We start from the raw sequence: 55,668 nt of genomic DNA on the forward strand, positions 1-55,668 counted from the left end.
CCCGGAATCTCGAGATTCCGGGTCTGGTGCTAACGCACCATCCCGGAATGACGGCTTCAATTGGCATTGAAGCCGTCACTTGCCCTCACGCTGCTTCATGCGGGGATCGAGCGCGTCGCGCGCGGCGTCGCCGATCAGGTTGACGCTGAGAATCGCGATCGAGAGCAGCAGCCCCGGCCAGAAGATCAGCGACGGCTTGACCTGGAAGTAGGCGCGGCCCTCGGCCATGATGTTGCCCCAGGTCGGCGTTTCCGGCGAGATGCCGGCGCCGAGGAACGACAGGATCGCCTCGGTCAGGATCGCGGACGCGCAGACATAGGTGCCTTGCACGATCAGCGGCGCAATCGTGTTCGGCATCAAATGCCGCCACATGATCTTCGGCAAGCTGGTGCCGAGCGAGATCGCGGCTTCGACATAAGGCTCCTCGCGTGCGGTCAGCACCACCGAGCGCACCAGCCGCGCCACGCGCGGGATCTCGGGGATGGTGATCGCGACCATCACGGTCCAGATGCTGGCGCCCGACAGCGACACCACGGCGATCGCGAGCAGGATGGCGGGGATCGCCATCAAGCCGTCCATCACGCGCATCAGCACCGCATCGACCCAGCGGAAGAAACCGGCGACGAGGCCGATCAGAAGACCGATGGCGATCGAACAGACGGCTGCGCCGAGCCCGATCACCAGCGAGATCCGTGCGCCGTAGATGATGCGCGACAACAGGTCGCGGCCATAAGCGTCGGTGCCGAGCAGATATTGTGCGCTCGACGGCTTCAGCCGCTGCGACGGCGTCAGCAGCAGAGGATCATGCGGCGCAAGCAGCGGCGCGAAGATCGCCATCAGGATGATGAGGGCGAGGCAGATCGTCGCAATTGCGATGATCGGCGTCGACGTCAGGAAGCCGAACTTGACGCGGAACGGCCGGGTAACGGGGATAGTGGATTCAGGAAGAGTTTCGATCGCCATTGCTCAGTACCGGATACGAGGATCGAGCAGGGTGTAGGCGAGGTCGATCAACAGATTGACCGCGACATAGATACCCGACGTCAAGAGGATCATCGCCTGGATCACCGGGTAGTCGCGCGCCAGCACCGCATCGACGGTGAGGCGGCCGATGCCGGGCAGGTTGAACACGCTTTCCGTGACGACGACCCCGGAGATCAACAGCGCGAAGCCGGAACCGATCACCGTGATGACCGGCACGGCCGCGTTGCGCAGCGCATGGCGCAGCAGCACGCCGGTCTCGCCGATGCCCTTGGCGCGCGCCGTGCGCACGTAATCCTCACCGAGCACGTCGAGCATCGAGGCCCGCGTCATGCGCGCGATCAGCGCGACGTAGATGAAGGAGAGGGTGCAGGTCGGCAGGATGATGCGCTCGAAGAACGGGCCGAAGCCGGCCGAGATGCTCTTGAAGCCCTGTACTGGAACCCAGCGCAGATCGATCGCAAAGATCTGGATCAGCACATAGCCGATCACGAACACCGGCACCGAGAAGCCGAGCACCGACAGACCCATCACGAAGCGGTCGATCCAGGTGCCGTGTTTCCACGCCGCGATCACGCCGAGCGGCACCGCCACCAAGATCGAGAGGATGATGGTGGCCAGCGCGACCGAGATCGAGGGCTCGAGGCGCGGGGCGATCATCTCGAGGATCGGCTTGTTCGAGATCAGGGAGACGCCGAGGTCGCCGTGCAGCAACTTGGCGACCCAGGTGTAGAACTGGATGTAGATCGGCTCGTTCAGACCAAGCGAGGTCCTGATACGTTCGAGCTGTTCGGGCGTCGCGTTGTCGCCGGCAAGGATGGCGGCGGGGTCGCCCGGCGTCAGCCGCAGCAACAGGAACACGAACAGAGCCACCACGCCCATCACGGGAATGGCGGCGAGGATGCGGCGAAGCAGATATCCGAGCAAATTGGATCCGTTGGGTTGTGGTCGATGAAGTCCCCAGCGGGGACCGTTGCACACCGGACCGTAGCACAGATGGTAAGAGACACACGGCAGAACTTGAGCAAGTCCCATGCCATCGGTGCTGCGGTTTTTGCGGTGCAGCTAATCAGTCCTGTTGGTGCGATTATTCCTCCGGTGAAGTTCGAAGCAGTCCACTGGAAGGTGGATTGATTTCAGCTTTGCGCGCGTTGGCAGGCACGTCGAGCCCGGCAGCCAACGTCGGCGCCATCGGCGGCGTGTCGAGGTCGCGCCAATCGTCGATCGCCTGGGCCACCATCTGCGCCGTCGCCGCCGACAGCGTCCAACCGAGATGACCGTGGCCGGTGTTGTAGAACACGCCCGGAATCCGTCCGGCGCGAACCACCGGCATCATGTTCGGCATCATCGGGCGCAGGCCCGCCCATGGCACGACTTTCGACGCATCGATCTTTGGGAAATGATGCCGCACCCAGTCCACCAGCGGTTGAATGCGGTCGGCGCGAATGTCGCGGTTGAAGCCGTTGAACTCGGCGGTGCCGGCGATGCGGAAGCGGTCGGCGCCGAGCCGGCTGGTGACGATCTTCGCAGCTTCATCGAGCAGGCTGACGGTTGGGGCGGCGTTCCGGCTTTGCGGCGCATCGAGCTGCACCGTGATCGAATAGCCCTTCACCGGATAGACATTGACGCGATCGTTGAGCAGGCTGGCGAAGTGGCGGCTCGCCACGCCTGCGCAAATCACGATCCCGTCCGCTTGCAATTGATGCCGCGTCGCGACCGCAGCTTCGTGTGAAGCAGCTTCGTTCCAGCCGATGCGGAAGCCGTCATCGCCGCGTGCGATCGTGTCGACGTCGGCTTCATGGACAAAGCTCGCGCCACGGCGGACGCAGGCGTCGGCAAGTCCACGCGTGAACTTGTGGATATCGCCGGTCGCGTCCGACGGCGTGAAGAAGCCGCCATAGCAGGTTGTCTGCAGCGCGGGTTCGATGATGCGGATTTCGTCTGATGTCACCGGTCGGCGGTCGAGCCCGCCTTGCTGCAGCAGCGTGTTGACCTTGAGGCCCGCCTCGAATCCGGCCTTGTCGTGATAGACGTGCAGGATGCCGCGGCGTTCGAGATCGAAGGCGATGTTCTCGCGCTGTGCGATCGAGAACAGGTGCTTGCGCGCTTCGATTGCGAGCCGCGTGGTCTCGATGGTGTTGCTGCGATAGCGCGTGATGTGGCCTACGAACTCGCCGATCCAGGAATATTTGTGCCAGCTCGGCTTCGGGTTCATCAGCAGCGGCGCGTCGCTTCTCAGCATCCAGCGCAGCCCCTTCAGGATGGTCGCGGCACTGTTCCACACTTCGGCGTTGCTGGCGGACAATTGTCCGCCATTGGCGAACGAGGTTTCCATCGCGGCGTAGCGATGCCTGTCGAGGACAGTCACCTTGTAGCCGCGTTCAAGCAGGGCATAGGCCGTCGTTACGCCGGTGATGCCGGCGCCGATGATCGCGATGTGTGGCATGATGGTTGTCAGGCTCCCGTGGGTTAGAGTCGCCGAACAGCCGGTGAAACCGGCATCGGCGCCCCATCTGTCACGGTACCTGAGAGCTTGATCCGCATCGGGCCGGGGCCGGAAGCGAACTATCCCCTTCGGTGGACGTCACGGCCCCTTGATGTGCGGCCATGTTCGTCTCTCTCCAGATTGTCCTGACGATACAGTCCTTTTGCCTGAGAGTTTCCGGGGCGGTTGCTCCGTCGGCGCCGAAGGCAACAACACGAATGTTGTCGCTTCGATCTCTCCCGCATCGTCGCGTTGGACGGCCGGACCGTAGGCGAAGCCTTAAAAATGGACAAGGCTAAATTTCGGTCCGGCAGTGCCAACGTGTTGTGCAGTGCAATCGATGTCAGTCCAGCGTCGCCAGCAGCGCCGCCATCAGGCGGCCGCGTTCGGCGAGGCTGTCGACCTCGATATGTTCGTTGAGTGTATGCGCATCGGCGCCGCGAACGCCGAGGCCGTCGAGCGTGGGGATGCCCATCGCGCCGGTGAAGTTGCCGTCCGAGCCGCCGCCGGCGCTGCCGTGCGGCAGATCGAGACCCATCGCCGCCGCAAGACCTTTTGCCTTTTCGTAGAGCGCCATGGTGCCCGCATCAGGTTCCCACACCGGGCGAGTGACGCCGCGCGTCACCTTGAAGGTGACGTCGTTGGCGGTACCCGACAGTGCCAGCATGCGCTCGACGCCACGGTCGAGATCGGCCTGGCGTTTGGCCATGCTGAGCGCTTCGCCGGTGCAGGTCGTCGCGACGCAATTGACCCACTGGCCGCCATGCACGATGCCGACCGAGAATGTGCAGTCCTCGGTGGTCATGCCGTCGATGGCGATGATCTGCCGCGCCATCTCGCGGATCGCGGAACGCCCGGAAGACAGCGTCGCGCCGGCATGGCTGGGCTTGCCGGTGGCTTCCAGATTGAAGCGCGCGATCGCATAGCGGCCGGTGACGACGCCGTTGTTCGGGCGGCCGGGCTCCGGCACCAGCACGTACTTGTTGCGCGCGGCTTCCGCCTCGATGATGTCGCGCGTCGACGGTGTGCCGACCTCTTCATCGGGAGTGAACAGCACGGTGATCGGCAGCGGCGTGGTGAAGGAGGCGCGCGCCAATTGCCTGATCGCCTCGATCGACAGGTAGTTGCCGCCCTTCATGTCGAAGATGCCCGGCCCGAAGCACTTGTTGCCCTCGCGCCGCCACTTCAGCTTCTCGATGGTGCCGACCGGGTGCACGGTGTCCAGATGGCCTGATATCAGGATGCCGGGCTGGCCTTGTTTCGGATGGGGGAAACGGGCGCGCACGCAGCCCGCGAAGCCCTGGCGTCCGGCGATGCGCTCGATCGTCGCACCCATGATCGCCATCTCGCGCGCGGCGAGATCGAGCATGCGCTCGACCGCGGCGGCGTCCCAGGTCGGGCTTTCGCATTCCACCCAGCTGCGCAGGCCCTGCAACATCGTTTCGGAATCAAAGGGGAGATTGGCTGGGTTCATCGTTGTTCTCTCTTGTTGTTCTGACGGCGCCGGCATCGCGCGCGCGTTACGAAAATCTCAGCCGATGATTTTGTAAAGCCAAAATCTGGCGTGCGGCCTCATTCGTTTGTGTACGTCCGATGCGGCCTGAAACCGATTGACGCGCTTGGCGCTTGGTGCAAGTCTCGATTTCACAAGCCATACAGCATGTTAGTTCGCCTAAATAACGAACCGCGTGCATAACGAATAAGCCGGCTTTGACCAGTTACACGTCAGGAGAGTTTGCATGTTCCCTATCTCGCGTTGGAAGCACCGCACGCTGGCGGCCGCGTTGACGGCGCTCGCGCTGTCGTTCGCGCCGCAGGAATTGTCATTCGCACCGCAGGCGATGGCCGCGGGCAAGACCATCACCGCGGTGATGCACTCGGATCTGCGCGTCATCGATCCGATCATGACCACGGCCTACATCACCCGCGATCATGGCTACATGATCTATGACACGCTGCTGGCGACGGATTCCAATTTCAAGATCCAGCCGCAGATGGCGGACTGGAAGGTCTCCGACGACAAGCTGACCTACACGTTCACACTGCGCGACGGCCTGAAGTGGCACGACGGCGCACCGGTCACCGCGGAAGACTGCGTCGCCTCGCTGAAGCGTTGGGGCAAGGTCGACGGCATGGGCCAGAAGCTGATGGACTTCACGGCGAGCCTGGAGGCGACCGACGCCAAGACCATCACGCTGAAGCTGAAGGAACCCTACGGCCTCGTGCTGGAATCGATCGGCAAGCCGTCGTCGCGCGTGCCGTTCATGATGCCGAAACGTCTTGCCGAGACGCCGCCGGACAAGCCGATCCCGGAACAGATCGGCTCCGGACCGTTCAAATTCGTGCAGGCGGAATTCCAGCCGGGCGTGAAGGCGGTCTATGAGAAGAACAAGGACTACGTGCCGCGCAAGGAGCCGGCGAGCTGGACCGCGGGCGGCAAGGTGGTCAAGGTCGACCGCGTCGAGTGGGTCACGATGGCCGATGCGCAGACCGCGGTGAACGCGTTGCAATCCGGCGACATCGATTTCATGGAGAACCTTCCGTTCGACATGCTGCCGGTGCTCGAAGCCAATCCGGATCTCAAGATCGACGTCCTGAACAAGTTCGGCTTCCAGACCCTCGGACGCATGAACTTCCTCTATCCGCCGTTCGACAATCCGAAGGTGCGCCGGGCTGCGTTCCTGGCGATGAACCAGAAGGACGTGCTGGACGCGCTGGTCGGCAACGCCAAGTACCAGAAGATCTGCGGCGCCTTCTTCGTCTGCGGCACGCCGCTCGAGACCGACGTCGGAGCCGAAACGCTGGTGAAGGGCAACGGCCTGGCGGAAGCCAAGAAGGCGCTCGCCGCGTCCGGTTATGACGGCACCCCCGTGGTGATCATGGCGCCGGGCGACGTCACGACGTTGAAGGCCCAGCCGGTCGTGGCTGCGCAGCAGTTGCGCGAGGCCGGCTTCAAGGTCGACCTGCAGGCCACCGACTGGCAGACCGTGGTGACCCGCCGCGCCAGCCAGAAGCCGCCGAAGGAAGGCGGCTGGAACATGTTCTTCACCAACTGGGTCGCGGCCGACGTCTCCGATCCGATCGTCAACGCGTCGATCACCGGTCGCGGCAAGAATGGCGGCTGGTTCGGCTGGGCCGAGGACGCGAAGATCGAGGAGCTGCGTGACAAGTTCGCACGCGCCGGCTCGGCTGAGGAAAAGAAGAAGATCGCCGCGGAAATCCAGACCGAGGCCTACGATCAGGTGATCTACGTTCCGCTCGGCCAGTACACCGTTCCGAGCGCGTGGCGGAAGTCGCTGACCGGTGTGCTCGACGGTCCGGCGACGCCGATCTTCTGGAATATCGACAAGTCCGAGTAAGCCTCGGCACGATGCAACGCAAATGGCCGGGACTTGTCCCGGCCATTTTTCTTTTCGCTTTCTTCGCTGTCGCTCGTCAGGTGTGACTGTCGCGGAGCTGTTCCAGTCCGCCATCAAGAGGTGGCCCGCTCTGTGGTGCGCGCTCCGGCGGGGAGGGGCGGTCCTTGCGCGGATCGCGTTGATCGGTCGGGCGCTGCGCTGGCGGATCGTCGTTCGGCATCGTCATGCTCCAATTGCTGCATGACAACAATGATGCCGTGGACTGGTTCCGAAGCGGCGGCCGCTAATGTGAATGGCCCGATCGCGCGGCAGCCGCACTCGACAGGCTCGTAAGCTGCGTCTGTCCGATGCCGGTTCCGTTGATCCAGACCGCCGCACCTGCGCCAAGCGCCAGCAATCCGTACAGCATGATCGCGCCGCGGATCCATCGCCGGTAGATCGCGCGGTCAGCGGGCGTCGCGTCGCGGAAATTCCATGCATTGAGCCCGTTGCTGCAATGAGCCGCATCGTCGCCATGCTCGAGAGCAGAGGCACCATGATCGCGCGCCGTTTCGCCAGCAATCCGATTGCTCTTGGCAATCCGATTGCGGTTCGCAATCTCCATCGCCGCCTCCGACCAAAATTGATTTCGACATGCGACGGCCGCGAAATGCGCGGCCCGAATTTCCAATGTGGGAAGACTACGACAGTCGGCGATCGCGGCGTGTGAACTGCGCCACAGCCGGAAAACACCACGCTGGCCCGTTCGGGTGCGCGTGGCATGTGAGGGCTGGTGCGGGCGGTGGGACTCGAACCCACACGACGTTGCCATCGAGGGATTTTAAGTCCCTTGCGTCTACCAGTTCCGCCACGTCCGCGTTGCGCCAGGCGCGCCGATTTCTAGCGCGTTTGGGCGCGGAGTGGAATTGTCATTATCCGGTGCTAACAGGTGCGCTTTCAAAGGCTTAAGCGGCGGCCCGCAATTCCATTTGCCTCGGCGGCCGAGCATTGGGATAAGCAGCGCGCCGCCGCGATTGAGCCTCAATCCGGACACCGGTGGCTGCTTTAGGCAATCTCAACACTGTCCGGTTAAGAAAGCTGAATGTCCGTTCGTTTCCCACGCCGCCTGAAGCTCTCTCGCGCGGCGGCCTCCATTGCGCTGCTCGCCTCGGCCGCGGGCGTGTCCGGCTGCGCGCAGATCGGCGACAGCGTGCCGTCGGCGTTCGCCGATCCCGCCAAGTACGAGCTCTATGATTGCAAGCAACTCGAGACCGAGCGCAGCAGCCTCAAGACCCGCGCGGCGGATCAGGAAAAATTGATGGCCAAGGCGGAGACCGGCGTCGGCGGTACCGTGGTCTCCGAGATGGTCTATCGCAACGAGCTGATCTCGATCCACTCCCAGCAGAAGCTGGCGGATGAGGCCTGGCGCAAGGGCAAGTGCCATGAAAGCCCGCCGGACACGCCTGCGGCCGCGGCACCCGCTGCCCCGACGCCGGCGGCGAAGGGCCCGCGCGCGCCGCGAGGCCTCGTCCACTAAGCCTGCGTGCCCAGACGAGCCGGTTATGATTGGCCGAGTTCAGGCGCGCCAATCGTAGATCCAGTCCTGCCGCGCCAGCATGCGCTCCGGACCGATGGCGCGGATCGCCAGATCGCGCGCGATCGCCGCCGGCCCGCCCAGATGATAGATGCGGCCCTGCTGTCGCGCCAGGCGCTGCACTTTCAGCACGCGCCCGCGCCGCATCCGTGCGTAGCGCTTCAGCGCGGCGGGAATGCCTGCGGTGTTTTCTCCGGTGCTGTCGCTCAGGGCCTTGGCGAGCACGGCCGCATCCTCGATCGCCATGCCGGCGCCTTGTGCGGCAAACGGCAACATCGCATGCGCGGCATCGCCGAGCAGCGTCACCGCGCCTTCGCTCCAGCGACCGAGGTCGGGCAGGGTGAACAGCGCCCATTTGCGCCAGCCATCGACCGCGCCGATCAGCATCCGCGCCGTCGCGGGCCAGCGCGCGGTGGCGAATGCAGCCTTGATCTCGTTGATGTCGCCGGGCTCGCTCCAGCCCGGCCGGTTCCAGGTACCCGATACGATCGCGACCACGTTGACCTGGCGTCCGGCCGAGATCGGATAGGCGACGAGATGCGCGTCCGGTCCCATCCAGAGCTGCACGCGCGGTGCGGTGTATTCATGCGGCAGGGCAGTGGCGTCCAGCGTGCCGCGCCAGGCGATCAGGCCGGAGAATTGCGGCTGTACATCCGGAAACAAATGTCCGCGCACCGACGACCAGATGCCGTCGGCGCCGATCAGCGCAACGGCCAATTCCTCCTGCCGTGAATTGCCGTGGCGTTGGACGACGGTGAGGCCTCTGGCATGCTTGGTCACATCCTCGAACTGGCAGCCGAGCCGCAGATCGATATCGGGATGGTCGCTCGCGGCGGCCTGCAGCGCGGCCTGCAGGTCGGCGCGGTGGATCACCCAATAGGGTGCGCCGGCGCGAAACTCGGCGGCCTGGCCCAGCGGCATCCGTGCGATCTCGCCACCGGCCCGCGCGCTCAGGATGTTGACCGATTCAGGCGTGACCGCGCGCCGTGCAAGCGGTTCCTTGAGCCCGAGCTCGACCAGGATGCGGCTCGCATTGGGAGAGAGCTGGATGCCGGCGCCGGCTTCCTCGAGCCGTTCGGCCTTCTCCAGCACGATGACGCGAAAGCCCTGTGCCGCCAGTGTCAGCGACGCCGTCAGTCCTCCGATCCCGGCGCCTGCAACGATGACGGTTCGCGTCAGCGCCACGGAGCGGTCAGGCGACCTTGTCTTTCAGCACGCATTCCGGCGGCCGCGCTTCGCCGGCCGCGAGGTCGGACGCGAAGCGATAGAGCGTCGAGCAGTACGGACAGATGATCTCGTTGTCGTTGCCGAGGTCGAGGAACACGTGCGGGTGGTCGAACGGCGGGTTGGCGCCGACGCACATGAACTCCTGCGATCCGATTTCGATCACCGAGACACCGGCATCGTTATGGAAGTGCGGGACGACGTGGTCGGACATATTCTCACCTTGATGGCAACGATGGGCAGACGCAATCAACAGCATGCGGCATCGCGAAATGCCGCGCACCATACTGGCGGGAACAGTTGATTCCTAGAGCCCCGATGGCTCATTTGCTCATGCAAATTCGACACAATCTTGTCGTCCCAGAGAAGCCCTCCTTTGGTCGGAGCCGTTGTGTCGCAAAAACGGCACACTATTTCCAAGGCGAGTAAAACTAGAGGTTTTAGCGGAATGAATCGGGTGCGCGTCAGCTTGGCGGTGGTCGGCATGGCAGCAAGTGCTGCCGTGGGCGCGGCCATTTGGCCGCACGCCCGTGACGCCGGCACCGCGCTGGCGGCGCGGGACGATCCCGCTGCGCTCGCCGACATCAGGCTCAATTCCGTGCTGCGCAACAACCCGGCGTTGATCTCCGACAATATCGAGGCGGCGCTGGCCTCCGGCGATGCCGACCTTGCGATGAGCTTTGTCGAACTCGCCGGCGAGAAGAACATCGCGCTTAGTGATGATCTCACCAAGCGCGTCGACGACGCGCGCGCCGAGCAATCGTCCACCATGCATTTCGCCAAGGGCTTCGCCACCGGCCTGGTGACCGGCAATGCCGACGATGTCGCAAGCCTGTCCGGCACGGTCGCCGGCGACCTGTTCGTGTTCGGCGATGTCAGGGACGTCGTGCGCGAGGGCAAGCATCTCGTGATGGGCGAGGACACCGACCAGCTGGTGCTCGGCCTTGCCGCCGCCGGGCTTGCGGTGACCGCGGCAACCTATGTGTCGGTTGGTGGCGCCGGGCCGCTGCGTGCCGGGCTGACGCTGGTCAAGGATACGCGCAAGGCCGGCCGGCTGAGCGAGGGGATGATCGAATGGGCCGGGCGTTCGACCCGCGAGGTCGTCGACCAGCCGGCGCTGCGCGAGGCGGTCGCATCCGGCTCGGTGCTGCGGCCGGTGGAAACCGCAACCGCGATCCGCGCGGCCTTCCGCGCCGAGAAGGCCGGCGCGCTGGTGCGCGTCGCCAAGGACGTCGGGCGCATCGGCGAAGCGGCCGGGGTTCGCGCGGCGCGGGATACGCTGAAGGTCGCCGAGAACCCGAAGGAGATCGCGCGGGCGGCGCGGATCGCCGAGGTGAAGGGCGGCCAGACCCGCGCGATCCTGAAGCTGCTCGGCCGCGGCGCGCTGCTGCTGGCCGCCGGCGCATTCAATCTCACCATGTGGCTGTTCGGCGCGCTGCTGGCGCTGTTCGGCTTCCTGTCGTCGATCAAGGCCACTACCGAACGGGCCACCGCCTGGTGGCTTAGACGAAGCAAGGCGCTGCGCCTGAAGCGGCAGATGGCCGCTCAGGCTACCTTGGCGAGTATGCCCGCCCAGGGTTAGGCTTGCGGTCGCCCGTCGATCGCCAATCGCAAATCCCAAGAAGAAACGGAATGCATGATGCCGAGTTTCCATCACGGCGATGTTGAAATTGCCTATATCGACGAGGGCGCGGGCGAACCGATCGTGCTGGTGCACGGCTTTGCCTCGAGCAAGAACGTCAACTGGATCTACCCGACCTGGGTGTCGGATCTCGTCAAGGCCGGCCGTCGGGTGATCGCGCTCGACAATCGCGGCCATGGCGAATCCGCCAAGCTCTACGATGCCGCGCAGTACGAGATCGCGACCATGGCCAGCGACGTGATCGCGCTGCTGGACCATCTCGGAATCACGCGCGCCGACGTCATGGGCTATTCGCTGGGCTCGCGGATGGCGGCGATCCTGGCGCGAGAGAATCCCGATCGGGTGCGCTCGGCGATCCTTGGCGGGATCGGCATCGGGCTGATCGAGGGCGGCGGCCCCGGCGAGACGGTCGCGCTGGCGCTGGAGGCGCCGGCGCTCGACGATGTCACCAACCCGGTCGGCCGTACCTTCCGCGCCTTTGCCGATCAGACCCGCTCCGATCGCCGCGCGCTCGCCGCGTGCCTGCGCGGTTCGCGCCGCCTGATGACGCACGAGGAGGCGGCCGGCATCCGCGTGCCGGTTTTGATCGCGGTCGGCAGCAAGGACGAGATCGCAGGCTCGGCGTCAGCGCTCGGCCGGATCATTCCGGGGTCGGAGGTGCTCGACATTCCGAACCGCGATCACATGCGGGCGGTCGGCGACAAGGTCTACAAGACCGGGGTCATCGACTTCCTGTCGCGGCGAAAATAGATCGTCGGCTTCATACTCGGCATCGTCCTTGGCGAAGGCGCGCGCGGCCGCGATCAGCACCACGAAGGTCGCGACCCACACCATGCGCGCGCCGTAGCGGTCGTGCGGCCCCGAGATCACGCCGCAGACGAAGGCATTGCCGAGCAAGGCGAGCGTGACCGTGCCCGCCAGCAGCGTCAGATCGTCGAGCCGCCGCTGCCACAGGCCGCGGCCGAACAGGATGACGACCAGGAGCATCGAGCCCAGCGCGACCGGCACGTGGATGCGGTTGATCGCGGTGAAGTCGAGGTGCCAGCGTTGCTGCCGCGCCGCGCGCATCGGCGCGACCTGTTTCGGGATGTAGCGCTCGATGATGCCGTAGGTATGCGGGATCCAGCCGTTGCTGCCTTCACCGGTCGCGACATGCATGAGCTGGTCTGCGGTTGCCGTCAGCGCCGCCTTGGCCTGCCATTCCGGATATTCGGCCAGCGAGCGCAGCACGATGTAGCCCATCTCGTCATTCAGTCCCTTGAAGCGGCCGAGCGTGTTGAACATGCTGTGGCCCCACAGGAAGTCGTCGGCGGTCGGCGGCAACTCGTCGCGATAGGGGCAGAGCTTCAGCTTCTCCGTCGCGCAATGATCGTGCAGATATTGCGCGACGATGCCGTCCTGCAGCATGCGGCCGAAGGCGACGCCATAGCCGCCGGGCGTCCAGGCCAGCTGTCCGGACAGCGCAAAGTTCGCCGCCAGCAGCATCGCCGCGCCGGCGACGGTGGTCAGGCTGCCTTGTACGAGGCCCGCGACCGGGATGCGGCGGCCGAGCCACGGACGCAGCATCCAGCCGACGCAGCACAGGCCGAGCAGCACCGCCAGCGTCGCGCTGTGCGTGGCGGCCGAAAACGCGATGAACGCGAACAGCACCGCCTTCTCCAGCGTCGAGATCCGTTCGCCGTGCAGGATGAGGATGAACAGCGCCAGCACCGAAAGGCCGGCGAAGATGTCGGTCAGCAGCATGCTGGCCAGCCAGGGCAGGGCGGTGGTCGCGATCAGCGCGAGGCTGATCGCGATCAGCCGGACCGGCCGGGCGAGGCCGAGCACGCGCAGCGTCAGCTGCAGGATCCACAGCGTCGCCAGGGTCTGGATGCCGAGGTTGAGCCAGAAGTCCGATGTCTCGCCGACATGGAGGTAGATGCCGAATACCGTGGACCGGCTCGGCACCAGATAGCCCTCATACCAGCGCGCCAGATAGCCGCCGGTATCCCATTGGAGCAGCGGATAGCCGTTCCAGAAGGCAGGGGCGAGCAGCAGGAGGGGGATGGCAATGGTCGCGATCCAGACCGACCGCGCATCGGTCAGGCGGGCACCTAAACGCTGGGTATTGATGATGTTTCCCCCTTTTATTGGGGCCGACCATGCCCAAAACCACACTGGGGACGAAATCCGCCAATAGTTGCAGAAGCACGGCTTGATTTCGGCAAAATCCCGACCAATTCCCCTAGACGCCGGCCCGGGGGTGTTCGGCGGGGGTTTACCGTACCGAGCCATCCCGGGACGCGCTGGGTCCATCGTGCTATAAGGCACATCAGAACAACCGAATTGCGAGAGCAGCTATGGCAGTTCATCAGGTCAATCCGCAGGGAGGCAAGCTTGCGGCGCTCGATCCGATCTGGGATCGAATCCGCGGCGAGGCGGAGGACATCCTGCGGCGCGAGCCGGAGCTCGCATCCTTTATCTATGCGACCGTGCTGCATCATGAGCGCCTGGAAGATTCGGTGGTCCATCGCATCGCTGAGCGGCTCGATCACGCCGCGCTGTCGGGCGATTTGATCCGCCAGACCTATGGCGAGGCGTTGCGCGATGCGCCCGACATCGGCAACGCCTTCCGCGCCGACCTCGTTGCCGTCTATGACCGCGATCCCGCGACCTCGCGCTTCATCGATCCCTTGCTCTACTTCAAGGGCTTTCACGCGCTGCAGACCCATCGTCTCGCGCACTGGCTCTATCAGAAGGGCCGCAAGGATTTTGCCTTCTACCTGCAGAGCCGCTCGTCGGCGGTGTTCCAGACCGACATCAACCCTGCCGCCAGGATCGGCCGCGGCATCTTCCTCGATCACGCCACCGGTTTCGTCTGCGGCGAGACGGCGGTCATCGAGGACGACGTCTCGATCCTGCATGGCGTCACGCTCGGCGGCACCGGCAAGGAGAACGAGGATCGCCATCCGAAGATCCGCCACGGCGTGCTGATCGGCGCCGGCGCCAAGATCCTCGGCAATATCGAGATCGGTCATTGCGCGCGCATCGCGGCCGGCTCCGTCGTCGTCAAGCCCGTGCCGCACAACGTCACGGTCGCGGGCGTGCCGGCGAAAATCGTCGGCGAAGCCGGCTGTGCCGAGCCGTCGCGCACCATGGACCAGATGCTCAGCGCGATCGGGCTTTGATTTCACTCGCTTTCTGATCGCGGCGAAAACGCGCCCAAACAAGAGTCGTGTGCGCAACATCACGTCGCTAAAGCCTGAAAAGGCTCTGGCGATCTTTGCCGTCTCGTCCTAAAACTCCCCCGAAAATCATCGACCCGATTGGAGACGGCCGTGGACGTTCAGGAAGTCAGGAAGCTCGACGCGTATCTCAAACGCGTGTTCAGCAATCCCAAGATCCGCGTGGTGCCGCGGCCCAAGAAGGACGACTCGGCCGAGGTCTATATCGGCGAGGAGTTCATCGGCGTGCTGTTCGTCGACGACGAGGACGATGATCGCTCGTTCCAGTTCCAGATGGCGATCCTGGAAGAGGATCTGGCCGAGTAGGGCTGAACGGCAGCGCGGCCTGTCACGCTGTCATTGCGAGGAACTCGCGACGAAATTGCATGGCAATTTCGCGCTGAAGCGACGAAGCAATCCATGCTTCCGCGCGTAAGGCTCAATGGATTGCTTCGCGGAGCCCGTCATCCGGCGGCGCTTCGCGCCGACCGGGTGGCTCGCAATGACGGGTAGCAGGTCGCACTATCCCTTCGTGCTGTGCATCTGCGCGGAGAGACGGTTCATCGCGGTGGCGATGTCGCGCCACTGCGCAAGCCAGCTGCGCGGAAAGCGGAAGGTCAGGTCGGCGCCGTCGATGCGCCGCTCGCTGAGGCACATGCCGGGCGTCGAGGTATCGCGCGTGCAGCGCGCGGTCAGCTGCGGCTCGCTCGCCGTGAATAGCTCCTCGCCGCCATAGGGCGTGCCGTCGCGGAACGCGCGCGCCGTCAGGCCGTCATCGGTGTTTGCGCGCTCGTCGAGATAGCGCGGATAGATCGTGCGCAGGCGCATGTCCGGCGCGAGTGAATCGTGGTGCGCCGCGATCGACACGAAGATCCTGTCGATCGGCTGCACCTTGTCCTCGACCGTATCGGCGCTGTAGTGCTTCGGCGCGGCAGGCGCGTCCAGCGACGGATAGAGGAAGCTCAAATCGACGCGCTCCTGCGGCCCGGAGTGGCGCTGGATCTTCATGCGCACGGCCATGGTCGGCACGTTGAACAGCGTGCCGCCGACGCTCACCGGCAGCCGCGACGGATCGCTCGGCGGGATGGTCGTGTAGGTCGGCCACAGCAGGTAGGCGACGAGCGCAATCGCGCCGGCCGCGATGACGGCCGAGGCGATGATCGGAACGAGATGCGCGCGCGGGTTGCGGCGGGTGTCGCGGGCGAGATGCTGGGCGGTCGAGAGAAGCGTCATGAGCAGGGCATAGATCAGGTCGGGAGTGGCCGAATCATCTGCCGAATATGCCACGTGGCGGGGAATTTCCGTACGATTCCAATGGAATCCGGGACCGAATGGCCATGCGCAAACGCCGCGCCTGACCCGTCCGGTTAACCTTTCCTTAAGGATGATGTGGCGGCCGACGGCCAATTCTGCGAAGCAGGGCGGGTGGCCTGTTGCGTAGCGGAAGTTCCGATGTCGCCCGATACCTTGAATTCCCTGTTCTCGCTCCTGATCGGTTTCGCGCTGGCGGGCGCACTGGCCAGCGGTTACCAGGCGATGGCGGAGCGTCCGGCCGGTTTCGGCCTGCTGCAGGAGGGCGTGGCGCCGAAGACCTTCGCCGCAGTCCCGTTCCTCGTCTTCGCCGCACCGTTCATCATCATGCGCAACACGCTGCGCGGGGCACGCATCGAGCGCCGTCGCTTCGAATTCGTGATGATGGCAACCGTCATCTCCGGCTTCTGGAGCCTGATGTCGGGCACCTTCTTCGTGATGACGCTGCGCGCTGCGGGCGTGCTCGCCTGATCCGATCATGATCCGCGGCCGATCACGGTCGCGCTTGCTTGAAACCATGTCGGCCGTCGTGCCAAGGTCTCCTTCGATCAGAGCTTCGGTTCTGATTGAATCAGAACCGAAGCTCTGGATTTTCGTTTCGACGCGTTTTCTTCACGCGAACCGGTGTCCACTTCGCTCGAAAACGCTCCAGGGAGACCTCAATGGCGATCTACGAACTCGACGGGCAGGCGCCCGATCTTCCCGCCGACGGCAGCTACTTCATCGCCGACAATGCCGTTGTGATCGGCAAGGTCCGCCTCAAGTCCGCAGCGAGCGTCTGGTTCGGCGCCGTGCTGCGCGGCGACAATGAGTGGATCGAGATCGGCGAAGGCTCCAACGTCCAGGACAATTCCACCCTGCACGTCGATCCCGGCTTTCCCCTCAGCATCGGCAACAACGTCACCATCGGCCACAATGCGATCGTGCACGGCTGCACGCTGGAAGACGGCGTCCTGATCGGGATGGGATCGATCGTGATGAACGGCGCGCGGATCCGGCGCGGCAGCGTGGTCGGTGCCGGCTCCGTCATCACCGAGGGCAAGGAGTTTCCGGAAAATTCCCTGATCATCGGTGCGCCCGCGCGTGTGGTGCGTACGCTTGACGCGGCGCAGGCCGAAGCGCTGTCGCGGCCGGCGAAGTCGTACGCGATCAGGGGCCCGCAATACAAAACCGGACTGAAGAAGATCGGCTGAAGCCTCAGCGCTTGCGGCCGCGCTTGCGCGCGGCGTTCGCTGCCGCGGGGCGAGGCTTCGCTGCGTCTTGCGGTCTCGTTGCCTGTTGAAGTCTTGTTGCTTCCTGAAGTCTTGCGCTCTTGCGCAGCGCATCCTTCAGGTCGATCGGAATGCCGTGCTTCTTGAGCAGGTCGGCGAAAGCCTCGTCGGCGAGCTCCTGCAAGGTCGCCATCCGGTCGCGCCCGAGCTGCTTCAGCTTGTCGAAAGTGTCGTCGTCAAACTCGATCAGCTTGCGCAAATTGCATTGCTCCCAGATTGTATTGCTCCAACGCCCGTGGGAACCGGCGTTTTGCGGACCCGTTGACGTCCGCAAGGCAGAATTGCCATGCGCAAATTATCTGTCACCACCGCGCTCGCGACAATCGCGATTGTGCTGGCGCCCGCGGTTACCGTCGCCCAAGGTACCGGGAGCGGCGGCCCTTCGTCAGCCAGCCCGACATCGCAGCAAGGGACGTCGCCGCCCGGGACCAACAGCGCCGGCACCGCGCAATGCTCCGGCAGCCCCAACACCGACAGAGGCGTTACCACCGGCTCGGCAACGAGGACCGAGAGCGTCGACAAGGCCATCGGCGACGAGAACGAAAAAGTCGACCGCCGTACGCGAGGCATCTGCCGCGGCTGTTAGCCTCTGCCGGCCACGCATGGATGAACGCGGGTCGCGCAGAAGTGAGCGCGACAAAGGCGCGCGGTGGAAGCCGCGGTCCTAGATTGGGTTAGCATGCGCAGGACGCGGCGGAGGAGGCTTGAAGAGAAAGCCTTTGAAAGAAGGAGTAACGGGTGATGTTGCGTAAAACGATGATTGCCTTGCTGGCGACGGCCTCGGTCGGTCTGTTCACCGTCGATGCTGCGTCGGCACGCGGTGGCTTCGGTGGCGGCGGCTTTCATGGTGGTGGCGGCTTCCGCGGTGGCGGCGGTTTTGGCGGCTTCCACGGCGGCGGCGCCGCATTCCGGGCCATGGGCGGCGGCGGTGGCTTCCGGTCGGCTGCAATCGGCGGCGGTTGGGCCGGCCGCGGCTGGCACGGCGGAGGCTGGCGCGGTGGCGGCTGGAACGGCGGCTACTATCGGCGCGGCTGGGGCGGCTGGGGCGGCTGGGGCTACCCGCTCGCCGCGGCAGCGGTCGGCTTCGGGCTGGGCTATGGCGCCTACGATTACTATGACGGCTACTACGGCAATCCATACTACGCCGGCTACGGCTATGACGATGGTTACGGCTATGGTTACGGCGGTTGTTACGTCGTGCGCCGTGCCGTGATGACACCGTATGGCTGGCGCGTTCGGCCGGTGCAGGTTTGCAATTGAGCCATTCGCTCACGCATGGCCGGTCCTTTTGGTCGCCATGCTGATGGTCTTGCAATGATCGGCGCGGCCGGCTTTTCGATGCTCGGCCGCCGCGTTGGGTCGCGCACTGGTATGCAGCTTGCACCGCTTGGCAGCAGTCCGTGCGTGACCGCGTCGCGAAAACCAATGGCCCGGCTGCGATTGAAGCCGGGCCCAGAGGACATCAGAGATGCTGACCATTCCTGACCTGACATTGCTGTTCATGGTGGTTGTCGCGAGCCTTGCCGTTGCGCTGATCTACATGCTCCGCGAGCTCGAGCCGAAGCTTGCGCGGCTGCGACAGAGAGGCGATCGCGCCAAATAGGCGGCAGTGCCGTTCGCTGCGGCTCTTGCCACGGTGGTGCTGCGCAGGCAGAGCCGTCGGCTGGGCACGCCGTATTCCTTCAGCCGGTCTGCATCTTTCGCGCGGCGAGGGCCGCTTTCTCGGTGGGCGGTCCCGAGTGGGATTCAAGGGCCAAAAAACAAGGCCGTCGACGTAGTATACCGTCAACGACCTTGCCAGCCCCGGATATTGAAATCGGCTCACGCCATCCGGTTATTGGAAGATGACTCGGATTCGAAGGCCGATATGTGAGCCAGTTCACAAAGTCTGGATTAATTCACGGTAACGGGCACTCCTGATCGGCCGCCGCAGCGGCCCGTGAGCCCGAACGTTCCCCGTTAGATGATGATCTTGCTCGGGATTTGGCGCGTTTTTATGGCTGGCCACCTAGCCGGGCGCCGGCCTTTCGGGGGCGTCAACCGCGCGACCTGTGGCGCTTCCGGTTGGCGCTGCGGGTCGCCTTTGAGCGCTTCCGCGGCGCGGGCTCGGCGGCCGGCTCGTTGGCCTGCGCGCTCGCCAGCGACTGGCGCAAACCCTCGACCTGTTCGGTCAGCGCGGCGACCTGGTCGGAGAGCCTCTTCGCATCGGCCGCCTGCAAGGCGAACTGCTTGCGCATGGTCTGCAGCTGGTCCTGCACCTCCTGCAGCTGGTCGATGGATTCCTGCTGGGTCACCTCCATCCCCTTGGTCTTTTCCACCAGGGCCTCGGAGACCTGGGCGGTCCGCGCCTGCAACTGACGCGCGGCGACCATCCGGTCGGTCTCCGGTACGTTGCCGGTGAAGGCGCGCCAAAGCGCGATCGAGCCGATGCCGAATAGCACGAGCACCAGCGCCACGGCGCCGATCGCGATCGGCTGCACGCCAATCAGGCTGCTGGCTTGTGAATTCCGGGGGGCAAGTTCGACCATGCGACCAACAACCGGACGTCAATTGAAAGGTTCGAAATAGCACAAACCTCGGCGTGGGCAAAACCGGGGGGTGTGTAGACCACTGCGGCAGCAGCGAAATTTGTATCACATGTTAATCTTCGGCCGCGCTGCTGGGCCTGGCCGGCGCGAATTCAAGCTCCCAAATTCAGCCTCTGGGCGATCAGGCCGACCCTCATGTCCTTTGCCAGATAGACGCAGGCGCCGTCGGCGAGCACCCGGCCGTCGGCGATGCCCAGCACCAGCCGGCCGCGCCTGGCCTGGCGTATGTCGACCTCATAGCGCACCAGCCTGACATCCGGCGTGATGTGCCCCCTGAACTTGACCTCGCCGACCCCGAGCGCGCGGCCCTTGCCCGGCGAGCCCGACCAGCCGAGCCAGAAGCCGACGATCTGCCACATGGCGTCGAGGCCGAGGCAGCCGGGCATCACGGGGTCGCAGGCGAAGTGACAGGCGAAGAACCAGTGGTCCGGCGCAATCTCGAGCTCGCCGGCGACATGTCCCTTACCGAAGGCGCCGCCGTCCAGGCTGATCTCGGTGATGCGGTCCATCATCAGCATCGGCGGCGCCGGCAGCTGCGCATTGCCCGGGCCGAAATAGCCGCCTTCGCTCGAGCGCAGCAGATCCTGTCTGCTGTAGGACGATTGCGGTGCGTGAAAATCGTGCGGATTGAACAAGATGGCCGTCGATGTTTGTGTTCTGGCTGAAGCTTAGCTGCGGCTGCGCCGCGTGGCCCTTGGCCGCGCGGACAGGGGTTTGGCAGGCAAGCCCAGCGCGGCGGCCATAAAGGCCCAGATGTCGCCGGTCAGGCATGCCGGATCAGGTCGTCTTTTGCTCGTGAGCGCGCCGATCAGCGCCTGGCGGATGCCGCCGATCATCAGCGCGATGGTGAGGTGAGGGTCGATGCCGCCGGGCACGATCCCGTCGCGCTGGGCCGCCTCGAGCATGCGGGCGCCGGCTGCAAGCTGCCGCCTGGTGAAGGCGGTCTCGACATCGAGCACCTCGGGCGCGCGGCTGAGCGGCCCGATCACGAGGGGCGCAAACGGGTGATCATAGTGAAAGGCGACATAGGCGCCGATCCGGGCCTTCTCCCGGTCCGCCCAGTTGCCGGCGGACAGCTTGGCGCCGCCGAATGCCGCCTCATCAAGTTGCTCGTAAAAGCCCTCGACGACGGCGGCGATCAGGCCGGCCTTCGATCCGAAGTGGTGGTAGGCGAGCCCGACCGAGACCTGCGCCCGCCTTGCGACGGCCTGCATCTCGAGGTGCCCATGACCCTCGATGAGCTCGGCCTGTGCTGCCGAGAGCAGCCGTTCCCGCGTCCCCAGGCTCGTCGCGTCCATCGTGGGTCCATTTCTGAATTGAATTCAATTCAATATTGGCAGTGCGAGAATGTCAAGCTGGGACCTTATCGCCAGGCCACCAACAAGATCGTCGGCATCTCGGACGAGACCGCGGCGTTTCTCGAGCGGTTCTTCCAGGCGTCGATCGACGCCGCTCAAAAAGGTTGCGGCCAGCCTTTGGGGGAAGGCTGGCCGCGCGCGAACCGGTCTGGGACGGGGAGGGGTGGGGATGTGACCGGGTCGCGAACTCGAAAATCCTCAGGTCTGCTCAGCGCGAGCTTGCCGTTGCAACTGCAGGGCGGTTGTCGCCGAGTGAGACCCACACATTGGGATCGCCCTGCGACTGCCGCTTGACGAAGCGGTAGCCAGTATCGGTCCAGGCGACGATGCTCTCGTTCTGGTTATCGAGCACGAACTCGCCCTTGTCGGTCTTCACCGTCAGCACCGCGTGGCCTTCGCCCTTCTTGTCGCGGACCACCGTGATCAGCAGCGCCTCGCGGGGCCAGCCGGCGTCCATCAGCATCTTGCGCTTCAGGAGCACGTAGTCCTCGCAGTCGCCGTAACCGTCTGATGGCAACGACCATTTCTCGATCACGCCCCAATGATCCATGTCGGTCATCGGCTTGATGGACTCGTTGACCCACTTGTTGACCCGTACGAGGTCCCGCCAAGCGGTCTGCGACAACACGATGTCGCGTGGTTGCGTCGCGCCGCCGCGGCATTCGCCCGGATTGTCGGCACAGAACTCGACCCAGCCGATCGGCGAACGCGCAACGTCACCCAGGCTGGCGTAGACCACGTCGCCGGCCTTGGCCGACACGCACGTCGCAAACAGAATGGCGGCAACCGCCAAACCTTTCCCCTGTCCCCTGAACCCAAACATCGCGGCCCCCGTTCTTCTTGTTGGGACCACGTTTCGCACAAAGCTTTTGCGCCGCCGCTAAGTACGCAAAGTAGATTTGACGCGAATACTGGTAAAAGCTGGGGCGAATTCGAACTGTACTTGAATCGAATTCGCGTAAAATTTGAAACAACTGCAATTGATTCAAATTTTATGCATTAACCCGACAAGCGCTGCGCCAGTGCGATTTGTTGCGCCAAGCGCTGCGGCCGTTAACCGCCGATTTCGCCGGGCCAAACGCGCCGAAGGCGGCCACCGGTGGCACCGGTGGCCGCCTTCGCGGGCCAAAACAGGGGTCTTGAGCGGTTTTTCGCTTTACCTCGCGGTAACGCTCTCTTCGAGGGTTTCCGCCGATTGCTCGTGAACGAACTCGAGCGCGAAGCCTTCCTCGAGATTTCGCACCACGCGGGCCTGCACCCGCCCGAGCATCACGAGCGATTTTAGCGGCGGGCGGTTCTCGGCGGCAATCGCAGCACCGGACAGGGAAAGATCGATGATGCGGCAGGTCATCCGCGTTCCGTCTTCCTGAGTCAGCAGCGCGATCGGGTTGCGCGGCACGATGCGGTCGTGACGGCGATCCTCGGGCAGATTGAGGATGTCGCGGTTGGCGAGCCAGGTCAGCTGGGCGGCGAGCTTGTCGCGCTTGCGCGCGGTGGCGCCGATCGTCATCGCAAAGCCGTTGTCGATGATGCGGGTGATGCGTCCTTCGACCCGGCCGATATGGTCGAGATAGGCGATCACACGGTCGCCGACATTGCCGATTCCCGGCGCCAGCAAAGCGAGGCCGCCCGGCGACATGTTGATAATCTGGCAGGGAAACTCGCGCCGGTCGGGCAGCATGTAGCGGCCGAGCAGGTGCACCTTGACGCGCTGGAAGCGCCGCCGCTCCTCGGCTACGGGGACGACGGTAGTTTTCTTCTGTGCAAACGACATCACGACAAACCCGGCCACCGTCCATTCGGAGCCCCGACGACCCTAAGGCTGATAGGGTTAACGGGGCGTTACGGTTGAAGCGGGGAACCCGCACACGGTGCAAGAGAGTGGAACCCCGCGTGGCCGCCAAGGGGTCAGGGCTGCGCATCAGGTTCGCCGAACCACCGCGTCATGACCTGAGTTGCTTGATCGAGGTGGGCGGCGGTGTCAGCGGCCCATGCGATAAAGCCGTCGGGGCGCACGAGCACGGCGTTGAGGCCCAGCCGATCCCGCGCGTCGCTTGCGACATAGCCGATCCGGCCACGCCAGCGATCGGCAAGCGCTTGCAGAGGAGAGCGCGGATCGAAGTCCAGCAGCAGGCCGCGACCGTTCCTGAGCAGTTCGCCGAGTTTCGTGCCACAGGCGAGCTCGAAGTCGGGCGCGCTGCGGCCCACCAAGGGATGGTTGCCGCCAAGATCGTAGCGCAGCGAAACGCCCCACACGCGCTCGGCGAAGTAGCTCGCGCCGTCTGACGTCGCGATCAGGTCGCGGATGATGGCTTCGAGCGCGCGTGAACTGCGGCTCGGCCGCATCAGCGCGACCTGGGCGCGCGACCAGTCCAGCACCTGCGCGCCCACCGGATGCCGCTCGCGAGAGTAGCTGTCGAGCAGACCCGCCGGTGCGTCGCCGCGGATCGTGGCCGCGAGCTTCCAGCCGACGTTCATCGCATCGCCAAGCCCGAGATTGAGCCCCTGGCCGCCGAGCGGAGAATGAATGTGCGCGGCATCGCCCGCGAGCAGCACGCGCCCGTTGCGGTAATCCGTCGCCTGACAGGCGCGATCGGTCCAGGTGGTGGCAAGCCGGAGCGCCGTCAACGTGATGTCCGTGCCGGAGACGCGGCGCAGCACCGCCTGCACATGCTCGCGCGTGATCGGCCGGGTTCGGTGGAAGGCGCCGCCATCGAACTCCACCATCGCGATCGTGCCGGGCCGCGCGTAGGTATACATGCCCGTCGGCATGTAGTGACGGCCGGTGCGGAGCTGGTCCGGATCGGCGATCTCGACCTCGACCGAATAGCCGGTGAACTCGGGATCGGTGCCGACGAATTCAAAGCCGCCGGCCTTGCGCACCATGCTGCGGCCGCCGTCACAGCCGACCAGCCAGTGTCCGTGAAAAGTCGCGCCCCCGGCGCGTACGGTGACGCCGTCGTCCGACTGATCCAGCGCATCGACGCCGAGCCCGCGCCTGATCTCGGCCCCCATCGCGGTTACGCGCGCGGCGAGGGCGGATTCGAGCGCCTCCATGTCGACCGCCATGCTGGTGCCCGCCGGGCTCGGCAAGCGAAACGGCCACTTCGACGTGTCGACATCATCGTGAAAGAACTGGATGCCGGCAAAATGGCCGGCCGGGCGGCGCGGCCGTTGCGTCCAATCCGCGCCATTCGATGCGCTGCTGCCCGAGCCATCTCTTGCGTGCTGCCGCGCCGCGATGTCATCCAGCATCCCGCGACGATGGAACGCCTCGATGCTGGGCGCCGAAAGGCCGCGGATGCCGAAGGGCAGCCGCTTCAATGGCGAGCATGGCTCCGCGGCCTGCTCCAGCACCAGGACCGATAGGTTTGCGCGCCGCAGCTCGCAGGCAAGCAGCAGGCCGACCGGGCCGGCACCGGCAATCACGACATCATGGGGAAGAGGGCGGCTGGTGCGCATGAACTGCTCCTTTGTCGGTGTTCGACCGGAGCGGTTCGTCGGGTTGAGAACCACACGGACGAACATTGGGCGCCTGGATGGCGTCCGGTGTTCGTCGTGGGGATCTCATGCACGAGGCAGGAGACCAGAGCTTTCGTTTTCGAAAGGACTTGGGCTTACCAAACCAAGTCTGCCTTTTCCGACGCGGCGTATATAGCTGCGTGGCGTTCGATCCGCAACGGAAGATGCGCGGCTGCGGATTACTGGAACAATGCGCGGCCGCGATGTCGCGGCGCGACCGCGTCGGCGTTGCCTGGTTCGTCGACGCGGCGCGGGCCCCGGTGCGGCGCAAGATTGTCCGGCGTCTTGATGCTGCTCGCTGACGTGACGATCTCCGCGCGAAAGCGACGCGGTGAGGTTATTCGGCCTCGGCGTCCATTTCCGGTTCAACGGCCGTTTCCGGTTCGACAGCCGCCGCTGGCGGTTCAATGGTCACGGCTTTCAGCACCTTTCGTTTTGCCGCGCGGACCTCAATCTGCAGCGGCGGCTGATAGGACCCGCTTGGCGGCACGAAGACGAAGGCATGGTGTCCATCGCCCTTGTTGAGCTTGAGAAGATCGTTGCGGAACTCATCGGCGACGACTTCGCCGACGAGATTGCCGTTGAAGTAGATATCGATCGCGACCCTCTTGTCGGGGTGCTGGTTGTACAGGGCCCAGCCGCCAATCCTTGTTTCGTTGCAGACGTCGACATGGCCGGTGATCTCGCCATACAGACTCTCGATGCCGGCCTCGATCACCTCGAGGTCGCCCTTGTAGATCGATCTCGTCACATCGAAGCTGAAATTCGCGGTATCGACGCATTGGTCGAGCAGGCTCTGTCGATGCTCCTTCATGCGTTGCAGCGTGTCCAGTTCGCCCAACTTGACGTACATGCCGACGATACCTTCGATACCAGGATTCATGGTGTCGTTCCCCGCAATGCTACCAGCCAATTCGCCCTCGGCTGCTTTCACAATCGATGCCTCCTTGCGGAAAATACTCCGCCAGGACTTGAAGCGCCTCGTTCCGCCATGGTCTGTCATGAAGACCTTCATGACAGGCCTTCATGACATCCCAATCGTCCTGACCTAAAGTCGGCTCGGCCGAACCCGGCCCAACGACAGGGACAGGGAGAGCGAACCGATGGAGCAGATCCGCGTCTGCACGCATGATGGACCTGGAGCCAAGCCGGTAATCCGGACAGTGCCATGGCCGGAAATCGGCAAAAAGGCGGCCTTGATCAAGGTCGGCGCCTGTGGCGTTTGCGGAACCGATCTGCACATCCTGAAGGGACATTGGCCGAAGCCGTTGCCGTGGCCGTTCACGCTGGGCCATGAACTCGGCGGCGTGATCGTCGAATGCGGCGCGGAGTTCACCGAGGATTTCATGAGCAAGCCGCTGCAGGTGGGATCGAAGGTGATGATCCCGCCCTTGATGCCGTGCGGCCGCTGCTACTACTGCATCCATTATCCCGAGAGCGCCAACAAATGCCTGACGCCGGTCTATTACGGCCGCTATCTCGGCTTCGACAAGACACCGCACATGTGGGGCGGCTGGGCTGAATATGTCTATGTCGATCTCGACATGCTGCCCGGCACCAAGATCTACAAATTGCCTGACGACATGTCGCTGCGGCTCGGCGCGCTCTCCGAGCCTCTGACATCCTGCATCCGCGCCTTCAACCGCGCCACCCGCGCCGGCGGCTTCAGATGGGCGACACGGTGGTGATCCAGGGCTCGGGGCCGATCGGCATCCTCGCGGTCGCCGCCGCGCAGGAAATGGGCGCAGGGCGCGTGATCTGCGTCGGCGCGCCGGAGACGCCGCGCCTTGCGCTGGCCCGCAGGTTCGGCGCCGAGGCGACCGTCGATATCGAGCAGCTCGAGACGCCGGAGCAGCGCATCAAGGCGGTGCGCGACATCGTCGGCGGCTTCGGCGCCGACCTCGTCATGGACTGCTCGGGCCATCCGACCGCCGGCCCCGAAGGCATCGAGATGCTGCGCGACGGCGGCACCTATGTCGAGATGGGGCAGTTCACCGATGCCGGCTCGATCAACACGTCATGGCACCGCATCTGCACCAAGGATCTCAACGTGCTCGGCTCCTGGGGCTTTACCGGCAACGACCTGCCGCTCGGCGTCGACATGCTCTACCGCACGCGCAACAAATATCCCTGGCTCGACATGCAGACGATCTATCCGTTCACCGAAGACGGCATCGCCCGCGCGGTTGCCGACGCAATGGCGATGAAGACGGTGAAGTCGACCATCGTGCCGTGGCCGGAACTGGTCGGGTGAAGCAGATGGCGCATTCAGCAGATCCTGCTGCAGTGCTCCCAAGGATTTGTGACCAGGGTGCGGCGATTGGGCCCTGATATCGCTCGCCGGGACGACGGCCCGGCGCTAACATCGGAGCATGCATTCGAACCGTGTGCCGCCGAGCGCGACGTTTGCGTGGGGAAACGTGTCCGAGGACTTCGCGCTGTTCAGAACCCTCAGCGCGGAGCAGCGGCGGATTGCCTTTGGTGCAATGACCCGGCGCGACCTCGTGCGCGGCGAGTTGCTGGTCGAGCAGGGCGGCGCCTCCGACGCGCTGTTTCTGGTGCTGCACGGCGCGCTCGCGGTGTACCGGACCAGTCATCCCGAACCGATCGCGGAGCTTCGCGCCGGCGAACTGGTCGGCGAGATCGGCTTCTTTGCCAATATCCCGCGCACGGCCAATGTGATTGCGATCCGCGATACCAGCGTGCTGGTGTTGACGCGCGCCGCCTATACGACGCTGGCGCGGGAAACGCCGGAGATCGTCGAGGCGCTGCTGGCTGCGCTCGCGCGGCGGTTTGCCACCGAGACCGCGCGCCTGTTGCCGGTCCGGGCGTCACCGAAGGCGCGCACCGTCGCGCTGATCTCGGGCGGACGCGAACCGATGCCTGCCGCCTTTGAGCACAGGTTGCGCGAAGGCCTTGCCGCTGCGGGTGCCGAGATCGTCGACCTCGCGCGCGTTCAGGCGATGTTTCCCGGCCGCGCGCTCGACGCATCCGAAGTCGCCGACTGGCTCAACAGGATCGAGTACGATGCGCCACTGGTGGCCTATTTCGGTGGTCCTGACGCGTCGGATTGGGCGCGGAAAACCATCCGTCAGGCCGACCTTGTCGTGTTCGCCTGCCGTGGCCATGCGCCCACGCCCGATCTGACGGAGATCGAGCGCTTCGCCTGCGGCGTGCATCCGGCGTCGACGCGGCGCCTCGTTCGGGTTCACGATGTCAGGCGCCACGAGGTCAGCGGCACCGCGGCGTGGCTGGCGCGGCTGCCCTGCTTCATGCATCATCATGTCGCGCTCGAGGACCAGCTCGACATCGACAGCCTGGTTCGCTTTCTGTGCGGTCGCGCCGTCGGATTTGTCGCCGGTGGCGGCGGCAGCCTCGGCACGGCGCATGTCGGCGTCTACAAGGCGTTTCGCGAGCGCGGCGCGACGTTCGACATCTTTGTCGGCACCAGCGTCGGCTCGGCGATGGCGGCGGGCTTTGCCAAGAACTACGACGCCGAGCATCTCGAGCGCGGCACGCATGAGATCTTCGTCTCCAGCCGCAGCTTCCGCCGCCCGACCTGGCCGCGCTACGCCTTGCTGGATCACAAGGCGTTCGATGCGGCGCTCGCCGATCAGTACGGCCACAATTGCCGGATCGAGGACTGCTGGCGGCCGTTCGCGGCGGTCGCGACCAATCTGTCGACGCACAATCTCGAATTGATCCGCACCGGTCTGCTGTGGCAGGCGGTGCGGGCGTCGAGCGCCATCCCCGGTCTGCTGCCGCCGTTCTATACAAGGGACGGCTCGATGCTGGTCGACGGATGCCTCGTCGACAACGTTCCGCTGGCGCAGATGCACCAGATGAAGAGCGGACCGAATCTGGTGGTCCATTTCGGCGACCCGGCCACCGAGATGTTCGACGTCGACTATGCCGCGCTGCCGGGCCGGCTTGAGCTGCTTGCATCGCTGCTGACGCCGTTCCGCAAGAAATTGCTTCCGGCCGCGCCGAGCGCCGTCAACGTGCTGTGGCGGAGCCTCGTTGCGCATCAGCGCTATGATACGCTGCCGACCACACCGCTCGACATGGTGATGCGTCCGCCGACGCCCGACGGCATCGACGTCACCGATTTCGACCGCCATCAGGAAATCTTCGAGTCCTCGTACCGCTGGGCCCGCGAGACCATTGCTGCCTCTGAGGCGGCGCATCATCCGGCGATAGCGGCCATCGTCGCGTCGGCCAACGGAGCGGACAAGGCAACGGAGATGGTTGCTGACAGGGGCGCGGATCGCGCGACAGCGACCGCGCCGGTTTCCCAACAGGCCCGAGTCGGTTGACCGGCTTGCAGGCGCCGGCGAACTCGACCATCGTGCCGGACCGAATCCGGAGAACACGATGCCTTTCGATCTGATCCTGCGCGGCGGACGGGTGATCGACCCGTCGCAAAAACTCGATGCCGTGACCGATGTCGGCTTTGCCGCGGGCAAGGTCGCTGCGCTCGGCCGCGAGTTGCAAGCCGATCCCGCCACCGAGGTCCGCGACGTCTCGGGGCTGATCGTCTCACCGGGGATCATCGACCTGCACACCCATGTCTATTGGGGCGGCACCTCGCTCGGCATCGATGCGGAGAAGTTTTGCCGCAACTCCGGCGTCACCACCTCGGTCGACACCGGCAGCGCCGGCCCGGGCAATTTTGCGGGCTTCCGCAAGCATGTGATCGAGCCGAGCCAGGTCCGCATTCTCGCCTATCTGCACGTCTCGCATGCCGGCATCTTCGGCTTCTCGGATCGCGTGATGGTCGGCGAGAGCGAGGAGCTGCGGCTGATGAATCCCATCGACGCGGCGCGGGTCGCCGACGAGAACCGCGACCTGATCGTCGGCATCAAGGTGCGGGTCGGCCTGTTCGCCTCGGGCACCTCGGGGCTGGTGCCGCTCGAGATCGCGCTCGAGGTTGCCGAGCAGGTGGGCATGCCCCTGATGGCGCATATCGACCATCCGCCGCCGAGCTATGAGGAGGTGCTCGCGCGCCTGCATCCGGGCGACGTGCTGACTCATGCGTTCCGTCCGTTCCCCAATACGCCCGCGACCGCGCAGGGCACGGTGAAGAAGGTCGTGCTGGAGGCGCGCGAGCGCGGCGTGCTGTTCGATATCGGCCATGGCAAGGGCTCGTTCGCCTTCAAGACGGCGCGCGCGATGCTCGCCAACGGCTTCTACCCCGATACCATCTCCTCCGATATCCATCAGCTCTGCATCGACGGCCCGGCGTTCGACCAGGTGACGACGATGTCGAAATTTCTCTGCATGGGCATGCCGCTGCCGGACGTGATCGCGGCGTCCACCGTCAATGCCGCGATGGCGTTGCGGCGGCCGGAGCTCGGTAGCCTCAAGCCGGGCAGCGTCGGCGACGCCACGCTGATCTCGGTCAGGCAGGGGACGTTCGACTATGTCGATGTGGTCGGCGAGCATCTGGCGGGCGATCGCAAGATCGCATCCGAAGGCGTCGTGATCGGCGGACGCTGGTGGCATCCGAAATAGGGCGCTTAATCATAGAAGCCCGCGTCCGCTTTGCGCCTCCAAGGCAACGCCGGTCGAGCGTTGGTAAAGGCAGGCTTGAGTATCACTCGAGCGGAACGTTCGTCAGGATGACGCCGGCGTCCCGACGCTGGCGGGGAACTGGCTCTTTGGCTTTAGGGTGTCGGTCCTTACGCAACCGCGCGCCACGTGCAGGAAATTCTTCGAGCCACGCATCGGCTGGTCGCCAGTGATGTTGCCGAAGACACGCGGGACAGAGAACGGGAAGGGCGACGTCCGGAAGGCTTGCGAATATAACCATGTCCGTGCGCAAGCCAGTCGCGACGGTTCTAAGCGTATCAGGGCACCGTGTCACAATGAGTGCCATCGCGGATTTCCGACGCCTCCGATCCGGAAAATGTGAAGCGCGCTCCACCTGGTTCGACAAGTAGAGCGCACGCACAACTTCAAGCAGCCGCCTTGACTTCAATCTTCTGAGGCAGCGCCGCGGCGGGTTTGGTCACTGTCACCTTGAGTACGCCGTTCTTGAGCGATGCCTTGATGGCATCGGCATTCACGCCCGACGGAAGCTGAAGAGACCGATAGAACGAGCCGTAGCTGCGCTCTATGCGATGGTAGTTCTTATCGTTCTCTTCCTTTTCCGCCTTCTTCTCTCCTTTGATGGTGAGAACGTCGTCGGCCACGTTGACCTGGACATCTTTTTGTTCAAGACCCGGCAACTCGGCCGTAATTTCGATATCTTTGTCGGTCTCGGCGATGTCCATGTTCAACGTAAGACCCGGCGACGCTCTGAAGTCCGGAGATGGCCAATCTCGCGGGAAAGTATCGAAAATGCGCTCAATCTCGCGATGAAGCGAGCTTGCAAAATCCACGTTCGGACGGGCGACGAGAGACTTCTGCTGCGTGATCGAAACTGGCAATGGTGCTGCCATATGTGATCTCCTATCGTACGAAACATGTAAAATGTGCCGCAGCTTCAATGCAAAACGCTGCCCTGCGAGGTGAACAGACCTAAGTTTGCGAGCCAGATCTTGTTTGGTCGACTGACGTTTCGAAGCCTTTTCGAAACAGGACGGCGTGGTCCGCGAAAACTGCGACGCATCGATGACTTCGCGCGAAATTTCGAACACGAGCTACAGCTGCGTCGTTCGTGCCGAACAATCGTTCGTAATCGCGATGTGCAATCTGGTGCAACGAGCCCTCCGAAAGCGAGGCGAGCTTTTGCTCCAGATCGGGAAGGGTGAAGCCTCGTCGCACGGAATCAACCTCCAGCGGATCGATGGAAGGCGGCTCGTGAGGCGGCTCGACATGACCGCGCCGCCTCACGGTCGCTACATCATCGGCCGATTGTCAGCCGGTCTTGAACGAATTGAACGCCATCCACCGACCAGGCCGCCCGCTCGACCGCCTGTCTTTCGTCCCAGCAGTCCACCTTGCCTTCGAGCTTGACGTTGTTCCCATCCGTCACGTTCACACGAATAGCGTCCGCTTCAATGTGAGCGCGGCGAGTCAGTGCTTGCTCGATTTTCTTTTTGATATCCGAAGCAATCGGCCGGGGAATGAGCTCGATATCGTTGAGCACGCCCACGACGCCGGACAGTCTCCAGACCGCCTTCTCGGCAGCATTCTTCTGGAATTGCCAGGCGACCTTTCCTGTGAGAGTCACTAGCCCTTTTTGGACAGTGACCTGAACCGCATCGTCCGGGATGGTCGTGTCCCAACGAATGATACTCAACGCTCGTTTCGCGATTTCATCGTCGGAGGTCCTTTTGTCGCTCGCGTAGCGCACTTCAATTTCCTGCGCGACGCCGTGGACGCCCTTAACGCGGCGCGCTGCCTGCTCGGCCGCAACCTTCTGCGCATAGCTCGGAACATGGCCCGTCAAGGTCACAACACCACAGTCCGCTACAACACCAATATTCGCTGAATCGATGCTGGGCTCGAAATCGAGTTCATCGAGAACCATCTGCTGCAACTGGCGATTGTCCATGACAAGTCTCCATATAACAGCATAAATTATGGATGCGGCATCCCAACACGACGTTGATATGCGTCAATATCTAGCAGGGAAACTCTGCATCCAAAACGCAGAACCGATCTGCGTGGATCGACCAATCTTTCAGGTGCTCCGCTTCGCAGAACTTTGTCTTCGCCAGGTCGGCTGCGCTGCATTGGTTTGGTGCATCTACTGCCGTTCCGATTCCATCGGAACGGCGCTCTCGTCGGCGAGGACTTCGTCATTTTCGATGAGCTTGCCGACCTGCTCGACCGTCTTCGCCGGCGTCGCGGCATCGTCGTAGGAGACCAGATTGATCCGGCGGCCGTCGATGCCGCCCCGCTCGTTGATCATCCGGAAGTAGGCGGCCTGCACCTTGCCGGTGCCAAGGGCCGACGGGCGACGTCGTCCCTTGCCAAATTTCGACTAGATCAGCGAATGCAAAGCCATGACCGCGGCCTCGCGGCTCTCCACCGGAACAAAGAAGCTTACCGAATGCGATGACAAAACATACTTGTCGGCGATGATTCCGTGACGCTGCAGAATCTGAACCGCCTTGTATGGCAGGTCCGAGGAAATGCCGCCGAAGCAAGTGAGGCTCACCGAACTCAGCGTGTCGCGCTGTTTGCGCAGGTCTTTGCTCCGTTCCAGTGTGCGCAGCAACGCGTCGAGTGTCTCAGAATCGCAAGTCATCATGATGCGGGTTTTTTCGGCGGTGAAAGCCGAGGCGAGGAGTTGCGGCCAAGGCAAGCCATTTTGCTGGAGATGCTGCGCGAACTTCTCAAAGCCTTGATTGAGGTCCGCCGAATCGATCTCCACATGCTCAATGCGAGCCATCGAGTTGACGGCCAGGACTTTTCCGTTCTCCATGTCTGCGACTTCCTTCATCACTTGCGTGCTGTGTCGAGCGCCGCCCCACTTTCTCAGGATCAAAGGCACGTTTTGGCTGTGGGCCAGTTCCACGCTGCGAAAGTGCAGGACTTTGGCACCCCAGAAGCACATTTCGGACAGGGATGCGAAATCCAGCTGACGCAAGGGTTTTGCGTCCGCGACGATGCGCGGGTCAGCCGAGCAAACTCCGTCGACCTCCTTGATAATCTCGCAGCACTCCGCCTTGAGCGCCGCAGCCATGGCGACCGCGGTGGTATCGCTGCCGCCCCGGCCAAGCGTCGTGATTTCCTTGGTCAGCGGGTTCACGCCCTGAAAGCCCGCCAGAACCACGATGCGTCCACGATCGAGTTCTTCGCGCACGCGAATGGGCCGCACGTCCAGAATGCGTGCGGAGGAATGGGACCCGTCGGTCATGACGCCGGCCTGACTGCCGGTAAAGCTGATCGCCGGCACGCCGAGATCAGACAGCGCCATGCTCATCAAGGACATGCTGATGCGCTCGCCGGTGGTCAATAGCATATCGAGTTCGCGGCGATTGGGATGCGGGCTGACCTGATAGGCCATCCTGACGAGTTCATCGGTGGTCTTGCCCATTGCGGAAACGATCGCCACGACACGATGACCACGGCCATGCAAATCGGCGACACTGCTCGCGGCCGCGCGGATTTTTTCCGGTGTTTCGAGACAGACGCCGCCGTATTTTTGCACGATGATGGGATTGCTAGGCATTCTTGCCCGCGTCGTGTTGGAAGGCGCAGCTGAACCCGATCAGATCGTTCTCCCCTTCGACGCTTTTGCGGTCTTTGATCGTTTCGCTACGACCCGCACAGCGCCCCGGTCGCGCTTCTTGCGATCCGCTTCCGCGTGCTGAGCTTTCGTCCCGCCACGGTGAGCGGCGTATTCCTTGCCGTCTATCGGCGCGACATGCGGTGGATCTCGATCGAGATACGGTCGCCCGATTCCAAAATCCGGTCCACGCGCATCGATCCATTTCCAAAGGGCCTCGGTGGAGACCCAACGCTCCGCCCGCGTCGCGCCTTTGACGCTCACGATATCGACGGCCAGCCCGTGGCCATAGCCGCCGCGGAAGCTCCCTCCATGGTATGACTTGTCGGACGCCGCCTTCAGGCCGCTCGCGATCGATTGACGGTAGTCATCGCGGAACGCGCTGGTGATGCCGGGCGCCAACCCGGCCTGCTCGGCCGCGTAAAGCGCGTGAAAGATCTTGAGTTTGAAGCTCCGATCCACCCCTCCAATCACGTAGTCGATCATCGGCATGCCCATTCGTTCCGCCGCCTTCGGATCCTTCCACGTGAAATCGTTATCGACGCGCCTGGTGAACGTCCTGGTGACAGTCACCGTCTTGCGCTTCTTCTTGACGGTCACTTTCCGCTGCTCTTGTACGCTGATCGTGTCTTGCTTCGGCGTCCGCTGGTAGAGCGCCCACAGGTACCGGTCGATGCAGACATCGACGACGAGGCACTCCTCGAAAATATCCAGGGGTCTCGCGGCCTCCTCGGTGTCACCAGACGCTGGAGGCGGGCTCGCCGTCGCCGCGTGCACCGGCGATGTTTCGGCCGGCAGCGTCTGCGACGAATCCGGCAACGCAGCCACGACGATTGACTTCGGCTCGCTCGAGGTCGCCGTCGCATCAGGGGCCGCCGCCGGCGCCGGTTCAACCGCCATCGCCGCATCGGCGTTGGCGACAGCGTTACCCAAGACGCCTGCCTGCGGGGCGGCCACCGCGTCGGACGCGGGCCCCGTGACGGGTTCTGCAGCCACCGCCGCGTCAGCATCCACTTTGGTGGCGTTGCCGACGGCAGTGGCCTGTTGCGCAACAGCCGGTTCAGCGTTGGCGGCGAGCGATGGTGCGAGGCCCTCGACGGACACTGCGCCGCTGTTCCCGATGCCGGCAGAGCCGGCAAGCCAGGCAACAAGCCAACCTGCGAGAACGACCGTCCCGCACAACTCCGGAGTCGCAATTCGCCGCGGGTTCATCACCCCGTAGCCTCCAAAGGCTCGATCCGAGCCCTGTTGTACCGCCCAGCACGCGACGGCATCGATCATTCGGATCAAAATGGAAACGCGCAATGGGCGGAAGCCGTTGGCGCTACGCTTTTTCAGAAGGTGTTGCCCGACCGCAACGCGCGGCCGCGAGCAACCCGGCGCGGCGCGTGCTGCTGCGTTCGGTGATTTTCGCCAGCGATCGAGCTCTGATTTCCGTTCGGGTTCAGCAGCGTCGTTTTTGCAGTCGGCCAGCTACTTCAGGTCTACCCGCTGCACTGCGCCAACTGACGCGATGGGCCAAGAGCAGGAGGTCATCCGCCGCAAGGGTTCATTTACCAGCAGCCCGACGCTATTCGGTGAGCGGATCAAGGCGGATCGCAACTGGTTATCGATATTGGTACGCTTCGTGAATGTTGAAATCGATAGTGCTCAAGGTTTTTCGAGGTGTGGGCCTGCTTTGCCTATGCATCGTGGGAATTGCCGTTGTCATAGCCCCATTGGAGCTTGTCGCATATCCTATGCTGAAAGCCATCGGGTGCAGCTTGACCGAGGAACAGCAAAGTTTCACCTGTGGAGACGGTTGGGTCGGTCAACTCATCTCGACGGTTCTCAACCTGCCGATACTGTTTTCTGACGCGCGAGAATTTTCGTTCGGGGCCGGAGCGTCGTTCGGTCGAGATTTCACGATTTACTTGTTCGACGCGATCTTTGTTCTCGCGCCGGCATATCTTCTAACGATACTCCTCGCGTGGAAAGCTGGTCGGCGAAGCCGCTAACTTCTGCAACGGGTCAATCGCGCCGCTTTGGCCTTGTCTTGGGCATTTCCGGTCTTGCCTCAAGTGGGGACGTGCCAGCCCTAACCGCGGTCTTCGTCGATGGGCCAAGGGCTGCCGTGGCGATGGCGGCTGACTTCGTGCTATCGTCGTCAGCTGCACCATGAAGCGCATTGGCATCATCGTCGCCGGTTCTGCCTACCCGATGGATGGCTTCAAGTCTGGCCTCCAGGACCTTGGCTGGATTGAAGGTGAACGCATCAGCTTTGAACTTCGAGCAGCCGAAGGGCAGCTGCACCGGCTGTCTCAATTCGCCGCCGAAATGGTCAATATCGGAGTCGACCTCATCGCGGTCATCGGAGCTGTCACGGTGCGAGCTGTTCGCCAAGCGACTTCAACCATTCCGACCGTGTTCACGGTGGTTGTCGAGCCGATCGGCGACGGCTTGGCCACGAACCTGGAGCGCCCTGGTGGAAACCTCACAGGGGTGACGACGTTTGATCCACAGCAGGCCACAACGCAATTGCAATTCCTCAAGGCGGTGAAACCTGGTCTTGAGCGGGTTGCTATCCTGAGTGACCTCGGCGTATCGGACTGCATGTCGAGGTCGAACCGAGAGGCAGCTCACCGGTTGAAGTTGGAACCACAAGTGATCCGCGTCGAAGCACCTTCTCCGGAACACGAAAAAGCCTTTGCGGCGATGGAGCAGGAGCGCGCGTAGGCGCTCGTCGTCCTAGAGGAGCCGATCAACCAAGCTTGCCGAAAGCAGATAGCAGATCTCGCTGCTGCCCATCGTCTGCCAACGGTCCTTCCCATATCCATGCTCGATGCCGGCGGCCTGATTGCTTACGGCACGAGCCTTTGCGAAGCGGCGCGACACATGGCACACACTATGCGGACGGCATCCTTCGAGGAGCCAATCCTGGCGACCTACCCATAAGAGCGGCGCTGGCGCACGAGCTGGTGGTCAACGTTCAGACCGCTCGGCGACTTGGCATAAACGTCCCCTCCGAAATCCTCGAGAAGGCCGACCAAGTTATTCAATGATGGTGTTCTCGAAGTCGGGTCAGGGTCAAAAGACGTCCGTGGCGGGCCAACACGGCGGCGTCTGCTCTGCCCAAATGAACTGACCTGTTGACGGACGGGTGGACCTTCGGATTCGGGCCAATAGGGACGTCGCAGCTTGGCCCAAAATGAAAGAGGCCGCCAACGGAGGCGGCCTCGGTTTGCAGAGTTCCTGATGCTAACTGCGCCTGGCCTGCTCGGCGGCGCGGCGAGCGTCGATCGCGTCCAGGACGGCGAGTTGTGCCTGTTCAACCGACGCTATGGCGTAATCGATCGCGAAACCGGCGTCTTCTTCCAGAAGCGTTGCGCGCTCCTCGGCAAGGTTGGCCTTGATATCATGCTTTGCTTTGAGCGCGTACGCCTTCAAGGTGTTCACGTCCGCGGTGATTTTTGCTTGCAGCGCCTGCCTGTCTCTGTCAGCAGACTCGCCGACCGACTTGATTTGCTGGCTCACCTTTTCGACTGCCATCTTTGCAGCCGAAAGCGCCTCTGCCTTCCGCGCTTCGATCTTGTCACGCGCTTCCTTTTGTGCGGCTGCAAAGGCAGTTTCGGCATTTTTTGCGCGCACCGACAATTCGGCGAGTTGTTCAGAAAGTGGCTTCATTTGCTCCTCCTTCAGGTAAGCGCCTCCCGAACCGGCTCGCAGGTAACGCGCTCTCGTGCGAGCCATGTTGATCTGGGTCAACTTTTCCTGGGAACGAGCAAAGAGGGCCGCGCGGAACGATGCCTCGATTGAGTCAAAAGCAGTCGCCGACCATCGAGCACAGCAATTACTGCGTCGCCGTCAGGAGCGGACCTCGGTGAGTCCAGGCTCTCGTGGCAGGTCGGGGTGCCGCGAATGATGCGCAATCGTGGCAAGTTGTTCGCGCCGATCGATGTCGCGACTCGCTTGGCGTTCATGCCGTTGTCGGTCAGGGAAGGGCAGTTCGACTATGTCGGCGCGGTCGGCGAGCATCCGCGGGTGTCGTGATCGGCGGCCGTTGGTGGCACCCGAGATGGGGGGCGCGTGCTCGCAAACCCGTGTCGGCTTCGTCCTCGCGACGTGATCCAGACGATCGGTTGCTGTGCCACGGCTTCGTCAACCCACGTACTTTCCCCGGACGTAGTCGCCCGGATAGCGCGCCCGGCCAAAACCGGGCAGAAGACAGACACGTTTCATCCCCAAGACATTACTTGAGCGCACCCGGCGGCCTGTTAGAGGCCGCCGGGTTTTTGCTTCCTGTCAATTGCATCGAGTTGTCGCCACGCATGAGCTAGTGCAGGTGCGTCCACCTTACGTACTTTCCCCGAACGTAGTCGACCGGAATAGCACTCCCGGCAAGAACCGGGCAGAAAGCAAACGCCAGACCAAGTGGACCAAGCGCAACTGGACGCGGGTTCTTCGAGGAGCAGCCAAAATGATCATCAACATTCAGAAGCTCAATGGCCTGTGGCACCTCATCGTCGGATCGTGCAAGATCCAAACTCCGTTCCTGGAGACGCAGGAGCGAGCGCGGGTCGTCGCGTACGCCCGACGGGTCTACCCTGGTGCCAAGGTTTTCGAACGCGACTGATCCTTGCGATCGCGCCCAACATGGCTCGCGCTAGAGCGATCTCGCATGTTGGCCGCGAATGATGCGCAATCGCAGCAATTATTCGCGCCGATCAATGTCGCGCGACTCGCCTGGCGGTTCAGACGGTCATCAAAAAAAGATCGGCAGTACGAATAATGTTCACGCCTTGCGCCCCAGGCCGCGCACCACATCTCCGCACCGCAATTCTTGGGTGAGGTTTGGTTCCCAAACCGCCCAGTTGCGAATTGTGGAGACAGACTATGGACTTCCTCGGTCTTCTTAATGGTTCAGGTTCAACCCAGCCTGCCATTTGGATCGCTGCAGCGATCGCGCTTGTGATCGTGCTGCGCATATCGAACGTATTTCGCTACATTCCGAACAATCAGGTCGGCATCGTCGAGAAGCTGTGGGCGATAAAGGGCTCGATCGATGACGGCTTCATCGCGCTGAACGGCGAAGCCGGCTACGAGCCGGAGGTGCTGCGCGGCGGCCTGCACGTGATGTTTCCCTTCATGTACCGGATCCACCGCTCTGACCTCGTGACCGTCGGCCAGGGCAAGATCGCCTATGTGTTCGCGCGCGACGGCGCGGCGCTGGAGCCTTCGCAGGTGCTTGGCGCCAACGACACCGAAGACAAGTCGGACTTCCAGGACGCGCGCCGCTTCCTGCTTGGCGGCGGCCAGAAGGGTCCGCAGCGCAAGATCCTGCGCGAGGGTACCTATGCGATCAACACGACGCAGTTCGCCGTCATCACCGACGAGCGCGTCTACGGCCACGCGCTGAGCGAGCGCGAGCGCGGCGTGCTCGAGAGCATGCAGCTCACGATCACCGAGCGTTGGGGCTTTGCGCCGGTGGTGCTGGCGGCCGATCACGATCTGGTCGGCATCGTTACCGTGCACGACGGCCCGTCGTTGCCTCCGGGCGAGATCATCGCGCCCGAGGTCGGTACCGAGCTGCGCGACGCCGCGACCTTCCACAACAACTTCCAGGAGCCCGAGAAATTCCTGAGCGCCGGCGGCTATCGCGGCCGCCAGCTCCAGGTCATCGTCGAGGGCACCTGGTACATCAACCGCCTGTTCGCGACCGTCGAGGCGGTGCCGAAGACGGTGATCCCGGTCGGCAATGTCGGCGTCGTCATCTTCTACACCGGCCCGCGCACCGACGACGTCTCGGGTGAGCAGTACCGTCATGGCGAGCTCGTGCTCAACGGCAGCCGCGGCGTCTGGAAGGATCCGCTGTTGCCGGGCAAATACGCCTTCAACACCTATGCCGGCAAGATCGAGATCATCCCGACCGTCAACTTCATCCTGAAATGGATGCGCGGCGAGGTCGGCGCGATGAAGCTCGACGAGAACCTGTCGGAGATCTCGCTGATCACCAAGGACGCCTTCGAGCCGACGCTGCCGCTCTCGGTCGTGATGCATATCGACTACAAGAAGGCGCCGATGATCATCCAGCGCTTCGGCGACGTGAAGAAACTGGTCGAGCAGACACTCGACCCGATGGTCAGCGCGTTCTTCAAGAACATCGCGCAGAAGATGACGCTGATCGAGCTGCTGCAGAACCGCGCCGCGATCCAGGCGGAAGCGGCCCTCGACATGAAGGCCAAGTTCGAGAGCTATTCGCTCGACCTCCAGGAGGTATTGATCGGCACGCCGCGCGCGGCGACCGGCGACCACACGATCGAGAACATCCTGATCCAGCTCCGTTCGCGCCAGATCGCGCGCGAGCAGATCGAGACCTATCAGGAGCAGGAGAAGGCCGCGGTGCAGGAGCGGGCGCTCAACGAGGCCAAGGCGACGGCCGCGGCGCAAACGGCGCTGACGCAATCGCTGATCCAGGTCAAGGTCAACGAGAACGAGGGCGCCGCGGCGCTCGCCCGCGCGCAGAAGGATGCCGAGACCCGCAAGGTGACGGCGGCCGCGGTCGGCGAGCAATCCAGGCTCGAGGGCCAGGGCGAGGCCGATCGGGTGCTCGCGGTCGGCGCCGCCAACGCCCAGGCGACCAAACTGTCGGTCGACGCCTATGGCGGGCCGGAGTATCGGTTGGCCGAGCAGAACTTCGCGAAGTTCGCCGAAGCGCTGACCCGGATCAACCAGCCGCTGGTGCCGCAATTCCTGATGTCGGGCGGGCAGGGCGCGGAGAGCAACAGCGCCGGCCTGATCCCGACCGCGATGCTGAGTTCGATGTTCGGGCAAATGATGCCCGGCGCATTGGAGAAGCTGAAGGACGAGGCACCGAAGGCCACGCGCAAGGCCAACGGCCAGTGACGCGGCGATAGTAGTGCGACGAGGTCGAATAGCAGCCGAAAGCAACTGCGCTCCCTCTCCGGATTGCCGGCCGGAGGGGAAAGCGAATTTCGGAATATTGGAAATGTATTCCTGATTTGCCCGACGTGTCAAGTTGCCCGGTCGAACGCCGGCGGCCGTCGGCTCCTTTGCATGGGGTTGTTTTCGATATTTTGCAGCGCCCGCAGACGAGAGCGGTGAAGCGCCTCGGCGGCTGAAACGATCAACCTTCCGACGTGCCCCAGCTGGCCCAACGTCGACCGGCGGCGCGCGTCGCTCGCGCCGCCGGTCACTATTCGGTCTTGTCGACGTTCCAGAACACCGGCGGCGCCGGGCCTTCCAGCACGCCGGTGAGCGATTTGCGCCAGGCGCTCGGCAAGCGGAACTGGCCGAGCGGGATATAGATCACCTGTTCGTAGGCTTGCTTTTGAATCTCGACCGCGACCTTCTTCTGCTCCTCGGGCGAGGTGGCGCGCGCATAGGCGTCGCGCATCTGCTCGAGTTTGGCGTCTTCGGGCCAGCCGAACCACGCCCGCTTGCCGTTCGCGGCGATCTGGTTGTTGACGATCGGGTTCATCACCTCGGTCGCGCCGGTGAAGGTGAAGAACAGGTTCCAGCCGCCTTCCTTGGGCGGCTTCTGGCTGGCGCGGCGGCTCACCACGGTCTGCCAGTCCGTCACCTGCGCGTCGACGTTGAAGCCGGCCGCGCGCAACAGCTGCGCGGCGACCGTCGGCGGCCCCTTCAGCGTCTGCACGTCGCCGGGGATCATGATCACGACGGGCGTGCCGTCATAGCCAGAGGCAGCGAGCGCCTTCTTGGCCTCGGCCATGCCGTTGCCCTTGATCAGCGTCTCCGCGCCGGCGTCGCTGGCGAGCGGCGTGCCGCAGGCGAAATAGGAGCCGCAGATCTCGTAATATTTCGCATTGCCGACGGTGGCGTCGAGCACGTCCTTCTGGTTCATCGCCAGGAATGCGGCGCGGCGGATCGCGGCGTTGTCGAATGGCGGGTGCAGGAAATTCATCCGGCCCTCGATCTGGAAGCCGAACTTGTTCAGCACCGCCACGGTGAGATCGGAGTTCGCCTCGAGCACCGGCAGCAGGTCGACCGACGGTTGTTCCAAAAAGTCGATCTCGCCGGATTGCAGCGCGTTGATCGCGGTCTGCGCGTCGGGCATCGTGACCCATTCGACGCGATCGACCTTCGCGACCTTGCCGCCCGACAGCCAATCCGGCTTCTCCTTGCGCGGCACGTAGTCGGCGTTGCGCTCATAGACGGCTTTGACGCCCGGCTGGAATTCCGCGCTCACGAACTTGAACGGCCCGCAACCGATCTGCTCGGCGATCTGTTTGCCCGGCGGCGTCTCCGCGAGCCGCTTTGGCATCATGAAGGCGACGTAGGAGGAGGGCTTTGCCAGCGACTCCAGCACGAGGCCGTACGGCTCCTTGAGCTTGAGCACGATCGTCTTCGGCCCGCTCGCCTCGAGGGAAGCGGTGAATTCGGCCAGCTTCTGCGCCATGCCGTCGACGGCGGTCCACCGCTTCAGCGAGGCGATGCAGTCCTCCGCGGTCACGGGCGCGCCGTCGTGCCATTTCAGGCCGTCGCGCAGCGTGAAGGTGTAGGTGAGCCTGTCGTCGGAGATCGCCCAGTCCGCCATTTGCGGGCGGACCTTGAAGCTTGAATCGATGCCGAGCAGCGTGTCGTAGACCATGTAGCCATGGTCGCGGGTGATGTAGGCGGTGGTGAAACCGGGATCGATGATGCGCAGGTCCGAATGCATCACGGCGGTGATGGTCTTGCCCTTGCCGGCGGCAAAGGCGCGCGATGACAGGATGGCCGGCGCCGCGATCGCCGGCGGCACGCCGGCCGCAAGCTTGAGGAGCTTTCTGCGCGAGAATTCGACCATTCGCCGTCTCCCGATCTGTCGTTGCGCCGGCACGGATGCCACAGCGGCCGGCATGCTTCACCAATCCGTTACGCAAAGCAAGCAAGCGGCGTGCCGCCAATCTCGGAATTTCGGCGGCGGGCTCGGCTGGATCGGTGACGTGAACATGCGATGACTGCGGCCGTCGCGCGCCACCTCCGGCACGGCGCAAGGGCGCATCCTGCATAGGAGCCTGCGCTTTTGACCGCACCTCGCAGGCTGTTCGGACGCTGCTCGGCCGTGTAGGCTTGTGGTCCTGCCGGCCAGCAATAAGGCCATATCCCCAAGGGAACAAGCAGCGCGAACAAGCAGTCGAGGGAGACCGAAAGAACCGTCATGACCGATATCCGATACGTAGCACCGCGCACGCTTGACGAAGCGATTGGCGCATTTGCTGCCGCCGGGAGTGTCGCCCGCATTATGGCAGGGGGCACCGACTTATTGGTGCAAATGCGCTCCGGCCTGGTGCGGCCGGGACTGATCGTCGACATCAAGAAGATCGGCGAGATGACCGAAATCAGCGAAACCGCCGATGGCGGTTTCCGCGTGGGCGCCGCCGTCTCCGGCATGGAGCTCGCCGAACATGCGCGCTTCGGCAAAGTGTGGCCCGGCGTGCTCGAGGCCGTGAACCTGATCGGCTCCAAGCAGGTGCAGGGCCGCGCCTCCGCCGGCGGCAATCTCTGCAACGGCTCGCCGGCCGGCGACAGCGTGCCGGCGATGATCGCGGCGGGCGCCGTCGTCACCGTGCAGGGTCCGAGCGGCCGGCGGGACATGAAGGTTGAGGATGTGCCGGCCGGACCTGGCCGCACCAACCTCAAGCCGGGCGAGATCCTGGTCAGCTTCACATTGCCGCCGCGGCCGAAAGGCTCGGGCGATGCGTACCTGCGGATGATCCCGCGCACCGAGATGGACATCGCGGTGGTCGGCATCGGCGTCAGCCTGACCTTGAAGGACGGCGTCTGTACCGCGGCCCGTGTCGGCCTCGGTGCGGTGGCACCGACTGCGCTGCTGGTTGAGCCTGCCGCCCAGGCGCTGATCGGCTCGAAGCTCGACGATGCCGCGCTCGAAGCCGCCGCTGCCGCGTGTCGCGCCGCCTGTCGTCCGATCGACGACAAGCGCGGCACCATCGCCTACCGGACCAAAACCGCCGGCGTGCTGCTCAAGCGCACCGCCGCGATCGCCGCCCAGCGCGCGGGAGGACACTAGCACCATGGCGAAACTGCACGTCACCACCTCAGTCAACGGCGAGCCGGTCGAATTCCTGTGCGAGCCGTACGAGACCATGCTTGACGCGTTGCGCGGGCAATTGGGGCTCACCGGCTCCAAGGAAGGCTGCGCGTCGGGCGATTGCGGCGCCTGCTCGATCACGCTCGACGGCCGCCTGGTCTGCTCCTGCCTGATGCTCGCGGCCGAAGCCGAGGGCCACGAGATCAGGACCATCGAGGGCATGGCCAGGGGCGAGAAGCTGCATACGCTGCAGCAGAAGTTCCTCGAGCACGCCGCGCTCCAGTGCGGCATCTGCACCTCGGGCATGCTGGTCGCCTCCGAGGCGCTGCTCGCCAAAAATGCCAATCCGACCGAAGAGGAAGTCCGCTTCTGGCTGGCCGGCAATCTCTGCCGGTGCACCGGTTACGACAAGATCGTCCGCGCGGTGATGGAGACCGCTGCCGAAATGCGGGAGATGCGCCCATGAACGTCGTCAACAATAAATGGATCGGCCAGCGCACCATCCGGCCCGATGGCGTCGACAAGGTGACCGGCCGCGCGGCGTTTGCCGCCGACACCACCATGCCCGGCATGATCTGGGGCAAGGTGCTGCGCAGCCCGCATCCGCACGCCCGCATCAAGTCGATCAACACCGCCAAGGCCGAGGCGCTGCCCGGCGTCAAGGCGGTGGTCACCTCGCGCGACATCGTCGACTTCACGATCGAGAAGGGTGCCGTGATGCTCGGCATCCAGGACATGCGCTGGATGTGCCGCAACGTGATGGCGCGCGACAAGGCGCTGTTCCCCGGCCATCCCGTCGCCGCCGTCGCCGCGACCACGGAGGCGATCGCGGCCGAGGCCTGCAAGCTGATCGAGGTCGACTACGAGGTGCTGCCCTGGGCGATCGAGATCGACGACGCGCTGAAGCCTGATGCGCCGATCCTGCACGAGTTCAACAAGTTCGACGGCAAGCCCTCGAACATCATGGGCCGCCTCGAATCCAGGAAAGGCGACATCGCGCAGGGCTTCAAGGATGCCGAAGTCGTCATCGAGCGCTCCTTCGCCACGCGCCCGGTGCACCAGGGCTATATCGAGCCGCATGCTTGCCTGATCTCGGTTGCCGCCGACGGCAAGACCACGATCTGGTCGTCGAGCCAGGGCCAGTTCATGGTGCGCGCGATGACCTCGATGCTGACCGGCATCCCGCAGAGCGACATCCGCGCCATCCCCGCCGAGATCGGCGGCGGCTTCGGCGGCAAGACCATCGTCTATCTCGAGCCGCTCGCGACCCTGCTCGCCAAAAAATCCGGCCGCCCGGTCAAGATGGTGATGACCCGCGAGGAGGTGATGCGCGCCACCGGGCCGACCTCGGGCTCGAAGAGCACGGTGAAGATCGGCGCGAAGAAGGACGGCACCATCGTCGCCGCCCATGGCAGCTTCTATCTGCAGGCCGGCGCCTTCCCGGGCTCGCCGATCCGCGGCGCGGTCGGGTGCAGTTTCGCGCCCTACGACATTCCGCATGTGCTGTCGGAGGGGTTCGACGTCTGCTCCAACCGCTCCAAGGTCGCGGCCTATCGCGCGCCCGGCGCGCCGATCGGCGCCTATGCGGTGGAATGCGTGCTCGACGAGCTCGCCGAGGCGCTCAAGATGGATCCCTTAGCGCTGCGGCTGAAGAACGCGGCCAAGGAAGGCACCAAGGCCGCCCACGGCCCGGTATTCCCGCGCATCGGCTATATCGAGACGCTGGAAGCCGCCAAGAACCATCCGCATTATGCCGCGCCGCTCGGCAAGCTGCAGGGCAGGGGCGTCGCTTCCGGCTTCTGGTTCAACGCCGGCGGTGAATCCTCCGCGCAGGTCAACATCACCGAGGACGGCAACGTCGTCGTCACGACAGGGCATCCCGATATCGGCGGCTCGCGCGCCGGCATCGCCAATATCTGCGCCGAGCTGCTCGGCATCGATTACAAGCGCGTCTCCGTCATCATCGGCGACACCCAGACGGTCGGCTTCTCCAACCTCACCGGCGGCAGCCGCGTGCTGTTCGCTTCCTCGATGGTGGTGACGCAGGCGGCCGACAAGGTAATCGCAACCTTGCGCGAGCGCGCGGCGAAGATCTGGGAGATCGACCCTGAGGCGGTGAAATGGGAGAACGGCGCCGCGCATCCGGTGAGCCCGAATGCCGGCCAGTTCGAGCCGCTGACGCTCGCCGACCTCGCCGAGAAGGCGCCGTCGCAGGGCGGCCCGATCGGCGCCAGCGTGCAGCTCAACACGCAAGGTGCCGAGGGCGGCTTCGGCACCCATATCTGCGACGTCGAGGTCGATGTCGATCTCGGCATCGTCCGCGTCATCCGCTACACCGCGGTGCAGGATGTCGGCCGCGCCATCCATCCGAGCTATGTCGAAGGCCAGCTGCAAGGCGGCGTCGCGCAGGGCATCGGCTGGGCGCTGAACGAGGAGTACATCTACGACAAGGACGGCAAGGTCGATAATCCCGGCTTCCTCGATTATCGCATGCCGGTCTGTTCCGATCTGCCGATGCTCGACTGCGCGCTGGTCGAGGTGCCGAACCCGAAGCATCCGCAGGGCGTCAAGGGCGTCGGCGAGGTGCCGCTGGTGCCGGTCATGGCCGCCGTCGCCAACGCCGTCCACAACGCGCTCGGCAAACGCTTCTACAGCCTGCCGATGTCGCCACCGAAGGTGTCGGAGGTGCTGGACGCACCGACGCAGCAGGCGGCAGAGTAGGGAGTAGTGGGCGGGTTAGGCTTGCGCTAACCCGCCTACGTTCTCGCCGCTCACCTTAACTCCTTCCCCAATTGCGCAAACACCGTCTCGCAGGTCATCAGATCCAGATGCCCCCCGCCGGCGTTCTTGAAGAAGGTGATGTCGCTATCCGACAGCCGGCCGGCGACGGTGCCGCTCGCGAGGTCGTAGTGATCGCCCAGCACGTCGCTCTCGGTGATCGCACCGCTCTTGATCGGCTGCAAAATGTCGCCGACGCCGTCGAAGGCGGATTCGCGGCGGTCGACGAAGATGCGCGAACGGCGCGCCGCCTCGTCGTCGGACTCGCGGGTCTCCGGGGTGAAGCCGCCGACCAGATCGAGATGGGTGCCGGGCCTTAAGTTGGCGCCCTTGACCAGCGGCTCGCGCGAGCGGGTGCAGGTGGTGATGATGTCGGCCTCGCGTGTCGCGGCGTCGAGATCGGTGACGGCCTCGGCCGCGATGCCGTCGCCTTCCAGCAGCGTCGCGAGCTCCCGCGCGCGCTCCACCGTCCGGTTCCAGACCCGCACCCGCTTCAGCTGCGGCCGCACGGTGCGGTGGCCGCGCACCAGCCAGCGCGCCATCTCGCCGGCGCCGACCACCAGCAGCGTCTCGGCATCCGGCCGCGCCAGGTGCTTTGCGCCGAGGGCGGAATCCGCGGCGGTCTTCCAATGGGTGATCTCGGCGGCGTCCATCACCGCGAGCGGCCGCCCGTCATTGCCGTCGAACAGCACGCAGACCGCCTGCACCGCCGGCAGCTTGCCGTGGGCGAGGTTGCCGGGAAAGCTGGTGTAGAGCTTGGTCATCATGAAGCGGCCGGCGTCGACCGCGCTGCGCGTCACCAGCTGCTGGCCCTTGTCGTCGCCGAGATAGCCGTCGTGCACCGCGATCTTCGGCCGCCGGTGCGCGGCCTCGATCGCCTCGATCAGGACCGGAAAGCTCAGGACGCGGTTGACCTCGCTGTCGTCGACGATATGCACGTGCTATCTCCCCTGGAGCGCCCCTCGCGCTCTCGCCGGACGTCCCCGAAACCTGTCCGGACTGGATAGCGCGTGGGGACGGCTAGTCAACCGGACATGCACCGCCGGGCGTCCCTTGCTATCCTGCGGACCTGATTCTCTCGCAGGTTCTCGCAAGCCGTGGTTGCATTCATCGTCGCCGTCCTGATCTTCATCCTGCTCGGCGGCGCCGCGCTTGCGACCATGGCGATCCATGCCCGGCTCGCCGATCATCACCGCAGCGACGAGACCAACACCTCGGTACGCTTGGTTGCGACGCTGTTCGTCACCATGCCGTCGCTGCTGCTCGGCCTGATGATGAACAGTGCCGCCAACACCTATGTGGCGGTCGACCGCAATCTGCATGTCTTCGCCACCGACCTCATCCTGCTCGACCGCAGCCTGCGACCGCTCGGCCCGAGCGCCGACGAGCCGCGCAAGCGGCTGCTCGCCTATGTCGAGCAGGTGCTCAAGGATGTTCCGATCTCCAGGGCAAGCGCGGTGTCCGAGCGCCTGCTCGACGAGGTCGGCACCAGCCTGCGCGAGCTGCGGTTCGACGACGAGCAGAAGGTCGCGCTGTGGAACGACGCGCGCTCGGTCTATCGGCAGGCGGTGCAGCAGCGCTGGACCTTTGTCGAGCAGTCCGACGGCTCGTTTCCGTCGCCGCTGATCTGCATCCTGGTCGGGTGGCTGACGCTGATGTTCGCAACCCTCGGCTTTCGCGCGCCGCGCAACGCAGTGGTGATCTCGACCACGGTCGCCGCAGCGGCGCTGATCTCGGCCGCGATCTACCTGATCCTCGAAATGAGCACGCCGTTCTCCGGCCCGATCCAGCTCTCCGACCGCCCGCTGGTCCGCGCGGTCGAGGAGATCAAACGGTAGCGTTTTCGAGCGAAGCGGGCGCCGGTTCGCGTGAAGAAAACGCGTCAAACAAGAAGCGCTGGCTGCCGGTATCGGTACGCGTCTGCGGCTTTATTCCCCTCGCATTGATCGCCGTCCCGAAAATTCTTCACGCGCGATCACCGGAATAGCGCGCGCCCTCCGGCGTCCTTACGCATGCAAGCCATTTGCATTCGAAAAGGAGACATCATGAAGACATCGATCTCGCTCGCGCTCGCCACCGCCATGTCGCTTGCGCTCGCCTCGACCGCCTTTGCCGCGCCGCCGACCAAGACCGGAACCAGCGCGAAGGGCTCCGTCCTCACCGACACCAAGGGCATGACGCTCTACACCTTCGATAAGGATTCAGAAGGCAAGTCGGCCTGCAACGGTCCGTGCGCGACGAACTGGCCGGTCTTGAAGGCGGACGCCAGCGACAAGGCCGAAGGCGGCTTCACCATCATCTCGCGTGACGACGGCTCCAAGCAGTGGGCCTACAAGGGTAAGCCGCTCTATACCTTCGCCAAGGACCAGAAGGCCGGCGACATCACCGGCGACGGCTTCCTCAACGGCGCCTGGCACCTCGCGCAGCCCTGAGGGCTTGCGGGCGGATTGAGCGCACGGCGGGTTAGCGCAAGCGCAACCCGCCGTCTCTCCGCACGCAAAACATGCGGCGGGTTACGCTGACGTTAACATACCGTTCGATCGTGCCTGAGGCGACGATCGCGCCTCACGCCCTGCGCTTCAGCGCCATGCCCATGCTGATCCAGCTCACGCCGGCGCAGATCAGATCGACGCTGAGGAAAATGCCGAGCACGTAGAGGCTCGACACCGGCCAGCGCGCCAGGATCATGGCGCCGAGCACGAGCGTGATCAGGCCGGAGACCGCAACCATTCCCCACGGCGCTTCCGAGTTCATGCCGAAGGCGAGGAAGATGCGGACGATGCCGGAGACGACGAGGGCAACGCCGAGGAACAGCGTTAGCGTCGCTGCCGCGAGCAGGGGGTTCTCGAAGGTGACGAAGCCGGCGACGACATAGAGCGCGCCGAGCAGCAGCCAGAACAGGAACTTGCCCCAGGTCTTGAACTGGAACGCGTTGATGATCTCGGCGACGCCGGCGACGATCATCATGGCGCCGACGAACAGCACGCTGACGACGGTGGCGAAGAAGACGCTGCCGAAGGCGAGCACGCCTGCGATCAGGTAGATCACGCCGAGGGCAACGATCCAGCCCCACTTGGCGCGGAGGTTGGAAAGCCCGGATCCGAGGCTGTGAGGAGGTGTGGCGGGTGAGCTGGACGCAGTGGACATCGTATCGCTCCCGAATACTTGATGAAACCATGCTACCATAGGTCAAGCCACGGACAAGGGCAGGTGCGCAGCTGGCACGAAATGCATGCTGGCACCAAAGGCGCCGCGACACGTTGATTCAGCTCGTCCGGTGTGTTGCCGCGCAGCATTCGTCGGTTTGACGACGGCCGGCCCGCATCGGACGATGGACTGTCCGAACCGCAGCGCAAGCGGTCCGGATCGCGCATCCACAGAGGAGGTCGATATGCCCGCCACGCACGACAAGGATCACGTCTACAAAATCCTGGAACTGGTCGGATCATCGGACAAGAGCATCGAGGCGGCGATCGAGAACGCCGTCAGCCGCGCGTCAAAGACGATCCGGGAAATGAAGTGGTTCGAGGTGGTGCAGACGCGGGGCCATATCGAGGACGGCAAGATCCGGCACTATCAAGTGGCGCTGCGGGTCGGCTTTACGCTGGAGTAGGGCGTTCAGGCGCTCGACCCATCCTACGGGCTGTCAAAGCTCGGGCAAATGATGTCGCGAGACTGCGAAGCCGTATCCCCATCACAGCCGTCATCGCCCGCATTTCCGGGCGATGACACCGTTGTTTGATGTCTTGAATGCGCCTCATCTTCGTCCAGGCGAAAGCCAGGCGAAAGCCAGGACCCATTGCTCCAACTCTCAATTGTTGCGCGACGCTTGGGCCACAATCCCATCCGCTGAAATTCGGTGGCTATGGGTCCCCTGGCTTTCGCCAGGACGACGAATGGGAAGTGCCGTGCCCATCACCGTCGCGACAGCGGCGCGGGCGGCGGCGGGGCGGTGGCGCCGGCGGCGAGCGAGCGCTGCACCATCACCGTGTCGGACCAGCGGCCATAGCGATAGGCGACACCGGGCAAATGCCCGACGCGGGCGAAGCCGAAGCGGTCGTGCAGCGCGAGCGAGGCGGCGTTGTCGCTGTCGATGTAGCCGATCATCTGGCGGAAGCCGGCGGCGGCGCAGGTATCGATCAACTCCTGCAGCAGCCGGCCGCCGACGCGCTGGCCGGTGAAGCGGTGATGCACATAGATCGAATGCTTCACCGTGTAGCGGTAGGCCGGACGCTTGCGGAACAGTACGACATAGGCGTAGCCGACCACCTCGCCGTCACAGATCGCGACGAGATGGGGCAGGCGGGTGTTGCGCAGATTCTTGCGGCGGTCGCGCAGATCGTCGGGCTCCGGCGTGCCGCTGTCGTCGACGCTTTCCTCGACGCCACGGCGGATGTGGTGGCGGTAGATCGACAGCATGGCGTCGACGTCGCCGTCGCGGGACGGACGGACGGTGATCTTGTGATCATTCTCCATTGTGTTGCGCCCGTTCGCCTATTCGGACACGACATAGGTGTAGAAGCGGACGCGGCCGGAGTCGTCGATCTCCTTGTAGATGCCCTGGACTTCGACCTCGAAGCCGGGGAACGCATTGAAGCTCGCCTCGAACATCTTGAGGTAATCGATCATCGGCTTGCTTCGTTCCGACAGCCGCTCGCCGGGCACGATGGTGGCGATGCCGGGCGGGTAGACCACGAACGGCGTCGCGGCGACGCGGCTGAAGATCTGGTCGATCGGCAGGTAGTCGACATCGTTGCGGATCAGATATTGTGCGGCCTGGCGCGGCGACATCGCGATCTCGGGCAGGTGCTCGGGCAGGAATTGCCTGGCCTGCAGCGTGCTGACGCCGCCGTCGCGGAAGAAGCGGTGCATGTCGCCGCAGAGGTCGCGCAGCCGCACGCCGCTATAGCGTTGCGGGCGGCGGCGGAAGAATTCGGGGATGACGTCCTCGATTAGCGCGTTGTCGTCGTGCAGCTTCTTGAAGGCGACCAGCCCCGACACCAGCGTGCCGGCCTTGCTGGCCTCGACGCCGGGCGTCAGCAGGAACAGCAGGGAGTTGAGGTCGTTCTTCTCGGCGACGATCTGGTTCTCTCGGAGATATTGCGCCACCACCGGCGCGGGGATGCCGTGATCGGCGTAGGCGCCGGTGGCGTGATCGAAGCCCGGCGTCAGCAATGTGAGCTTGTTCGGGTCGGTCATGGCGAAGCCCGCGGTCAGCTCGGGGAAGCCGTGCCAGGTTTCGCCGGGACTGAGCTGCCAGTAGGACGGATTGGTCGCGAGCTGGTCGGTCGAGATGGTTTCCCAGGCGACATTGTGCGCGCCGTTCTCGCGCGCGACGTCGGGGATCTTCACACGGTCCGGCACGAACGGCTCGAAGAACCAGCGCCGCTCGGGGCGCGTCTCCTTCTCCTCGAACTCGCGCTTCACCGCGCGGATCTTCTTGCGCAGCTCGATGCCGAGCCGGATCGTGTCGTCCCACAAGACTTCGCCCGAGCGCCCCTTCATCATCTGCGCGCCGACATCGAGCGAGGCGAAGATCGGATAGAACGGCGAGGTCGAGGCGTGCTGCATGAAGCTTTCGTTGAAGCGGCGGTGTTCGACGCGGCGCTTCTGGCCCTTGATGTGGCGGTCGCGGATGTGGATCTGCGAGGCCTGCGAGAAGCTCGCGAGCTGCTTGTGGGTGGATTGGGTCGCGATGATGCCGGGCGCCTCGGGGCCGAGATCGGACAATCCCATGGCGAAGCGGCCGGAATAGATCGGGTGGAATTTCATGAAGCCGGCCCAGGCCTCGTCGAACAGGATATAGTCGCAGAGATGGCCGATCCGCTTGAGGATCATCTCGGCCGAATGGATGGTGCCGTCATAGGTGCACTGCTCGACCACGGCGACGCGGAACGGACGCTCCTTCCTCCAGGCGTTCTCGTCCCGCACCAGCGGATGCTTGCGGATGTGATCGCGCAGCGTGCCCTCGTCGAGCAGGTCCCAGCGCATCGGTCCGATCAGGCCCCAGGCGTTGCGCACCGTCGGCACGTACACCGGGATGCCGCCGCCGATCAGCAGTGCGCCGTGATGCGCGGCCTTGTGGTTGTTGCGGTCGAACAGCACGAGGTCACCGTCGGTGACCAGCGAGCCGAGCGCGACCTTGTTGGAGGTTGAGGTGCCGTTGAGCACGAAATAGGTCTTCTCGGCGCCGAAGATCCTCGCCGCCTCCTTCTGCGCCCGCAGCGCCGGACCCTCATGGGTGAGGAGGTCGCCGAGGTCGAGCACCGAATTGTCGAGGTCGTCGCGGAACACCGCTTCGCCGAGATGTTCGACGAACACCCGCCCGATCGGGCTGCGGCTGTAGAACACGCCGCCATTATGGCCCGGGCAGGTCCAGAGCTGGTTGCCTTCCTCGGCATAGTCGACCAGCGCGCCGAAGAACGGCGTCTTCAAGTTCTCGGCATATTGCTTCAGCCTGGAGATCAGGTTCTTGGCGATGAAGGGCGGGGTTTCCTCGGACAAGAAAACGTAGCCGTCGATGAAGTCGAGCACCTCGACCGGCAGGTCCTCGAACCGCTTGCGGCGGATCAGGAGGATGATCGGGAAGTCGAGGCCGCGCCGGCGCATCAGATTGATCAGCGCCGCGGTCTTGCCTTCAAGGCCCTTTTTGCCCCAGTCGACCACCATGCAGCCGATCGCGGCATCGGTCTGCACCGCGATCTCGGCATCCTCCAGCTTGCGGGCGCGAACCACCTCGAAGCCGGAGCGCTCGATCTCGGCGATGATCTGATTGAAGCGGATGCCCTCGAGGTCGTCGGCCTCGAACACCGGCGCTGCGAACAGGAAGTTGAAGCGTTTGAAATAGTCCATGCGTGTCCCCGAACTGGTCCGGCGCTGACGTGTCGGCACAATTCATGACAGGCAGATGACAATGGGGTGGATCGAGGATCGAATACGGTGTTGGGGACGCAATCCCTCACTGCACGGCGTCAGCCCGTGGATATTCGAGCTGCATGGCGACGAAGTCCGCCGTACCACGGCCATAGCGTGTCTCGATCCCGGCAAGCGCCCGGTCGATTGCCTGCGCGGGCGGTGCGGTTCCGACCGCGGGCAGCAGTCCATCTGCGGACCAGGCCGACGCCACGACCTGCGGATAGACGCGCAGGCCGTTGCGGGTCGTCACGGCGTCGCCGGTCGCGGCGAAGGTCACGGCGTGCGAGCGATAGGTGCGCGACCAGCTGTCGGCGACCAGCGCCAGCGAGACCTCGTCGACGCCGGGAGCAAGCGCGAGGCCGAGCTGTTCCCGGTTCCAGAACGCCAGCGTGTTCTGGATGGCGGTCAGCGCGAAAGGACGGGTGAACTTGAAGGCGTTGCTGTCATGCCGCGCGTCCCAGCCGGGCAGGCCGATCTCGCGGGCGACGGCCTCGGCCCTGGTGCGGCCGGCGATCGCCTCGATCAGGGTTAGCGACATCGGCATCGACGCCGAAATCCCCGTCGTCGTCGCGACGCCGTGGTCCGCCACGATGCGGCGGTCGGCGACGTACCGGATCTCGGGATGTTTGTTGCGCCAGTTCTTCAGGTAAAACCAGTGCGTGGTGGCGCGCCTGCCGTCGAGCAGGCCGGTCGAGGCGAGCACCTTGGCGCCGGCGCAGACGGCGACGATCACAGCGCCTTTCTCCGCCTGCTGCCGGATCCATTGCATGACTGTGGGATCGTCGTCGCGGCTCATCGCCGGCACGATGACGTAGTCGGCGCCGTCGGGATGTGCGGCATCGAATGCGGCGATGGTCGCATCGGGCTCGACCTTCAGCACCGGGAACAGCGCGACCGGACCGGGTCCCGTCGCCAGCGTGACGACATCGGCAACATCGGCGCGCTTGAGGATGCCGTAGGGCATCAGATAGTCGGTGGTCTCGGTCATGTCGTTGATGCCGAGGATCGCGATCAGCGGTCGCGCCCGCTTCGGCGGCTTCAGCGCCGCGAGCGTTGCATCCTGCTCGGCCTTGGCGATCGGAGGCGGAACCCGGAACGCCGATGCGGCGGGCAGGGTGAAGAGCCAGATGCCGCCGATGATTGGAACCAGCGCGGCAACGGTGATGCCGCTCCATGCGAGAAGCCGCCAGGTCATGATGATCGATCTCAACGTATCCGCGTGCCTCGCCCGGCACGCAAGCTACTCGCCGGTCACGTCGACCAAAACGGCGAAATTCCCGCAAAAACGGACATGCCAACAACGCGGCTCAAACGCGTAGCCCGGACGAGCCGCAGCGACATCCGGGGCCGGTGCTTCCCCGCATGCCGCTCCGCCCACGCGGGCTACGCGACGCGCTCAGTAGACGAGGTTCGTACCCGGCGGCTTTTCCAGTGCCGCCGCCAGCGTCCGATACTCATCGCAGTCGGTGCCACAGATCTCGGCGATCCGCTGCAGATGATACTGCGCCTGGTCGCGGTTTCCCTGTTCGATCTGCCACAGGCCGTAGTAGTTCCACGTCAGGACGTGGTTCGGATCGGTCTTGAGCGCACGTTCGTACCAGACTTGCGATTGCTTGTAGTCGCCGAGCTTGCGATAGGAATAGCCGATCAGGTTCGCGACATCAGGACGATCATCGCGGCCGAGTGCGTGCAACTGATCGATCGCGGCGGCGTAGTCGTTGTGTTCGTAGATTGTCGCATAGGCCGCGCGATAGCCCTCGCGGAATGCCGGATCGTCGAAGTTGGACTGCTTGGCGGGCTTTCTCTTCTGCGTGGTCCTCTTGTCCTTCTCCTGGGGATAGGACGGCGCGGGAGTGCCGTAGCTCGACCCGTATGGGTCGCCACCACCACCGCCGCCGCCACCTCCGCCAGCCGCGATGGCGGTCTGCGGTGGGAACAGAATGATCGGCGCTGTCAGAAATGCCGCAAGCATCATCGGTGACTTGATCATGGACACCTCCCGATTTGACAAGGACAGTCATTGGCCTGAAGCACTAACTCCCGATCGCGAGAGACATTCCGCGCGTTCCGAGAAATTGTTTGCCGAAGCGGCAATCGCACTGTCTCTTCGGGACGTCGCGCTTTCGCGTGCACGCTGGCTGAGTGTTTTGTTGGCGCCATCGGACATCGGAGTCGAAACTAACATCGGTGTTAGAATCGCACTCAAATGCTCAATGGCCATCTGCA

Annotated in this window: 53 protein-coding genes, 1 tRNA gene, 3 pseudogenes and 2 riboswitches; of the genes and pseudogenes, 26 read left to right on the top strand and 31 right to left on the bottom strand. The window is 64.2% G+C overall.

Annotated elements, in window-relative coordinates:
• Window positions 1-75: 75 nt before the first annotated feature.
• The 4 genes from E2I15_RS01990 to E2I15_RS02005 form a co-directional block, all read right to left on the bottom strand.
• Window positions 76-963, bottom strand: a complete 888-nt coding sequence (locus tag E2I15_RS01990; RefSeq protein WP_137479969.1) for an ABC transporter permease — start codon at window positions 961-963, stop codon at window positions 76-78.
• Between the two features lie 3 nt (window positions 964-966).
• Window positions 967-1,908, bottom strand: coding sequence for an ABC transporter permease (locus E2I15_RS01995; protein ID WP_170991604.1), 942 nt, complete (start codon window positions 1,906-1,908; stop codon window positions 967-969).
• 160 nt (window positions 1,909-2,068) lie between these two features.
• Window positions 2,069-3,427, bottom strand: a complete 1,359-nt coding sequence (locus E2I15_RS02000) for a D-amino acid dehydrogenase (protein ID WP_137479968.1) — start codon at window positions 3,425-3,427, stop codon at window positions 2,069-2,071.
• A 63-nt stretch (window positions 3,428-3,490) separates the two neighbouring features.
• A riboswitch (glycine riboswitch) is annotated at window positions 3,491-3,610 on the bottom strand.
• A 1-nt stretch (window position 3,611) separates the two neighbouring features.
• A riboswitch (glycine riboswitch) is annotated at window positions 3,612-3,718 on the bottom strand.
• Between the two features lie 91 nt (window positions 3,719-3,809).
• Window positions 3,810-4,940 carry a M20/M25/M40 family metallo-hydrolase gene (locus E2I15_RS02005; protein ID WP_137479967.1) on the bottom strand — a complete coding sequence of 377 codons (1,131 nt, stop codon included), beginning with the start codon at window positions 4,938-4,940 and terminating at the stop codon, window positions 3,810-3,812.
• 265 nt (window positions 4,941-5,205) lie between these two features.
• On the opposite strand from E2I15_RS02005, the gene E2I15_RS02010 reads away from it, so the two are divergent.
• Window positions 5,206-6,825: an ABC transporter substrate-binding protein gene (locus E2I15_RS02010; protein WP_137479966.1), complete on the top strand. Its 1,620-nt coding sequence runs from the start codon at window positions 5,206-5,208 to the stop codon at window positions 6,823-6,825.
• 283 nt (window positions 6,826-7,108) lie between these two features.
• On the opposite strand, the gene E2I15_RS02015 is transcribed toward E2I15_RS02010, so the two are convergent.
• A complete protein-coding gene (locus E2I15_RS02015; protein ID WP_137479965.1) occupies window positions 7,109-7,636 on the bottom strand; it encodes a hypothetical protein in 528 nt (175 codons plus the stop codon).
• Window positions 7,596-7,682, bottom strand: a tRNA-Leu gene (locus tag E2I15_RS02020). Before E2I15_RS02020 ends, E2I15_RS02015 begins: the two co-directional genes overlap by 41 nt.
• Before the next feature lie 224 nt (window positions 7,683-7,906).
• On the opposite strand from E2I15_RS02020, the gene E2I15_RS02025 reads away from it, so the two are divergent.
• Window positions 7,907-8,341, top strand: a complete 435-nt coding sequence (locus tag E2I15_RS02025) for a twin-arginine translocation pathway signal (protein ID WP_137479964.1) — start codon at window positions 7,907-7,909, stop codon at window positions 8,339-8,341.
• Between the two features lie 39 nt (window positions 8,342-8,380).
• Here E2I15_RS02025 and E2I15_RS02030 read toward each other — a convergent pair whose 3' ends face one another.
• Together E2I15_RS02030 and E2I15_RS02035 are read right to left on the bottom strand one after the other, a co-directional pair.
• Window positions 8,381-9,583, bottom strand: a complete 1,203-nt coding sequence (locus tag E2I15_RS02030) for an FAD-dependent monooxygenase (protein WP_137479963.1) — start codon at window positions 9,581-9,583, stop codon at window positions 8,381-8,383.
• Window positions 9,584-9,590: 7 nt separating this feature from the next.
• Window positions 9,591-9,836: a zinc-finger domain-containing protein gene (locus tag E2I15_RS02035; RefSeq protein ID WP_018272338.1), complete on the bottom strand. Its 246-nt coding sequence runs from the start codon at window positions 9,834-9,836 to the stop codon at window positions 9,591-9,593.
• Between the two features lie 234 nt (window positions 9,837-10,070).
• On the opposite strand from E2I15_RS02035, the gene E2I15_RS02040 reads away from it, so the two are divergent.
• Window positions 10,071-11,204 (top strand): hypothetical protein, encoded by a 1,134-nt coding sequence (locus tag E2I15_RS02040; RefSeq protein WP_137479962.1) that lies wholly within the window; start codon window positions 10,071-10,073, stop codon window positions 11,202-11,204.
• A 57-nt stretch (window positions 11,205-11,261) separates the two neighbouring features.
• Window positions 11,262-12,014, top strand: a complete 753-nt coding sequence (locus E2I15_RS02045) for an alpha/beta fold hydrolase (protein WP_137479961.1) — start codon at window positions 11,262-11,264, stop codon at window positions 12,012-12,014.
• 15 nt (window positions 12,015-12,029) lie between these two features.
• On the opposite strand, the pseudogene E2I15_RS02050 reads toward E2I15_RS02045, so the two are convergent.
• Window positions 12,030-13,421, bottom strand: a pseudogene (locus E2I15_RS02050) (hypothetical protein); the annotation flags it as partial.
• A gap of 182 nt (window positions 13,422-13,603) precedes the next feature.
• Between E2I15_RS02050 and cysE the strand changes: the two are divergent.
• Both cysE and E2I15_RS02060 read left to right on the top strand, forming a co-directional pair.
• A complete protein-coding gene (gene cysE, locus E2I15_RS02055; protein ID WP_018272333.1) occupies window positions 13,604-14,431 on the top strand; it encodes a serine O-acetyltransferase in 828 nt (275 codons plus the stop codon).
• A 150-nt stretch (window positions 14,432-14,581) separates the two neighbouring features.
• A complete protein-coding gene (locus tag E2I15_RS02060) occupies window positions 14,582-14,794 on the top strand; it encodes a DUF3126 family protein (protein ID WP_021077729.1) in 213 nt (70 codons plus the stop codon).
• A 195-nt stretch (window positions 14,795-14,989) separates the two neighbouring features.
• On the opposite strand, the gene E2I15_RS02065 is transcribed toward E2I15_RS02060, so the two are convergent.
• Window positions 14,990-15,700, bottom strand: coding sequence for a hypothetical protein (locus E2I15_RS02065; protein WP_155262184.1), 711 nt, complete (start codon window positions 15,698-15,700; stop codon window positions 14,990-14,992).
• Window positions 15,701-15,919: 219 nt separating this feature from the next.
• Here E2I15_RS02065 and E2I15_RS02070 point away from each other — a divergent pair, with 219 nt between their 5' ends.
• Together E2I15_RS02070 and E2I15_RS02075 are read left to right on the top strand one after the other, a co-directional pair.
• Window positions 15,920-16,249, top strand: a complete 330-nt coding sequence (locus tag E2I15_RS02070) for a DUF6949 family protein (protein WP_038383291.1) — start codon at window positions 15,920-15,922, stop codon at window positions 16,247-16,249.
• A 191-nt stretch (window positions 16,250-16,440) separates the two neighbouring features.
• On the top strand, window positions 16,441-16,971 hold the full coding sequence (locus E2I15_RS02075; RefSeq protein WP_028342934.1) for a gamma carbonic anhydrase family protein: 531 nt from the start codon (window positions 16,441-16,443) through the stop codon (window positions 16,969-16,971).
• Window positions 16,972-16,975: 4 nt separating this feature from the next.
• On the opposite strand, the gene E2I15_RS02080 is transcribed toward E2I15_RS02075, so the two are convergent.
• A complete protein-coding gene (locus E2I15_RS02080) occupies window positions 16,976-17,248 on the bottom strand; it encodes a hypothetical protein (protein WP_137479959.1) in 273 nt (90 codons plus the stop codon).
• Between the two features lie 87 nt (window positions 17,249-17,335).
• Here E2I15_RS02080 and E2I15_RS02085 point away from each other — a divergent pair, with 87 nt between their 5' ends.
• From E2I15_RS02085 to E2I15_RS39505, 3 genes are all read left to right on the top strand, one after another.
• Window positions 17,336-17,635, top strand: a complete 300-nt coding sequence (locus E2I15_RS02085; protein WP_137479958.1) for a hypothetical protein — start codon at window positions 17,336-17,338, stop codon at window positions 17,633-17,635.
• A gap of 155 nt (window positions 17,636-17,790) precedes the next feature.
• Complete coding sequence (locus E2I15_RS02090) at window positions 17,791-18,309, top strand: hypothetical protein (protein WP_137479957.1); 519 nt, start codon at window positions 17,791-17,793, stop codon at window positions 18,307-18,309.
• A gap of 208 nt (window positions 18,310-18,517) precedes the next feature.
• Entirely contained in the window at window positions 18,518-18,652 is a 135-nt protein-coding gene (locus E2I15_RS39505) for a hypothetical protein (protein ID WP_276486715.1), read from the top strand.
• Between the two features lie 433 nt (window positions 18,653-19,085).
• Here E2I15_RS39505 and E2I15_RS02095 read toward each other — a convergent pair whose 3' ends face one another.
• From E2I15_RS02095 to E2I15_RS02120, 6 genes are all read right to left on the bottom strand, one after another.
• Window positions 19,086-19,577, bottom strand: coding sequence for a hypothetical protein (locus E2I15_RS02095; protein ID WP_137479956.1), 492 nt, complete (start codon window positions 19,575-19,577; stop codon window positions 19,086-19,088).
• 152 nt (window positions 19,578-19,729) lie between these two features.
• Window positions 19,730-20,272 carry a bifunctional 3-hydroxydecanoyl-ACP dehydratase/trans-2-decenoyl-ACP isomerase gene (fabA, locus tag E2I15_RS02100; protein ID WP_137479955.1) on the bottom strand — a complete coding sequence of 181 codons (543 nt, stop codon included), beginning with the start codon at window positions 20,270-20,272 and terminating at the stop codon, window positions 19,730-19,732.
• 33 nt (window positions 20,273-20,305) lie between these two features.
• Complete coding sequence (locus E2I15_RS02105) at window positions 20,306-20,935, bottom strand: TetR/AcrR family transcriptional regulator (RefSeq protein WP_137479954.1); 630 nt, start codon at window positions 20,933-20,935, stop codon at window positions 20,306-20,308.
• Between the two features lie 268 nt (window positions 20,936-21,203).
• Window positions 21,204-21,818 (bottom strand): transglutaminase-like cysteine peptidase, encoded by a 615-nt coding sequence (locus E2I15_RS02110; protein ID WP_026192955.1) that lies wholly within the window; start codon window positions 21,816-21,818, stop codon window positions 21,204-21,206.
• 333 nt (window positions 21,819-22,151) lie between these two features.
• A complete protein-coding gene (locus E2I15_RS02115) occupies window positions 22,152-22,769 on the bottom strand; it encodes a PilZ domain-containing protein (protein WP_028336124.1) in 618 nt (205 codons plus the stop codon).
• 134 nt (window positions 22,770-22,903) lie between these two features.
• Window positions 22,904-24,457 (bottom strand): FAD-dependent monooxygenase, encoded by a 1,554-nt coding sequence (locus E2I15_RS02120; RefSeq protein WP_137479952.1) that lies wholly within the window; start codon window positions 24,455-24,457, stop codon window positions 22,904-22,906.
• Between the two features lie 200 nt (window positions 24,458-24,657).
• Here E2I15_RS02120 and E2I15_RS02125 point away from each other — a divergent pair, with 200 nt between their 5' ends.
• A complete protein-coding gene (locus E2I15_RS02125; protein WP_155262177.1) occupies window positions 24,658-24,819 on the top strand; it encodes a hypothetical protein in 162 nt (53 codons plus the stop codon).
• A 35-nt stretch (window positions 24,820-24,854) separates the two neighbouring features.
• Here E2I15_RS02125 and E2I15_RS02130 read toward each other — a convergent pair whose 3' ends face one another.
• Window positions 24,855-25,532, bottom strand: coding sequence for a hypothetical protein (locus E2I15_RS02130; protein WP_137479951.1), 678 nt, complete (start codon window positions 25,530-25,532; stop codon window positions 24,855-24,857).
• Window positions 25,533-25,620: 88 nt separating this feature from the next.
• On the opposite strand from E2I15_RS02130, the pseudogene E2I15_RS02135 reads away from it, so the two are divergent.
• The 3 genes and pseudogenes from E2I15_RS02135 (at window position 25,621) to E2I15_RS02145 (ending at window position 30,031) form a co-directional block, all read left to right on the top strand.
• Window positions 25,621-26,771: pseudogene (locus tag E2I15_RS02135) on the top strand (zinc-binding dehydrogenase).
• Between the two features lie 166 nt (window positions 26,772-26,937).
• On the top strand, window positions 26,938-28,833 hold the full coding sequence (locus E2I15_RS02140) for a patatin-like phospholipase family protein (protein ID WP_349629358.1): 1,896 nt from the start codon (window positions 26,938-26,940) through the stop codon (window positions 28,831-28,833).
• Window positions 28,834-28,891: 58 nt separating this feature from the next.
• Window positions 28,892-30,031: an amidohydrolase/deacetylase family metallohydrolase gene (locus E2I15_RS02145; protein ID WP_137479949.1), complete on the top strand. Its 1,140-nt coding sequence runs from the start codon at window positions 28,892-28,894 to the stop codon at window positions 30,029-30,031.
• Window positions 30,032-30,474: 443 nt separating this feature from the next.
• Here the strand turns inward: E2I15_RS02145 and E2I15_RS02150 are convergent, their stop codons facing one another.
• From E2I15_RS02150 to E2I15_RS39095, 5 genes and pseudogenes are all read right to left on the bottom strand, one after another.
• Window positions 30,475-30,960: an Hsp20/alpha crystallin family protein gene (locus E2I15_RS02150; RefSeq protein WP_137479948.1), complete on the bottom strand. Its 486-nt coding sequence runs from the start codon at window positions 30,958-30,960 to the stop codon at window positions 30,475-30,477.
• A 404-nt stretch (window positions 30,961-31,364) separates the two neighbouring features.
• Window positions 31,365-32,018 carry a BON domain-containing protein gene (locus E2I15_RS02155; protein WP_137479947.1) on the bottom strand — a complete coding sequence of 218 codons (654 nt, stop codon included), beginning with the start codon at window positions 32,016-32,018 and terminating at the stop codon, window positions 31,365-31,367.
• Window positions 32,019-32,255: 237 nt separating this feature from the next.
• A pseudogene (locus tag E2I15_RS02160) lies at window positions 32,256-32,411 on the bottom strand (ABC transporter substrate-binding protein); the annotation flags it as partial.
• A 39-nt stretch (window positions 32,412-32,450) separates the two neighbouring features.
• A complete protein-coding gene (locus tag E2I15_RS02165; protein WP_137479946.1) occupies window positions 32,451-33,644 on the bottom strand; it encodes an aspartate kinase in 1,194 nt (397 codons plus the stop codon).
• Window positions 33,645-33,683: 39 nt separating this feature from the next.
• Window positions 33,684-34,982: a peptidase M15 gene (locus E2I15_RS39095; RefSeq protein ID WP_246668176.1), complete on the bottom strand. Its 1,299-nt coding sequence runs from the start codon at window positions 34,980-34,982 to the stop codon at window positions 33,684-33,686.
• Between the two features lie 876 nt (window positions 34,983-35,858).
• On the opposite strand from E2I15_RS39095, the gene E2I15_RS02175 reads away from it, so the two are divergent.
• On the top strand, window positions 35,859-36,416 hold the full coding sequence (locus E2I15_RS02175; protein ID WP_137479945.1) for an ABC transporter substrate-binding protein: 558 nt from the start codon (window positions 35,859-35,861) through the stop codon (window positions 36,414-36,416).
• A 140-nt stretch (window positions 36,417-36,556) separates the two neighbouring features.
• The gene (locus tag E2I15_RS39795) at window positions 36,557-36,742 is read left to right on the top strand and encodes an ABC transporter substrate binding protein (protein ID WP_170991603.1); all 186 of its coding nucleotides are present in this window, start codon (window positions 36,557-36,559) and stop codon (window positions 36,740-36,742) included.
• A gap of 196 nt (window positions 36,743-36,938) precedes the next feature.
• Here the strand turns inward: E2I15_RS39795 and E2I15_RS02185 are convergent, their stop codons facing one another.
• Complete coding sequence (locus E2I15_RS02185) at window positions 36,939-37,364, bottom strand: YtxH domain-containing protein (protein ID WP_137479944.1); 426 nt, start codon at window positions 37,362-37,364, stop codon at window positions 36,939-36,941.
• Window positions 37,365-37,598: 234 nt separating this feature from the next.
• Between E2I15_RS02185 and E2I15_RS39510 the strand changes: the two genes are divergently transcribed.
• The 3 genes from E2I15_RS39510 to E2I15_RS02190 all read left to right on the top strand — a co-directional run bounded on the left by E2I15_RS39510 (window position 37,599) and on the right by E2I15_RS02190 (window position 40,583).
• Window positions 37,599-37,730, top strand: coding sequence for a hypothetical protein (locus E2I15_RS39510; protein ID WP_276486711.1), 132 nt, complete (start codon window positions 37,599-37,601; stop codon window positions 37,728-37,730).
• 427 nt (window positions 37,731-38,157) lie between these two features.
• On the top strand, window positions 38,158-38,313 hold the full coding sequence (locus E2I15_RS38595; protein WP_170991602.1) for a hypothetical protein: 156 nt from the start codon (window positions 38,158-38,160) through the stop codon (window positions 38,311-38,313).
• Window positions 38,314-38,573: 260 nt separating this feature from the next.
• On the top strand, window positions 38,574-40,583 hold the full coding sequence (locus E2I15_RS02190; RefSeq protein WP_137479943.1) for an SPFH domain-containing protein: 2,010 nt from the start codon (window positions 38,574-38,576) through the stop codon (window positions 40,581-40,583).
• Window positions 40,584-40,893: 310 nt separating this feature from the next.
• On the opposite strand, the gene E2I15_RS02195 is transcribed toward E2I15_RS02190, so the two are convergent.
• Window positions 40,894-42,504 (bottom strand): ABC transporter substrate-binding protein, encoded by a 1,611-nt coding sequence (locus tag E2I15_RS02195; RefSeq protein ID WP_137479942.1) that lies wholly within the window; start codon window positions 42,502-42,504, stop codon window positions 40,894-40,896.
• 363 nt (window positions 42,505-42,867) lie between these two features.
• Between E2I15_RS02195 and E2I15_RS02200 the strand changes: the two genes are divergently transcribed.
• From E2I15_RS02200 to E2I15_RS02210, 3 genes are read left to right on the top strand one after another with little or no spacing between them, the layout of a single operon-like run.
• Window positions 42,868-43,728 (top strand): FAD binding domain-containing protein, encoded by an 861-nt coding sequence (locus E2I15_RS02200; protein WP_137480016.1) that lies wholly within the window; start codon window positions 42,868-42,870, stop codon window positions 43,726-43,728.
• A 4-nt stretch (window positions 43,729-43,732) separates the two neighbouring features.
• Complete coding sequence (locus tag E2I15_RS02205) at window positions 43,733-44,215, top strand: (2Fe-2S)-binding protein (RefSeq protein ID WP_137479941.1); 483 nt, start codon at window positions 43,733-43,735, stop codon at window positions 44,213-44,215.
• Window positions 44,212-46,470: a xanthine dehydrogenase family protein molybdopterin-binding subunit gene (locus tag E2I15_RS02210; RefSeq protein WP_137479940.1), complete on the top strand. Its 2,259-nt coding sequence runs from the start codon at window positions 44,212-44,214 to the stop codon at window positions 46,468-46,470. Before E2I15_RS02205 ends, E2I15_RS02210 begins: the two co-directional genes overlap by 4 nt.
• A 50-nt stretch (window positions 46,471-46,520) precedes the next feature.
• Here the strand turns inward: E2I15_RS02210 and E2I15_RS02215 are convergent, their stop codons facing one another.
• Window positions 46,521-47,465, bottom strand: coding sequence for an ornithine cyclodeaminase family protein (locus tag E2I15_RS02215; protein ID WP_137479939.1), 945 nt, complete (start codon window positions 47,463-47,465; stop codon window positions 46,521-46,523).
• 159 nt (window positions 47,466-47,624) lie between these two features.
• On the opposite strand from E2I15_RS02215, the gene E2I15_RS02220 reads away from it, so the two are divergent.
• Together E2I15_RS02220 and E2I15_RS02225 are read left to right on the top strand one after the other, a co-directional pair.
• Window positions 47,625-48,365, top strand: a complete 741-nt coding sequence (locus E2I15_RS02220; protein ID WP_137479938.1) for a bestrophin-like domain — start codon at window positions 47,625-47,627, stop codon at window positions 48,363-48,365.
• 207 nt (window positions 48,366-48,572) lie between these two features.
• On the top strand, window positions 48,573-48,959 hold the full coding sequence (locus E2I15_RS02225) for a COG4315 family predicted lipoprotein (protein WP_155262179.1): 387 nt from the start codon (window positions 48,573-48,575) through the stop codon (window positions 48,957-48,959).
• Window positions 48,960-49,092: 133 nt separating this feature from the next.
• On the opposite strand, the gene E2I15_RS02230 is transcribed toward E2I15_RS02225, so the two are convergent.
• On the bottom strand, window positions 49,093-49,674 hold the full coding sequence (locus E2I15_RS02230; RefSeq protein WP_170991601.1) for an HdeD family acid-resistance protein: 582 nt from the start codon (window positions 49,672-49,674) through the stop codon (window positions 49,093-49,095).
• Window positions 49,675-49,918: 244 nt separating this feature from the next.
• Here E2I15_RS02230 and E2I15_RS02235 point away from each other — a divergent pair, with 244 nt between their 5' ends.
• Window positions 49,919-50,140 (top strand): dodecin, encoded by a 222-nt coding sequence (locus E2I15_RS02235; protein WP_026192947.1) that lies wholly within the window; start codon window positions 49,919-49,921, stop codon window positions 50,138-50,140.
• Window positions 50,141-50,442: 302 nt separating this feature from the next.
• Here the strand turns inward: E2I15_RS02235 and E2I15_RS02240 are convergent, their stop codons facing one another.
• From E2I15_RS02240 to E2I15_RS02255, 4 genes are all read right to left on the bottom strand, one after another.
• Window positions 50,443-51,003, bottom strand: coding sequence for a GNAT family N-acetyltransferase (locus E2I15_RS02240; protein WP_018272300.1), 561 nt, complete (start codon window positions 51,001-51,003; stop codon window positions 50,443-50,445).
• A gap of 18 nt (window positions 51,004-51,021) precedes the next feature.
• A complete protein-coding gene (locus tag E2I15_RS02245; RefSeq protein WP_137479937.1) occupies window positions 51,022-53,379 on the bottom strand; it encodes an Orn/Lys/Arg family decarboxylase in 2,358 nt (785 codons plus the stop codon).
• Window positions 53,380-53,485: 106 nt separating this feature from the next.
• Complete coding sequence (locus tag E2I15_RS02250; RefSeq protein WP_137479936.1) at window positions 53,486-54,637, bottom strand: DJ-1/PfpI family protein; 1,152 nt, start codon at window positions 54,635-54,637, stop codon at window positions 53,486-53,488.
• A 201-nt stretch (window positions 54,638-54,838) separates the two neighbouring features.
• A complete protein-coding gene (locus E2I15_RS02255; RefSeq protein WP_137479935.1) occupies window positions 54,839-55,432 on the bottom strand; it encodes a tetratricopeptide repeat protein in 594 nt (197 codons plus the stop codon).
• Between the last annotated feature and the right edge of the window lie 236 nt (window positions 55,433-55,668).

This window comes from Bradyrhizobium sp. BR2003, assembly GCF_009720285.1.
GTDB classification, from domain to species: Bacteria; Pseudomonadota; Alphaproteobacteria; order Rhizobiales; family Xanthobacteraceae; genus Bradyrhizobium; species Bradyrhizobium elkanii.

Excerpts from the sequence above, each read along its gene's own strand:
- E2I15_RS01990 (WP_137479969.1), bottom strand. The coding sequence starts at position 963 with ATGGCGATCGAAACTCTTCCTGAATCCACTATCCCCGTTACCCGGCCG.
- E2I15_RS02000 (WP_137479968.1), bottom strand. The coding sequence starts at position 3,427 with ATGCCACACATCGCGATCATCGGCGCCGGCATCACCGGCGTAACGACG.
- E2I15_RS02005 (WP_137479967.1), bottom strand. The coding sequence starts at position 4,940 with ATGAACCCAGCCAATCTCCCCTTTGATTCCGAAACGATGTTGCAGGGC.
- E2I15_RS02010 (WP_137479966.1), top strand. The coding sequence starts at position 5,206 with ATGTTCCCTATCTCGCGTTGGAAGCACCGCACGCTGGCGGCCGCGTTG.
- E2I15_RS02015 (WP_137479965.1), bottom strand. The coding sequence starts at position 7,636 with ATGGCAACGTCGTGTGGGTTCGAGTCCCACCGCCCGCACCAGCCCTCA.
- E2I15_RS02025 (WP_137479964.1), top strand. The coding sequence starts at position 7,907 with ATGTCCGTTCGTTTCCCACGCCGCCTGAAGCTCTCTCGCGCGGCGGCC.
- E2I15_RS02035 (WP_018272338.1), bottom strand. The coding sequence starts at position 9,836 with ATGTCCGACCACGTCGTCCCGCACTTCCATAACGATGCCGGTGTCTCG.
- E2I15_RS02040 (WP_137479962.1), top strand. The coding sequence starts at position 10,071 with ATGAATCGGGTGCGCGTCAGCTTGGCGGTGGTCGGCATGGCAGCAAGT.
- E2I15_RS02045 (WP_137479961.1), top strand. The coding sequence starts at position 11,262 with ATGCCGAGTTTCCATCACGGCGATGTTGAAATTGCCTATATCGACGAG.
- cysE (WP_018272333.1), top strand. The coding sequence starts at position 13,604 with ATGGCAGTTCATCAGGTCAATCCGCAGGGAGGCAAGCTTGCGGCGCTC.
- E2I15_RS02065 (WP_155262184.1), bottom strand. The coding sequence starts at position 15,700 with ATGACGCTTCTCTCGACCGCCCAGCATCTCGCCCGCGACACCCGCCGC.
- E2I15_RS02070 (WP_038383291.1), top strand. The coding sequence starts at position 15,920 with ATGTCGCCCGATACCTTGAATTCCCTGTTCTCGCTCCTGATCGGTTTC.
- E2I15_RS02075 (WP_028342934.1), top strand. The coding sequence starts at position 16,441 with ATGGCGATCTACGAACTCGACGGGCAGGCGCCCGATCTTCCCGCCGAC.
- E2I15_RS02085 (WP_137479958.1), top strand. The coding sequence starts at position 17,336 with ATGCGCAAATTATCTGTCACCACCGCGCTCGCGACAATCGCGATTGTG.
- E2I15_RS02090 (WP_137479957.1), top strand. The coding sequence starts at position 17,791 with ATGTTGCGTAAAACGATGATTGCCTTGCTGGCGACGGCCTCGGTCGGT.
- E2I15_RS39505 (WP_276486715.1), top strand. The coding sequence starts at position 18,518 with ATGCTGACCATTCCTGACCTGACATTGCTGTTCATGGTGGTTGTCGCG.
- E2I15_RS02095 (WP_137479956.1), bottom strand. The coding sequence starts at position 19,577 with ATGGTCGAACTTGCCCCCCGGAATTCACAAGCCAGCAGCCTGATTGGC.
- E2I15_RS02105 (WP_137479954.1), bottom strand. The coding sequence starts at position 20,935 with ATGGACGCGACGAGCCTGGGGACGCGGGAACGGCTGCTCTCGGCAGCA.
- E2I15_RS02110 (WP_026192955.1), bottom strand. The coding sequence starts at position 21,818 with ATGTTTGGGTTCAGGGGACAGGGGAAAGGTTTGGCGGTTGCCGCCATT.
- E2I15_RS02115 (WP_028336124.1), bottom strand. The coding sequence starts at position 22,769 with ATGTCGTTTGCACAGAAGAAAACTACCGTCGTCCCCGTAGCCGAGGAG.
- E2I15_RS02120 (WP_137479952.1), bottom strand. The coding sequence starts at position 24,457 with ATGCGCACCAGCCGCCCTCTTCCCCATGATGTCGTGATTGCCGGTGCC.
- E2I15_RS02130 (WP_137479951.1), bottom strand. The coding sequence starts at position 25,532 with ATGAAGGTCTTCATGACAGACCATGGCGGAACGAGGCGCTTCAAGTCC.
- E2I15_RS02145 (WP_137479949.1), top strand. The coding sequence starts at position 28,892 with ATGCCTTTCGATCTGATCCTGCGCGGCGGACGGGTGATCGACCCGTCG.
- E2I15_RS02150 (WP_137479948.1), bottom strand. The coding sequence starts at position 30,960 with ATGGCAGCACCATTGCCAGTTTCGATCACGCAGCAGAAGTCTCTCGTC.
- E2I15_RS02155 (WP_137479947.1), bottom strand. The coding sequence starts at position 32,018 with ATGGACAATCGCCAGTTGCAGCAGATGGTTCTCGATGAACTCGATTTC.
- E2I15_RS02165 (WP_137479946.1), bottom strand. The coding sequence starts at position 33,644 with ATGCCTAGCAATCCCATCATCGTGCAAAAATACGGCGGCGTCTGTCTC.
- E2I15_RS39095 (WP_246668176.1), bottom strand. The coding sequence starts at position 34,982 with ATGATCGATGCCGTCGCGTGCTGGGCGGTACAACAGGGCTCGGATCGA.
- E2I15_RS02175 (WP_137479945.1), top strand. The coding sequence starts at position 35,859 with ATGAAGCGCATTGGCATCATCGTCGCCGGTTCTGCCTACCCGATGGAT.
- E2I15_RS02185 (WP_137479944.1), bottom strand. The coding sequence starts at position 37,364 with ATGAAGCCACTTTCTGAACAACTCGCCGAATTGTCGGTGCGCGCAAAA.
- E2I15_RS39510 (WP_276486711.1), top strand. The coding sequence starts at position 37,599 with ATGATGCGCAATCGTGGCAAGTTGTTCGCGCCGATCGATGTCGCGACT.
- E2I15_RS38595 (WP_170991602.1), top strand. The coding sequence starts at position 38,158 with ATGATCATCAACATTCAGAAGCTCAATGGCCTGTGGCACCTCATCGTC.
- E2I15_RS02190 (WP_137479943.1), top strand. The coding sequence starts at position 38,574 with ATGGACTTCCTCGGTCTTCTTAATGGTTCAGGTTCAACCCAGCCTGCC.
- E2I15_RS02195 (WP_137479942.1), bottom strand. The coding sequence starts at position 42,504 with ATGGTCGAATTCTCGCGCAGAAAGCTCCTCAAGCTTGCGGCCGGCGTG.
- E2I15_RS02205 (WP_137479941.1), top strand. The coding sequence starts at position 43,733 with ATGGCGAAACTGCACGTCACCACCTCAGTCAACGGCGAGCCGGTCGAA.
- E2I15_RS02210 (WP_137479940.1), top strand. The coding sequence starts at position 44,212 with ATGAACGTCGTCAACAATAAATGGATCGGCCAGCGCACCATCCGGCCC.
- E2I15_RS02225 (WP_155262179.1), top strand. The coding sequence starts at position 48,573 with ATGAAGACATCGATCTCGCTCGCGCTCGCCACCGCCATGTCGCTTGCG.
- E2I15_RS02230 (WP_170991601.1), bottom strand. The coding sequence starts at position 49,674 with ATGTCCACTGCGTCCAGCTCACCCGCCACACCTCCTCACAGCCTCGGA.
- E2I15_RS02235 (WP_026192947.1), top strand. The coding sequence starts at position 49,919 with ATGCCCGCCACGCACGACAAGGATCACGTCTACAAAATCCTGGAACTG.
- E2I15_RS02240 (WP_018272300.1), bottom strand. The coding sequence starts at position 51,003 with ATGGAGAATGATCACAAGATCACCGTCCGTCCGTCCCGCGACGGCGAC.
- E2I15_RS02245 (WP_137479937.1), bottom strand. The coding sequence starts at position 53,379 with ATGGACTATTTCAAACGCTTCAACTTCCTGTTCGCAGCGCCGGTGTTC.
- E2I15_RS02250 (WP_137479936.1), bottom strand. The coding sequence starts at position 54,637 with ATGACCTGGCGGCTTCTCGCATGGAGCGGCATCACCGTTGCCGCGCTG.
- E2I15_RS02255 (WP_137479935.1), bottom strand. The coding sequence starts at position 55,432 with ATGATCAAGTCACCGATGATGCTTGCGGCATTTCTGACAGCGCCGATC.